This window comes from Enterococcus sp. DIV1328a (assembly GCF_050536905.1).
Lineage (GTDB): Bacteria > Bacillota > Bacilli > Lactobacillales > Enterococcaceae > Enterococcus > Enterococcus faecalis.
Map to the genome: position 1 here is coordinate 2,740,001 of NZ_CP172912.1, position 48,402 is coordinate 2,788,402.

General features: G+C 39.6%; 41 protein-coding genes, 1 rRNA gene, 1 pseudogene and 1 other annotated feature (1 of these 44 running past the window's edge). Of the genes and pseudogenes, 5 read left to right on the top strand and 38 right to left on the bottom strand.

The window, feature by feature from the left end:
* A 16S ribosomal RNA gene (locus IGL93_RS13150) occupies window positions 1-1,086 on the bottom strand (it extends 475 nt beyond the left edge of the window).
* A 666-nt stretch (window positions 1,087-1,752) separates the two neighbouring features.
* On the opposite strand from IGL93_RS13150, the gene IGL93_RS13155 reads away from it, so the two are divergent.
* The 3 genes from IGL93_RS13155 to serS all read left to right on the top strand — a co-directional run bounded on the left by IGL93_RS13155 (window position 1,753) and on the right by serS (window position 5,219).
* Entirely contained in the window at window positions 1,753-2,442 is a 690-nt protein-coding gene (locus tag IGL93_RS13155; RefSeq protein ID WP_002355963.1) for a response regulator transcription factor, read from the top strand.
* Complete coding sequence (locus IGL93_RS13160; protein WP_002363566.1) at window positions 2,432-3,613, top strand: sensor histidine kinase; 1,182 nt, start codon at window positions 2,432-2,434, stop codon at window positions 3,611-3,613. Before IGL93_RS13155 ends, IGL93_RS13160 begins: the two co-directional genes overlap by 11 nt.
* A 40-nt stretch (window positions 3,614-3,653) precedes the next feature.
* Window positions 3,654-3,860 (top strand) — a binding site (T-box leader).
* Between the two features lie 87 nt (window positions 3,861-3,947).
* Window positions 3,948-5,219, top strand: coding sequence for a serine--tRNA ligase (serS, locus tag IGL93_RS13165; RefSeq protein ID WP_002355965.1), 1,272 nt, complete (start codon window positions 3,948-3,950; stop codon window positions 5,217-5,219).
* A gap of 167 nt (window positions 5,220-5,386) precedes the next feature.
* Here serS and guaB read toward each other — a convergent pair whose 3' ends face one another.
* From guaB to IGL93_RS13325, 32 genes and pseudogenes are all read right to left on the bottom strand, one after another.
* Window positions 5,387-6,868 carry an IMP dehydrogenase gene (guaB, locus tag IGL93_RS13170; protein ID WP_002355966.1) on the bottom strand — a complete coding sequence of 494 codons (1,482 nt, stop codon included), beginning with the start codon at window positions 6,866-6,868 and terminating at the stop codon, window positions 5,387-5,389.
* A gap of 157 nt (window positions 6,869-7,025) precedes the next feature.
* Window positions 7,026-8,708 (bottom strand): 6-pyruvoyl-tetrahydropterin synthase-related protein, encoded by a 1,683-nt coding sequence (locus IGL93_RS13175; protein WP_010775463.1) that lies wholly within the window; start codon window positions 8,706-8,708, stop codon window positions 7,026-7,028.
* A gap of 166 nt (window positions 8,709-8,874) precedes the next feature.
* Window positions 8,875-9,564, bottom strand: a complete 690-nt coding sequence (locus IGL93_RS13180) for a DUF1129 domain-containing protein (protein ID WP_002363563.1) — start codon at window positions 9,562-9,564, stop codon at window positions 8,875-8,877.
* 107 nt (window positions 9,565-9,671) lie between these two features.
* Window positions 9,672-10,787, bottom strand: coding sequence for a redox-regulated ATPase YchF (gene ychF, locus IGL93_RS13185; protein WP_002355971.1), 1,116 nt, complete (start codon window positions 10,785-10,787; stop codon window positions 9,672-9,674).
* Window positions 10,788-10,843: 56 nt separating this feature from the next.
* Window positions 10,844-11,029 carry a DUF951 domain-containing protein gene (locus tag IGL93_RS13190; protein WP_002355974.1) on the bottom strand — a complete coding sequence of 62 codons (186 nt, stop codon included), beginning with the start codon at window positions 11,027-11,029 and terminating at the stop codon, window positions 10,844-10,846.
* 117 nt (window positions 11,030-11,146) lie between these two features.
* A complete protein-coding gene (locus IGL93_RS13195) occupies window positions 11,147-12,037 on the bottom strand; it encodes a ParB/RepB/Spo0J family partition protein (protein ID WP_002355975.1) in 891 nt (296 codons plus the stop codon).
* Window positions 12,030-12,791 (bottom strand): ParA family protein, encoded by a 762-nt coding sequence (locus IGL93_RS13200; protein ID WP_002355976.1) that lies wholly within the window; start codon window positions 12,789-12,791, stop codon window positions 12,030-12,032. The genes IGL93_RS13195 and IGL93_RS13200 overlap by 8 nt, the downstream gene beginning before the upstream one ends.
* Before the next feature lie 15 nt (window positions 12,792-12,806).
* Window positions 12,807-13,523, bottom strand: a complete 717-nt coding sequence (rsmG, locus tag IGL93_RS13205; RefSeq protein WP_002355977.1) for a 16S rRNA (guanine(527)-N(7))-methyltransferase RsmG — start codon at window positions 13,521-13,523, stop codon at window positions 12,807-12,809.
* Between the two features lie 247 nt (window positions 13,524-13,770).
* On the bottom strand, window positions 13,771-14,757 hold the full coding sequence (locus tag IGL93_RS13210; protein ID WP_010775464.1) for a DUF3114 domain-containing protein: 987 nt from the start codon (window positions 14,755-14,757) through the stop codon (window positions 13,771-13,773).
* 410 nt (window positions 14,758-15,167) lie between these two features.
* On the bottom strand, window positions 15,168-16,940 hold the full coding sequence (locus IGL93_RS13215; RefSeq protein WP_002361446.1) for an oleate hydratase: 1,773 nt from the start codon (window positions 16,938-16,940) through the stop codon (window positions 15,168-15,170).
* A gap of 200 nt (window positions 16,941-17,140) precedes the next feature.
* A complete protein-coding gene (locus IGL93_RS13220; protein WP_002355980.1) occupies window positions 17,141-17,818 on the bottom strand; it encodes a fructose-6-phosphate aldolase in 678 nt (225 codons plus the stop codon).
* A gap of 27 nt (window positions 17,819-17,845) precedes the next feature.
* Window positions 17,846-18,202 carry a PTS glucitol/sorbitol transporter subunit IIA gene (locus IGL93_RS13225; protein WP_002355981.1) on the bottom strand — a complete coding sequence of 119 codons (357 nt, stop codon included), beginning with the start codon at window positions 18,200-18,202 and terminating at the stop codon, window positions 17,846-17,848.
* Between the two features lie 23 nt (window positions 18,203-18,225).
* On the bottom strand, window positions 18,226-19,221 hold the full coding sequence (gene srlE, locus IGL93_RS13230) for a PTS glucitol/sorbitol transporter subunit IIB (protein WP_010713665.1): 996 nt from the start codon (window positions 19,219-19,221) through the stop codon (window positions 18,226-18,228).
* Window positions 19,222-19,237: 16 nt separating this feature from the next.
* A complete protein-coding gene (gene srlA, locus IGL93_RS13235) occupies window positions 19,238-19,792 on the bottom strand; it encodes a PTS glucitol/sorbitol transporter subunit IIC (RefSeq protein WP_002355983.1) in 555 nt (184 codons plus the stop codon).
* A complete protein-coding gene (locus IGL93_RS13240; protein ID WP_002355985.1) occupies window positions 19,792-20,277 on the bottom strand; it encodes a transcriptional regulator GutM in 486 nt (161 codons plus the stop codon). The genes srlA and IGL93_RS13240 overlap by 1 nt, the downstream gene beginning before the upstream one ends.
* Window positions 20,274-22,137, bottom strand: a pseudogene (locus IGL93_RS13245) (BglG family transcription antiterminator). The gene IGL93_RS13240 and the pseudogene IGL93_RS13245 overlap by 4 nt, the downstream one beginning before the upstream one ends.
* A 15-nt stretch (window positions 22,138-22,152) precedes the next feature.
* Complete coding sequence (locus tag IGL93_RS13250) at window positions 22,153-22,953, bottom strand: SDR family oxidoreductase (RefSeq protein ID WP_002355987.1); 801 nt, start codon at window positions 22,951-22,953, stop codon at window positions 22,153-22,155.
* Between the two features lie 171 nt (window positions 22,954-23,124).
* Complete coding sequence (mnmG, locus tag IGL93_RS13255; protein WP_002355988.1) at window positions 23,125-25,023, bottom strand: tRNA uridine-5-carboxymethylaminomethyl(34) synthesis enzyme MnmG; 1,899 nt, start codon at window positions 25,021-25,023, stop codon at window positions 23,125-23,127.
* A gap of 19 nt (window positions 25,024-25,042) precedes the next feature.
* Entirely contained in the window at window positions 25,043-26,440 is a 1,398-nt protein-coding gene (gene mnmE / locus IGL93_RS13260; protein WP_002355989.1) for a tRNA uridine-5-carboxymethylaminomethyl(34) synthesis GTPase MnmE, read from the bottom strand.
* A gap of 232 nt (window positions 26,441-26,672) precedes the next feature.
* Window positions 26,673-31,367: an Ig-like domain-containing protein gene (locus IGL93_RS13265; protein ID WP_025192087.1), complete on the bottom strand. Its 4,695-nt coding sequence runs from the start codon at window positions 31,365-31,367 to the stop codon at window positions 26,673-26,675.
* 742 nt (window positions 31,368-32,109) lie between these two features.
* A complete protein-coding gene (citG, locus tag IGL93_RS13270; protein WP_002419347.1) occupies window positions 32,110-32,979 on the bottom strand; it encodes a triphosphoribosyl-dephospho-CoA synthase CitG in 870 nt (289 codons plus the stop codon).
* Complete coding sequence (locus tag IGL93_RS13275; protein WP_010707911.1) at window positions 32,976-34,160, bottom strand: NAD(P)-dependent malic enzyme; 1,185 nt, start codon at window positions 34,158-34,160, stop codon at window positions 32,976-32,978. The genes citG and IGL93_RS13275 overlap by 4 nt, the downstream gene beginning before the upstream one ends.
* Window positions 34,161-34,277: 117 nt before the next feature.
* Window positions 34,278-35,675, bottom strand: coding sequence for an oxaloacetate decarboxylase subunit alpha (locus tag IGL93_RS13280; protein WP_002355994.1), 1,398 nt, complete (start codon window positions 35,673-35,675; stop codon window positions 34,278-34,280).
* On the bottom strand, window positions 35,668-36,204 hold the full coding sequence (citX, locus tag IGL93_RS13285; RefSeq protein WP_002390266.1) for a citrate lyase holo-[acyl-carrier protein] synthase: 537 nt from the start codon (window positions 36,202-36,204) through the stop codon (window positions 35,668-35,670). Before citX ends, IGL93_RS13280 begins: the two co-directional genes overlap by 8 nt.
* Window positions 36,197-37,729, bottom strand: a complete 1,533-nt coding sequence (citF, locus tag IGL93_RS13290) for a citrate lyase subunit alpha (protein ID WP_002355996.1) — start codon at window positions 37,727-37,729, stop codon at window positions 36,197-36,199. Before citF ends, citX begins: the two co-directional genes overlap by 8 nt.
* Before the next feature lie 2 nt (window positions 37,730-37,731).
* On the bottom strand, window positions 37,732-38,619 hold the full coding sequence (gene citE, locus IGL93_RS13295) for a citrate (pro-3S)-lyase subunit beta (RefSeq protein ID WP_002355998.1): 888 nt from the start codon (window positions 38,617-38,619) through the stop codon (window positions 37,732-37,734).
* Window positions 38,607-38,915: a citrate lyase acyl carrier protein gene (gene citD / locus IGL93_RS13300; RefSeq protein WP_002355999.1), complete on the bottom strand. Its 309-nt coding sequence runs from the start codon at window positions 38,913-38,915 to the stop codon at window positions 38,607-38,609. Before citD ends, citE begins: the two co-directional genes overlap by 13 nt.
* Before the next feature lie 5 nt (window positions 38,916-38,920).
* A complete protein-coding gene (gene citC, locus IGL93_RS13305; protein ID WP_002408139.1) occupies window positions 38,921-39,913 on the bottom strand; it encodes a [citrate (pro-3S)-lyase] ligase in 993 nt (330 codons plus the stop codon).
* A gap of 32 nt (window positions 39,914-39,945) precedes the next feature.
* Complete coding sequence (locus tag IGL93_RS13310; protein ID WP_002356001.1) at window positions 39,946-40,080, bottom strand: OadG-related small transporter subunit; 135 nt, start codon at window positions 40,078-40,080, stop codon at window positions 39,946-39,948.
* A 21-nt stretch (window positions 40,081-40,101) separates the two neighbouring features.
* A complete protein-coding gene (locus IGL93_RS13315; RefSeq protein WP_002383526.1) occupies window positions 40,102-41,217 on the bottom strand; it encodes a sodium ion-translocating decarboxylase subunit beta in 1,116 nt (371 codons plus the stop codon).
* Between the two features lie 29 nt (window positions 41,218-41,246).
* Window positions 41,247-41,648 (bottom strand): acetyl-CoA carboxylase biotin carboxyl carrier protein subunit, encoded by a 402-nt coding sequence (locus IGL93_RS13320; RefSeq protein ID WP_002363547.1) that lies wholly within the window; start codon window positions 41,646-41,648, stop codon window positions 41,247-41,249.
* Window positions 41,632-41,994 (bottom strand): hypothetical protein, encoded by a 363-nt coding sequence (locus IGL93_RS13325; protein ID WP_002356004.1) that lies wholly within the window; start codon window positions 41,992-41,994, stop codon window positions 41,632-41,634. Before IGL93_RS13325 ends, IGL93_RS13320 begins: the two co-directional genes overlap by 17 nt.
* 403 nt (window positions 41,995-42,397) lie before the next feature.
* Here IGL93_RS13325 and IGL93_RS13330 point away from each other — a divergent pair, with 403 nt between their 5' ends.
* The gene (locus IGL93_RS13330; RefSeq protein WP_002356005.1) at window positions 42,398-43,795 is read left to right on the top strand and encodes a CitMHS family transporter; all 1,398 of its coding nucleotides are present in this window, start codon (window positions 42,398-42,400) and stop codon (window positions 43,793-43,795) included.
* Between the two features lie 133 nt (window positions 43,796-43,928).
* Entirely contained in the window at window positions 43,929-44,624 is a 696-nt protein-coding gene (locus IGL93_RS13335) for a GntR family transcriptional regulator (protein ID WP_002356006.1), read from the top strand.
* Window positions 44,625-44,667: 43 nt separating this feature from the next.
* Here the strand turns inward: IGL93_RS13335 and IGL93_RS13340 are convergent, their stop codons facing one another.
* From IGL93_RS13340 to rpmH, 5 genes are all read right to left on the bottom strand, one after another.
* Window positions 44,668-45,390 carry a response regulator transcription factor gene (locus IGL93_RS13340; protein ID WP_002363545.1) on the bottom strand — a complete coding sequence of 241 codons (723 nt, stop codon included), beginning with the start codon at window positions 45,388-45,390 and terminating at the stop codon, window positions 44,668-44,670.
* Window positions 45,391-45,567: 177 nt separating this feature from the next.
* Window positions 45,568-46,344: an RNA-binding cell elongation regulator Jag/EloR gene (jag, locus tag IGL93_RS13345; RefSeq protein WP_002361456.1), complete on the bottom strand. Its 777-nt coding sequence runs from the start codon at window positions 46,342-46,344 to the stop codon at window positions 45,568-45,570.
* 14 nt (window positions 46,345-46,358) lie between these two features.
* Window positions 46,359-47,186, bottom strand: a complete 828-nt coding sequence (locus IGL93_RS13350) for a YidC/Oxa1 family membrane protein insertase (RefSeq protein WP_002356010.1) — start codon at window positions 47,184-47,186, stop codon at window positions 46,359-46,361.
* Window positions 47,186-47,542: a ribonuclease P protein component gene (gene rnpA, locus IGL93_RS13355; protein WP_002356011.1), complete on the bottom strand. Its 357-nt coding sequence runs from the start codon at window positions 47,540-47,542 to the stop codon at window positions 47,186-47,188. Before rnpA ends, IGL93_RS13350 begins: the two co-directional genes overlap by 1 nt.
* Window positions 47,543-47,745: 203 nt before the next feature.
* Window positions 47,746-47,880 (bottom strand): 50S ribosomal protein L34, encoded by a 135-nt coding sequence (rpmH, locus tag IGL93_RS13360; RefSeq protein WP_002356012.1) that lies wholly within the window; start codon window positions 47,878-47,880, stop codon window positions 47,746-47,748.
* Window positions 47,881-48,402: the final 522 nt, after the last annotated feature.

The window sequence follows — 48,402 nt, forward strand, 5'->3', positions numbered from 1 at the left end:
TGACGACAACCATGCACCACCTGTCACTTTGTCCCCGAAGGGAAAGCTCTATCTCTAGAGTGGTCAAAGGATGTCAAGACCTGGTAAGGTTCTTCGCGTTGCTTCGAATTAAACCACATGCTCCACCGCTTGTGCGGGCCCCCGTCAATTCCTTTGAGTTTCAACCTTGCGGTCGTACTCCCCAGGCGGAGTGCTTAATGCGTTTGCTGCAGCACTGAAGGGCGGAAACCCTCCAACACTTAGCACTCATCGTTTACGGCGTGGACTACCAGGGTATCTAATCCTGTTTGCTCCCCACGCTTTCGAGCCTCAGCGTCAGTTACAGACCAGAGAGCCGCCTTCGCCACTGGTGTTCCTCCATATATCTACGCATTTCACCGCTACACATGGAATTCCACTCTCCTCTTCTGCACTCAAGTCTCCCAGTTTCCAATGACCCTCCCCGGTTGAGCCGGGGGCTTTCACATCAGACTTAAGAAACCGCCTGCGCTCGCTTTACGCCCAATAAATCCGGACAACGCTTGCCACCTACGTATTACCGCGGCTGCTGGCACGTAGTTAGCCGTGGCTTTCTGGTTAGATACCGTCAGGGGACGTTCAGTTACTAACGTCCTTGTTCTTCTCTAACAACAGAGTTTTACGATCCGAAAACCTTCTTCACTCACGCGGCGTTGCTCGGTCAGACTTTCGTCCATTGCCGAAGATTCCCTACTGCTGCCTCCCGTAGGAGTCTGGGCCGTGTCTCAGTCCCAGTGTGGCCGATCACCCTCTCAGGTCGGCTATGCATCGTGGCCTTGGTGAGCCGTTACCTCACCAACTAGCTAATGCACCGCGGGTCCATCCATCAGCGACACCCGAAAGCGCCTTTCACTCTTATGCCATGCGGCATAAACTGTTATGCGGTATTAGCACCTGTTTCCAAGTGTTATCCCCCTCTGATGGGTAGGTTACCCACGTGTTACTCACCCGTCCGCCACTCCTCTTTCCAATTGAGTGCAAGCACTCGGGAGGAAAGAAGCGTTCGACTTGCATGTATTAGGCACGCCGCCAGCGTTCGTCCTGAGCCAGGATCAAACTCTCATAATAAAAGTTAGAACAATCTTGCGATTGTTAAGCTCAATTTGTTTGCTAGCATATTGCTTGCTTGTTAAAAATGTTTGTTGTCTTGAATTGAATCAAGACGCCCTACACATTTGGTTCGTCTATTCTTTGTTCAGTTTTCAAAGGTCTACGTTACCTTGCAGCAACTTTTATATCATAACAAACTTTCGTTTGAATGTCAAGAACTTTTTTAAAAAAGTTTTTTCAAGTTGTTTTGCTCGGTTGTTGTTGTCTGTTGTGACAACTTCTATATCTTATCATCTCGCTTGTTATTTGTCAACAACTTTTTTGTTGTTTTTTCAAACTTTTTTCGAGAGATTTGAAATCAAGAATTGTTATTTAATTATTGATTTCTGAATCGCTCAGCTGTGTGACTCGCCTTGCGACATGTAATAATATACCAAGATTTCAAGCATTGGTCAATCATTATTTTCACTTTTTTTAAACTTTTTTTCAATACCGATTATTATGATTGGTATAGGTATTTTCGTTCGTTTTTTACCCCCTTTCATCCTTTTTTGGCTATAGTTTATTAACTTTTAGCAAAATCTTCTAAATTTATCGTAATATATCAAGGATTTTGTCCTTTTTAGCAATTATTTGTTAAAATATAGAAAAGAGATTTTTTATATATGGAGGAAATGAACGCTTATGAAAATTTTAGTTGCAGATGATGATAAAGAAATTGTAGAACTATTGAGTATTTATATTCATAATGAAGGATACGAAGTCGTGAAAGCTTATGATGGAAAAGAAGCATTATCCAAATTGCACACAACACCAGATATCGATTTATTAATCTTGGACATTATGATGCCAATCATGGATGGAATGGAAGTAGTGAAAGAACTTCGAAAAGAATCGCAAATTCCAATTATTATGTTAACAGCAAAAACAACCGATATGGATAAAATCAAAGGCTTAGTTGCTGGTGCAGACGATTATGTCACCAAGCCTTTTAATCCTTTAGAAGTAATGGCTCGGGTGAAGTCTATTTTACGTAGAAGCCAAATGCAATTAACCAAAGAAGAACCCGATGAATTAGAAGTCGGCCCATTAATGATTAATAAGGACTCTCACGAAGTCAAAACAATAGAAGGAAAAGAAATTCAATTAACCGCTCTTGAGTTTGGTATCCTCTATCTATTAGCTAGTCATCCAAATCGTGTGTTTAGTGCGGATGAAATTTTTGAGCGTGTGTGGCAACAAGAAAGTATTGTTTCTGCTAAAACCGTGATGGTTCACGTCAGTCATTTAAGAGATAAGATTGAAGAAGCAACTGGTGGAGAAAAAGTCATTCAAACAGTGTGGGGAGTTGGATATAAGATCGATGCTCGTTAAACCTAAAAAGATTGAAAAACAAAAACGAATTACCTTAACTTCTAAAGAAATCAGCGAGTTATTAGCAGAAGCAATTGTGACAATTGTTTTATTACTACTATTAAATGTCTCAATTATGTTCCTTTTAGGACAACTACTTAGTGAAAACTCGCCCTTAGCTGGTGTCATCTGGGCCACTAAGGATGCGGTCGCTAAAGAATTAAATACTGATTTGTTTTGGAGCTGGAATAAATTTGTCTTACCCATTTTCTTTTTAGTAGATGCAGCTGTTCTCTATTGGCGCTTAATTCGTCGCTACCATCAAATGCAATTGCGTCATATTATCAGTGAGTTACATTACATCGCTGATGGTAATTACAATCACCGCATTCCGTTTGAATTAAGTGGTGATTTAGCAAAAGTCGTGACGAGTATTAACGGTCTAGTGGATAGTACTGTCGCAGCCATTGAAGATGAACGGCGAATTGAAAAATCAAAAGATGAATTAATTACGAATGTCAGTCATGATATTCGAACACCGTTAACTTCTATTATTGGTTATCTGGGATTGATTGAAGATCGTCAATTTCATAGCCAAGAAGATTTACTGAAATATACGCATACCGCTTACGTCAAAGCGAAACAAATGAAATTATTAGTTGATGATCTTTTTGAATATACAAAAGTCCGTCAACCAAGTGTACCGATTCATACGACGACTTTTGATATGGCACAATTAATTGAACAGCTTGCTGCCGATTTTGAATTGGAAGCGAAAAAGATTAATATGCAAATCCAAGTAAAAGCCAATCCAGCTTCTTTAATGATGGAAGGCGATACGGAAAAACTAGTCCGAGTCTTTAACAACCTTCTTTCAAACGCTTTGAAATATGGCAAAGGTGGCCATCATATTGTGATGGAAGTAGACAAAGTCGGCACCGAAGCAATTATCGCTGTTCGCAATGATGGACCAGCTATTCCTAAACATTCTTTAGATCAGTTATTTGATCGCTTCTATCGTGTCGAAGAATCCCGATCACAAGAAACGGGTGGAACTGGTTTAGGTCTGGCTATTGCACAAAGTATTGTCGCTTTACATGGTGGATATATTTATGCGAAGTCTGATCAAAAGTGGACCTCCTTTATTATTCATCTACCCTTACAGCGTACCAACAAGAAATCAGAGAGTTAATTGACATCCCTGAACTTTTTCGGTATTCTATAGAAAAGAGAAAACTAAGAGAAAAAGTATTTATGGCACTGAATTCCAGAGAGTTTGCGGGGGTGCGAGCAAACATTCATCTATAAAGAAGTCCGTCTCTTCCTGGTGTCCAGCGAAATAAGTTGGAACGGTTTGCAGCCGTTATCTGCAAATCAAGGGCAGTAACATTACTGAACTTGGGTGGTACCGCGAGATTTCCAGTCATTTCGTCCCAAGAATATTTATTTTTGGGGTGAGATGGCTTTTTTATTGTTTTCTACAACAGTTATTATTGATTATGTACTAATTTTGAGGAGGAAAAAATATGTTAGATGTAAAAATGATGCGTCAAAATTTTGACGAAGTAAAAGCAAAGCTACAAACCCGTGGTGTGAAAGAAGAAATCTTAGTGGAATTTCTGCGTTTAGATGAAAGTCGCCGTGATTTATTAGTCAAAGTCGAAGAAATGAAAAAATATCGGAACGATGTGTCTGCTGAAATTGCTCAATTAAAACGGAACAAAGAAGATGCAACGGCTAAAATCGCGGAAATGAAAGAAGTCGGCGGCAATATTAAAGCATTAGATGCAGAAATTAACGCTATTGACGAAGAGCTACGTGGGATCACAACTACTTTACCGAACTTGCCAGATGATTCTGTGCCTGTTGGTGCTGGTGAAGAAGAAAATGTAGAAGTACGTCGTTGGAGTGAACCAAGAACTTTTGCTTTTGAACCAAAACCACACTGGGAAGTCGCTGAAAACTTAGGCATTCTAGATTTTGAACGTGGTGCCAAAGTAGCTGGTAGCCGTTTTGTTTATTACAAAGGCCTAGGTGCTCGCTTAGAACGTGCGTTATACAACTTCATGTTAGATTTACATGTTTATGAACATGGCTATACAGAAATGATTACGCCTTATATCGTTAATGACACCGCCATGTTCGGAACTGGCCAATTTCCTAAATTTAAAGAAGATGTCTTCCAATTACAAGATACGGATTTAACGTTAATCCCAACGGCGGAAGTTCCTTTAACTAATTACTACAACAATGAAATTTTAGATGGCAAGGATTTACCGATTTACTTTACGGCCTTGAGCCCTTCTTTCCGTTCTGAAGCTGGTAGCGCTGGTCGTGACACACGTGGGTTAATTCGTTTACACCAATTTAATAAAGTCGAAATGGTTAAATTTAGTGATGCAGAGCATTCTTATGAGGAATTAGAAAAAATGACGAATAATGCCGAAGAAATTCTACAAAAACTAGGATTACCTTACCGTGTCATGGCTCTTTCAACAGGTGACATGGGCTTCTCAGCTGCGAAAACTTATGACTTGGAAGTTTGGATTCCTGCTCAAGAGACATACCGTGAAATCAGTTCATGCTCAAACTGTGAAGATTTCCAAGCGCGCCGTGCGATGATTCGTTACCGTGATGAAAACGATAAAGTCCAATATGCGCATACACTCAATGGTTCTGGTTTAGCCGTGGGACGGACAGTCGCTGCTATTTTAGAAAACTACCAAAACGAAGATGGCTCTGTAACTGTACCAGAAGTCCTAGTTCCTTACATGGGTAACCTAACAGTTATTAAATAAAGGGAAGATGAAGGTCGTTGTCTGATATCAGATAACGGCTTTTATTCTACAGGCTTAAATATTGATAAACGGTGGAAACAGAAGCAACTCCTTCATTCTACAGAAAAAGAGGCAGACGTCGAAATGATGTCTGCCTCTTTTAAATTTCAAAAAAATCAGCTTTTATTTTATTGAACAGAATAGTTTGGTGCTTCTTTTGTGATTTGAACGTCATGTGGATGTGATTCTTTCAATCCGTTACCACTCATTTGAACAAATTGTGCTTCTTCACGCAACGCTTTCAAGTCTGCTGCACCGACGTAACCCATCCCTGATTTCAAGCCACCGATTAATTGGAAGACAATATCAGAAACGCTTCCTTTGTAAGCGACACGTCCTTCGATTCCTTCTGGCACTAATTTATTTGCTTCATTGACACTTCCTTGGAAGTAACGATCACTTGATCCTTTTTCCATTGCGCCCAATGAGCCCATGCCACGGTAAGTTTTGAAACGACGGCCTTGATAAATTTCAAATTCGCCTGGAGATTCATCTGTACCTGCTAACATACTTCCTAGCATTACAGCATGGCCACCAGCAGCTAAGGCTTTCACGATATCACCAGAATATTTAATACCGCCATCGGCGATAATTGCTTTACCATATTCTCTAGCTACAGAAGCAGCATCATAAATTGCTGTTAATTGAGGAACACCAACACCAGCAACGACACGTGTTGTACAAATTGAACCAGGTCCAATACCAACTTTGACAACGTCAACGCCGACATCATACAATGCTTTGGTTGCTTCAGCAGTGGCAACATTACCAGCAATTAATGTTGCTTCAGGGAACGTTTCACGAATTTCTTTAATTTTGCGAATAACGCCGGCACTATGGCCATGTGCAGTATCGATAACAATCGCATCGGCACCTGCTTCTAATAATGCTTCCGCACGTTCGAACGTATCACTAGTGACACCGACTGCTGCCGCTACAAGTAAACGACCATGTTCGTCTTTGGCAGCATTTGGGAATTCAATCACTTTTTCAATGTCTTTAATTGTAATTAAGCCACTTAAGCGACCTGCTTCATCAACGATTGGTAATTTTTCGATTTTATGTTTTTGTAAGATTTTTTCTGCATCTTTTAAAGATGTGCCTACTGGCGCAGTGACTAAATGATCTTTTGTCATGACTTCTTCGATTTTGATTTGGTAGTCGGTTACAAAACGCATATCACGGTTTGTAATAATTCCGACTAATTTACGGTTTTCCATTGTTTCTACAATTGGCACACCGCTAATACGGTAACGACTCATTAATTCTTCTGCATCCGCTACTAAGTTTGTTGGTGTTAGAAAGAATGGATCAATGATAACGCCGCTTTCAGAACGTTTGACTTTACGTACTTCGTCTGCTTGTTGGGCGACAGTCATATTTTTATGTACGACACCTAGTCCACCTTGACGAGCCATCGCAATTGCCATATTACTATCTGTAACAGTATCCATACTGGCACTCATCAATGGAATATTTAACTTGATATTTTTAGCTAATTGTACACTCATGTCTACATCATTTGGTAAGACATGGCTTTCTGCAGGGATTAATAGCACATCATCAAATGTAAGACCTTTTTTCGCAAATTTTGTTTCCCAATTTGACATTTTTTTGTCCACTCCTCAACTTAATTTTATATATGAAAATAACAGATAATACTAAGGAAGTCAACTAGATTTGTTTAAATAATCAATGAGGAATAAAGGACAAAACGCCAAAATCGGTTTGTCCTTTATTCAACTCTTCCTAATTAAAGTCCTATTTTCATCGTTGTTCTTTTATCTTGTGTTTCTTTTTTTGTTGTAAAAATCGGCTAAATCCAAAACCGCCAACAGAAAGCAAGGTAATCATTGTCCCTATTTTTTGCACTTTTGTTCTTTGGTAACGGATGTCGACATGTCCTGTACCAGATAAAGAAAGAGCGGCTAAGCCTCCTTGATTGGTTAGGCTCATTTTTTTAGCGCCCGTTTGGTTTTTCATTTGAATCGTGGCTTGATAGCCTAAGTAATAAATAAAAGGAACGGTCACCTTCGCTGATTGATTCACCACTTGGTAGTCAAATGAAATTTTCCCATAAGGCATTCTAACGTTTGTAATGGTTACTTGTTCTTCCGAATAATCAAGTTGTCGTTTTTTCTGTTTCAATAATTCCTGATAATTGATTTCATCTGGCAAATATTCATGGCCCGCACCGATATAAAAAGGCGCTGGCTGCTCATACTCAGCTTTTGTTAACAGGCGGCCTTGTTGTGACTGAATACTTTGATATTGATAAATGCCTAAATTGCTGATGGCAAGGAAAACCAACAAAGCCACTGTCCAAGATTTACGGAAAACGCCCCATTCGTCTTGTGCAATGAAAAAAGCGAGCATTACGGAAAGAATCCCTAAAAACCGCCAAGGAAACTGAATCGTATTTAAAGGCGTGTGGTTCAGCCAGTGCCAAGGAAAAAGCGTAGTAACCATCAATAAGAGTACTAGCGTCAAACCAATAAACCGTTTGTTCTGAATTTTTTTGCTGGCAAGCGAAACCACTGCTACAACAAGCCCTACAAACAAAAGGGTTCCTAGATTCGCTGTTTTCGCGTGAAAAACACTGCTCTTTAAACTATTAAAGAAAAGAGAATCAATGGGATAACTTCTTTCGGAAATATAAGTGAGTGGATTGGACGTAACTTTAAACACTTGATTTTTCATTTGTTCAGCAACTGGTAAAAGATAAAAGGCCAGCCAAAGCAATGTCAGACCTGCAGCCTTCGCTAATGCCCACAGGACCTCCTTTTTAAAAAACTGCTGCCAATAAAACAGAATGTATAACCCAATCCAAATAGAAACCATTTCAATAGAAATAAAGTGAGCCAACCCAATGCCAGTCATCGCCAGCGTTAACAACGGCCAATATTTCGTGGTTCCCTTTCGTAATAAAAACAGGCTCGCTAAGACCAACGGAAAAAAACTTAGCGCCAAAAATTCTCCTAACGCTTGGCGATTAAACAAGTCTTGCATGCGGTAAATAGATAAGCCATACAAAATGGCAAAGAGATAGCTTCTTTTTTTAGAGAGCGCCATGAATCGGCCTGCATAATAAGTAAGGCTAAATGTTGCCAAGTTTACCGCAAACACAAAAATCGCCATACTAGCGACAAAGGAAAAACCCAGAACACGCAAAAGCGCAGGTAAATAAAGATACGCATCTGGATAAAACAAACTAGAGGCATAGCCATAGCCTCCCAAGAAAAAATAATTGATTTTAGGAAACCAGTCGTTGTTTTTAATTGCTAATGCGAGACCTTCCACCCGATTTTGATGAAAGCGGAAATCACTTGCTCGTAAAAAATTCTCTTGAAAATAGACAAAATAGAGAGAAAGTCCACTTAATAAGAGAAAACTAATAAAAATGAGTAGCCGCTCGTGTTGACGGCACCAAGACTTCACTTGTTGTCCCATAAGAGGCTCCTTTCTTTAGCAAACTTCTGAAAACAGAAGCCTGGGACACTAGTTTTTTCGACTAATCCCCCAGGCTTTAACTGTTAAAACGCTCTATTGAGAGAGCGACTTTGCTTGTTGCAGTTTCTGCGTCAGCCGAGCGCATTCACAATTGAGCGCGCGCCGTTTATTGACGTGTCATGAAACTACCTTGAATATTGTATTTTTTCTTGAAGAAATAGCGTGCTACAAAGGCTAACGCACCGATTACTAAAGCAATCATCGGATCTAAGATGGGATTGATCACTGGTGGCAGCATCGCTGAACCGGCGAAAACTGCAATCCACAAGAACATCCCACCAAATAGAATGGCGGTCGTTTTTAACCAACCAGGACGTTTGCTTTTGTCGCCACCTTGACGATCAAAACGGTAAACATATTTGTGCATTAGATAGAAAACATAACCCCCAGCCATCGCACCTAAGATATATGTGGTTAATCCGAGAGGCTGTGCGGTTCCTTTTGAAAATAGAGACATCGCCGCTAACATGATTGTTAATAAACCAAGTAATAGTAAGGTATTGTCGAGCCAAATCATCCAGCCCGCTGGTTCTTTGACTTCTGCTGGTTTATTTAAAATCGCTTCCGTCCGTTCTGAAACAGTGCCAAATAACTGACGGGCTGTTTTGCCTGTTTTTTGACCGGCTACTAATTCTGGTAAAATACCGTGTAGAGCCAATGCTAGTTCTTCTTCAGATAAATTAGCCGCTTTTAATGATTTTTTTAAGTCAAAAATGTATTGTTCATTTCTTTTAGTCAAATTCTGTTCTAATTGACGATTCTCAGCCACGATTGCTCGTAATGCTTCTGCTTCCATAGTTGTATCCTCCTCACCCTCATGTAGAGGGAACCTCTTTCTAAACGGCTGAATGGCCTTAAATATGTGGGCTTAGCCCAAAACAAATTGCTTGTTGGCACATTTTTTTAAACGTTAAAACGGAACAACATAACATCGCCATCTTGAACGACGTAGTCTTTTCCTTCTAAACGAACACGGCCCGCTTCTTTGGCAGCTTGCATATTGCCATATTTATCTAGGTCTTCATAAGAAACTGTTTCCGCACGAATGAAGCCTCGTTCAAAGTCACTGTGGATAATCCCAGCTGCTTGAGGTGCCTTGATTCCCTTACGGAACGTCCACGCACGAACTTCTTGTTCACCAGCTGTAAAGTAGGTAGCTAAGCCTAACAAATCGTACGCCGCACGAATCAATTGATCTAAGCCAGATTGTTCAATGCCCATTGCTTCTAAAAATTCAGCCTTGTCTTCTTCAGAATCTAATTCAGCAATTTCTTCTTCTGCTCGCGCACTAACCACGATTACTTCCGCATTTTCACTAGTTGCAAAATTACGAACTTGTTGTACATACTCATTGTTGTCTGGATCCGCCACTTCATCTTCTGAAACATTCGCTACATAAAGGACCGGCTTTGTGGTTAATAAGAAAAGAGATTTAACAATTTTCTCTTCTTCTGGCGTAAATTCAATCGTACGAGCAGATAAACCTTCTTCTAAAACTGGTTTAATTTTGTCTAAAACAGCTAATTCTTCCACCGCTTCTTTATCTTTTGCTTTCGCCATTTTAGCCACGCGAGTATAGCGCTTATTGATTGAATCTAAATCTGCTAAAATTAGCTCTAAATTAATTGTATCAATGTCTGCTAAAGGATCAACGAAATCCGCATCTCGATTTTGTTCACGCATGATATTTTCGTCATCAAAACAACGAACCACGTGACAGATTGCATCTACTTGACGAATGTGACTTAAAAACTGATTTCCCAGCCCTTCTCCTTTGCTGGCACCTTTAACAATTCCAGCGATGTCTGTAAATTCAAACGTTGTGGGAACTGTTTTTTTCGGTTTTACTAGTTCTGTCAAGCGTTGTAAACGGGCATCTGGTACTTCAACCATGCCGACGTTCGGATCAATCGTTGCAAAGGGATAATTTGCAGCTTCTGCTCCTGCTTTTGTAATTGCGTTAAATAGGGTCGATTTACCAACGTTTGGTAAGCCGACAATTCCAGCTGTTAGTGCCATTTGTTTTCCACTCTTTCTCTCAGTCTATTCTCTTTTCTATTAGAGGCATTAAAGCATTAGTCTGCTTTTTTCTCGATTACTTTTTTTAATTTTTTAGTAAAATCACGACGCGGCATCATGACAATATGCCCGCAATTCGTGCACTTGATTTTGATATCAGCGCCCATGCGAATGATTTGCCAACGATTTGCTTGGCAAGCATGCGGCTTTTTCATTTCGACAATATCGCCTAAATCATACATGTTCCAAGCCTTCTTTCTTCTCTTACTTATATAAAAATACCATGATTACAATACCATTTTTTAACGAAACTAGCAAAAGGATTTGTGACTTTCTGTCTTACTTTCTCACTTTGCTTTTTATTCCTCGTCAAAATGAATATCTAAAATATCTAAAATTCTAGCCAAATCCGAAGAGGACAAGTACTCAATTTCAATTTTTCCTTTGCCTTCTTTTTCTTGAATTGCTACGGTTGTCCCAAATTTATCCATTAAACGGTCTTCACTTTCTCGAATATAAATGGGTTTTTCTTTGATGGCTTTTTTCGCTTTTTTGCCCTTTTTGCCTTGTGTTTCGTTTAATTCAGCGACAAGTTGTTCTAATTGTCGAACCGTTAAATTGTCTTTAATACAACGATTAGCTAATGGCAATAGCTGTTCTTTGTTCTTCAAGCCTAATAACGTCCGTGCTTGACCCATTGACATGCTTTGTTTTTGAACCATTGCTTTGACCGCATCTGGTAAGGTTAGCAACCGTAAATAATTGGCAATATACGGACGACTTTTTCCCAAACGTTCTGCGACTTCCGCTTGTGTTAATTTCAAATTTTTCATTAACATTTCATAAGCTTCTGCTTCTTCTAGCGGATTTAAATCTTCCCTTTGTAAGTTTTCCAAAACAGCAACTTGCATCATGGATTCTTCATCAAATTCGCGAATAATTGCGGGAATTTTTTCTTTGCCGGCTAATTTAGAAGCCCGGAACCGACGCTCACCTGCAATAATTTCATAGCCTTTAACTGCCGATTTACGAACAATAATCGGTTGAAACACACCGGAATGTAGAATCGAGTTTGCAAGTTCTTGTAAAGAGGTTTCATCAAATGTTTTCCGCGGTTGGTAAGGATTGGGACGAAGTTCGTTTAATAGAATTTCTGTCACTTGTTCGTTCTTAACGTCGACATCTTCTAGCTTTGCGATATCTTGAAACAAGGCATCGATGCCTCTGCCTAAACCTTTGCCTTTATTCATTCTCCAACACTTCCTTTGCTAGTGCTTGATACACTTCGGCACCTTTTGAGCGAATATCATAGTCAATGATTGGTAAACCATGACTTGGTGCTTCGGATAAACGGACATTTCTTGGAATAATCGTATCATAGACTTTTTCACGGAAATATTTACGGACTTCTTCAACGACTTCGGCACCTAAATTGGTCCGAGCATCGTACATGGTTAACAAGACCCCTTCAATTTTCAATTCAGGGTTAAAATGTTTTTGAACCAAGCGAATCGTATTTAGCAATTGACTCAAGCCTTCTAATGCGTAATATTCACATTGAACAGGAATTAGAATCGAATCACTTGCTGTAAAAGCATTGATTGTTAAATGCCCTAGAGAAGGCGGGCAATCAATTAAAACGAAATCATACATGTCTCTTACTTCATCAATTGCTAATTTCAAGCGCGATTCTCGAGCCATCATTGAAGTTAATTCAATTTCAGCGCCTGCTAATTGAATAGTTGCAGGGACAATATCTAAATTTTCACGGCTGGTATGTTGAACCACGCTAGTGATTGGTTCTTCATTTACAAGGACATCATACACATCGTGTGCGACATCTGGTTTAGGGACACCCATGCCACTGGTAGCATTTCCTTGTGCATCAATGTCGATCAGTAAGACTTTTTTGCCTAAGTTTGCTAAACATGCGCCTAAATTTACAGTGGTCGTTGTTTTACCAACGCCGCCTTTTTGGTTCGCTACAGAAATAATTCGTGTCATGTGTGTGCCTCCATCTTATTTAATCGGTTGTTTATTTGGTAATCCAGGTTTTCTGGGATATTTTTTAGGGGTTTCTTTTTTCTTTTGAATCACGACAATGTGGCGTTCGTCTGCCGTAATCGGCAAAGTAAAACCAACTTCTTTTTGAAATTGACCGCCTAATGTAGCGATTGCAGGTTTTGCTTCATTAATTTCTTCTTCACTTTTCGATGCTTTTAAGGCTAAAAAATAGCCTTCTTTTTTAACTAAGGGTAAACACAGTTCACTTAAAACATTTAATCGTGCAACTGCTCGCGCTGTAACGTAATCAAACGCGCCACGAAATTCTGCTTTTTGACCAAATGTTTCTGCACGATCATGATACAAAGAAACATTAGCCAAACCTAGTTGATTCACCAACTCTGTTAGGAAAGTAATTCGTTTATTTAAAGAGTCAACAATTGTGACATTTAATGAAGGAAAAACAATTTTCAAAGGAATACTTGGAAATCCTGCGCCTGCGCCAACATCACAAATGGCTTTATCGCTGGCAAAGTCTTCAAAGAATGCCAACGAAACAGAATCATAGAAATGTTTCAAATAAACTTCTTTTTCTTCTGTAATGGCTGTTAAATTCATTTTTTCATTCCATTCTACTAATAAATGGAAATATTGGTCAAATTGTGTCATCTGTTGGTCTGTCAATTCAATGCCTTTTGCGGCTAATAGTTGTCTAAATTCTTCGGGTAGCATAAAGACTCCTTCCTTTTTTGTGAAACAGAAAAATGTTTCACAATCATCTTTTCCTACTTTAACGCAAATAGCAATTTCTTGCAATGCTTTTCGGAAGATTTTTGCCTGAATGATAAAAGAAAAATCCGCCTTTTTATGTGGTAAAAAGTCTCTAGCCACGGGCCAAAATGTTCAATTGGCGGCAACGAAAACCGCCTTTCTCTAAGAGTAAAACAAGCCAATGTTTCATGTGAAACATTGGCTTGTTTTACTTACTATAATCATCGCACTTTATTTGTCGTTCTCTGCGATAGTCGTATTCTTGGATACGGGGACTTAACCAACCTTTTTTGGCTGTTTTTCGTAATTGATGATCAAATCTCCCTGGTGGTGAACTATCTAGTAATTCATGGGTACGATTATTCCGATTTGCATAATTAAACGATTCACCATTCAAGACTTTTTCCTGATATTCACTGTTTTTGGCCGCTTGATAATAGGCTGGATTACTAATTAATCTGCCTCGCCAGTCTTCAACTAACACATCCCACTGGGTTACAAAGGTCCCTTCTTCATTCAAAATAAACTCACTGTGAAAATTAGGCGTCAATCGTTTCTTATTAATTAAAGAATAAGATGCCCCCTCAGGGTATTTGTTGTGCAAACGAGCAGAGCTTTTTTTCAGCTTCCGCCCGCCCATCCCTTGCGGCTTGGCCGCAAAAACATAGCGTTTTAATGCCTGTTCATCGGTGTCCCCTTCTTGTTTAAAAAAATCGCGGATATACGTGATATTTTGACGATCAATATACATTCTTAATTGATGTATCTTTTTCGCTTTCTCTTGATTAAAGCTCCCAAGAAGACCTAACGGATAGGCTTTTTGAACTGTTTTTGCCAACAAATCCCAAAACGTCGCATGCGGTGCAACCGTCTTCGAGAAACGATAAGGTCCTACTAATTGCAACATGCCATGCTGATCCAACACTGCACCTAATTGCCATAACAGTAACGAGAGCTTTTCTTGCGGACGATAAGCCGAAAAGCGAAATAATCGCTCATACGCTGAAGAGCCCACTTCTTCCACTTCAGAAAACAGTTCCGCGACTGCTGTTTTCGCTTGCTCAAGTGGCAAGAAACGCGTGTCTTTTATGGCACTTTCCACTAATCCATAAACAGCTTGGCGGTCCCAGCCAGCGTCAATCGCCGCCTCTACACCAGCACTCATTGCTTGTTGTAATTCTTGCCAACGTCCCATCTTCTCGCCGCCTTTTTCTATATACTTCTTCTATAATGATAATCCTTTCCCCGCAAAATGCCAACTGCTTTAACGCAAAAAAACAACCCGCCCTTTGGGGAAGGGCGGGCGGAGGAGTTAAAAAATGAAAAAGTGTTTTGTTAGGGTTTTGTTTATCGGGTATGTTTAAATAATAGCCGTTAAATGTGAAGAAACTATGGTAAAAATGCGCCTTCTTTTCAACAAAATTTTGAAAAAGTCTCTTCAGAAATTAAGATTTTTTTGCGAAGTTGCCCACTGGCTACTCCTATTCAATATATTATATATTTAATATTCATAAAATCATAAAAGAAATATACATAATAATGAATATTTATTCAACGGTTAATAAAACAACCAAAAAAGCGAGTGATTTACACTCGCTTTTTCAACTAAATTAAATGATTTTCTCTTAAAATATCACCAATATACGTATCCTCAAATTTCTTCACAAAGTGTTCAACCATTTTGCGTTCCACGAACGGCATATCCATTTCTGTTAATTTTTTCTTGTCAGATAAATAATAAACAGAGTTTGCTAAGACGCGCAAGTCGTATGCAGAAGCAAACACTTCTGGTACTCCGCGTTCAACCTCTAGCAATTGATAAACAGCTTCCATCGCTGTCCGTACAGAATACTCTGTTGTAAACACCGTATCTCGTTCAGTATCTGCGAAGTTCCCAATGAAAGCAAGATTTTTAGAGCCGTTTGGTACAACTAATGGTCGATCGCCTGGTTCTCTTAACATAAAGTAAGAAGTGATAAACGGCATATAAACCGGAATAGTGGTAGCCGATTCTTCTGAAATACGTTCAATTTCCCCTTCTGGGACCCCTAAATGATAAAGTAACTCTTGCGTAATTTCTTGGCCGGTACATTGTTCGATTGGTTTTTTGATATAATTTCCTGGTTTATTAGAAAGTAATCCATATACCCAAGTTATAGATTGTTGATCATTTTGTTCTTTAAAATGCGGTTGTCTATGCATAGCGAAACTCATCATCCAATTAGAGTCTTTGATAGTAATAATACCACCTGTGACAATTTTTCCTGTCCGTAATTTACGATGTGTTAACCGAGAAAGATACGGTTCAATATCGAAATTTTCCCACGTAATCGTTGCTGAGACAAACCAACTTTCATCTGGTAAATTTTCACAGAAAACTTCTGGGTGCCCAAATTCTGGGGATTGTTTTGCTAAGTTTTTCCAGAGATTCCAACTTCCCCCTAGTTCATGAGTAATTGGTGCTGGTGTATGATGATCTCCTTGCGTCGAACTTTCAGTAATTGAGCCATTCGTTACGAAGACTAAATCATTTTCAGTTAAAGGAATTTCTTTGGTTTTGCCCGCTTGTGTCAACAATAATCGCCGAGCAACTTTAGTAGCTCCTTTGATGTCGACTTGGATATCATTGATCGTTGTTTCATATTGAAAGTCTACCCCTTGATTGGTTAAAAAGCTTAGTAATGGTTTCACTAACGATTCGTATTGATTGTATTTGGTAAACTTCAAGGCTGTAAAGTCAGGCAAACCTTTGATGTGGTGGATAAAGCGCATGATGTAGCGGCGCATTTCAATGGCAGAGTGCCATTTTTCAAAAGCAAACATTGAACACCAATAGATCCAAAAGTTGGATTCAAAAAATTCTTCGCCGAAAACATCTTCAATTTTTTTGCCAATTAATTGATCTTCAGAAGTCATAAATAAATCAACGATTTCTTTTTGTGCTTTTTTGGATAAAGTAAATTGTCCATCATCTGGGACACGTTCGCCACGGTTATGAATAATGCGGCAATTTGAAGAATTCGGATCATCTAAATCTAACCGGTAAAACTCATCTAGGACAGAGGCATCTTCTACTTCTAATGATGGTACCGAACGAAATAGATCCCACAAACACTCGAAATGGTTTTCCATTTCGCGTCCGCCGCGAGTGACAAAGCCATCATGGGGAATAAATTTACCATCTAAAGAACCGCCAGACAGCGTGAGTTCTTCAAAAATGTGAATATTTTCGCCCTTCATTTGACCGTCACGAATTAAGAAAACAGCCGTTGCTAAACCTGCTAGGCCACCACCAACGATATAGGCACTCTTGTCATCTACACCTTTTGGTTTTCTTGGTCGAGCAAATGCTTCATAATTTCCATTTGTGTATCTCATTCTCGTTTCCTCCTATCATTTGATACCCTCATCATACTGCTACCAAAAAAAATACCCAAAAGATAACCCTTTTTTTTAAGAAATTCTTTGACAAATAAAGAAAATTGTCTAATTTTTAAGCAAGTGAATAATCGTAGATGTTCCATGTGAAACAAAAAAAGAACGAGAAGAAAAATGGCCGCTTTTTCTTCTCATTCTTTTTATGCTAATTCGTTTACCGTTTCTACTCCAAAAACAGCAACCCAATCTTCCTGAAAATCAGTTACTGCTTTTTGAATGGCGGGCATTGCCAAGCCTTGTGTCACGAGTTCTGGTGCGATAGTGACCGCTTGCGCCCCCATTTGACAGGCTTGATTAATTTGTGCCACGTTTTTAAAACTAGCAGCTAAGATCTTACTCTTTGCGTTCGTCCGTTTAATTTCTGCAGCTAAATGCTCAATAACCTTTTGAGAATCAATTGTTAAATTCTCCATCCTATTATAATACGGCGCTAAATAATCTGCACCTGCCGCAATCGCTAGATAACCTTGAAATTCTGTATAAATAGCGGTTGCTGTTATCCGATAATTTGCCTGCTTAAGTTGTTTGATGGCTGCCAAGCCTGCTTCATTGACTGGGATTTTAATGAATGTTTCTTGGCCTAATTGTTGTACAATGGTTTGGGCATCTTCTAGCATCTCTTCTGTCGTTTGACCGACCACTTGGACGTGCAAACTCGCTTGTCCAATCGTTTTTTTGATTTCTTTCATCTGCGCAAAGAAGTCAATTTTTCCTGCTTGTTTAACAATACTGGGATTAGACGTCACGCCTGCCAGTGGTAAAATTTTCTGATACTTTCGAATAGCCTCAAGATTAATTGTATCTAGCATAAATTCCATCTTTTACGTTCCTCCCTTAAACGATAATTATAGAATAGTGATTGTTGTACCAACAGTTATTTCAGGAATAGCTTTTTCTTCAACATATAATGTACCTGGTAATTCAGGTGTTGTTGCGCCATCAAATTTAATAGTAATGTGACCCAATGTGTCTAAATTAGTTAATACTACCTCGCCTACAGCGGTAATCTGGTAAGTTTGTTCATCAATCACTAACGTTTGCTTGTCCGTAATCGCTTCTGTGACTGGCTGAACCTCAATGTTATAACAATAATCTGCTAAAGCATCTGGTGCATCTTTTCCAAATAAGATGACCATTTTTTCTTCTTTAAATAATTCGGCTTCTGGTCCAATAGACTGAACCTTTGTTGTAAATACTGACATTTCCCATCCTCCAAAAAAATTTTTTAACTATACAATCCAAAACTTGCTAACCAAGCAACTAGTACTCGAGGGGCACCATTTAAGAAACGAGAATATAAAACAGAAGGGACCCCGACTTCAACGGTTTCAGCTTCAGCTTCTTCCAAGCCTAAACCCACGGGAATAAAGTCGCACGCGTTTTGTGTATTAATAGCAAACAATGCTGGTAGAGCTAGTTGTGGCGGAATGTTGCCTTTCCCAATTTCCACACCAATTAACGTACCAATTACTTGGCTGATTACTGCTCCAGGACCTAATAAAGGAGAAAGAAACGGCAGAGAACAAATAAAACCAATAATTGTTAACCCCACAATGTTTCCTGCCAATGGCGCCATGATATTGGCAAAAAATTCACCAATTCCTGAACCTTGAATCACACCAATTAATAAAGAAACAAATGCCATAAACGGAATCACTGTGTTGATCATCGTTTGTACGCCTTCACGGGCTGATTGGTTGAATGTCGCTACAACTTTTCCTGCACCCATACCAATTTTCGCAACAAAACTTTGTTGTTCCGCTTTTTGTTCAGTAATTTTTTTACTTGTATCATATTTAAATTCTGTTTTTTTCGAGGTGGGCTTTTCTGTATCAGCAGAAGCTTCTTCTGATGTCAATGTAATCTGTTTCGGGCCTACAGCGGAAACATAAATTGTCTCATTAATGTATTGTGCTAAGGGACCACTTTTGCCAGTTGGAACAACGTTAATAGTAGGAATTCCTTTTTTAGGATAAATTCCGCAACGAAGAGTGCCTCCACAATCAATAATGGCTAATGCGATTTCATCATCTGGAATCGATGTCTTAAAACCATTGACCGCTTCCATTCCTGTCAAATCTACGATTTTATCAACAATTGCGGGTTTCTCGCCGCCACCTGTAATGTAAATAAATTTATGTTTTTCTTCTGTCGGTGTAATCACTAAGGGCCCACCATAACCGCCATTTCCTTTAACTACCTTAATACTATTGTACGTCATCTCACCTTGCTCCTTTCTAATCCACAGCAATCTCTACTGTTTTACTAAGGGTAATTCCTTGTTGTTTGCAAACATAGGCGGTAGTGAAATCGGTAACCCAACCGCCAATAAAATTCATTAATATCCCTACAAACATATAGCGAATCGCTAGGTCCATCGAATTTAGTCCTAACGTATCAATCCCTTGCGCAATCCCTAACCAAACGAACAATTCACCAGGATTAATATGAGGGAAAACTCCATTACTGGTATGACAAAATTGCGCTTGTGCAGCATAATAGCTAGGTTTATAGTATTCTGGTAAAAATCGAGCCATCGTAAAGGACATTGGATTGCCTAACATAAAAGCGGATAAAAAAGGCAACACTAAATACCGCGTAACAGGATTTTTGGCAGAAAGTTTGGCTACTTTGGTTACTCTTTCTTCTCCTAGAAAAGCAATTAAAGTATTCATAGCTACCATTAACATCAAAACAACAGGTACGATGCCTGTCATCCAAGAAATAAATGTTTCTGCTCCTGTTTGGAAAAGGTGCATAAATCCTTCCGCAAATTTTGTAATATAAGACATTACTCGACACTTCCTTTCAATTTTGTTTGTACTTTATTTTTCCATAATTGCCATTGAATTTTGGCTCCATTAAGCGGCGTTAATGGTTGTGTTTCTTGATAATTGCCAAGCTCAACACGTAAGTAAATTTCTCGTGCATTTTCCATCGCTTGTTGGGTTAATTTATTTTCTTTTTGTACGAGTGGATGGTAATGATCCATATAATGAATATCCTCGTTCACATACTGAGGTAAGGGATGAAATTTAGCTAGAACGGTGACACCTTGCATCTTTCTAGCGGCTAAGATTTTCCCTTGCGAATCCACAGCAAACAAGATAATCGTGCCTGCTTTTAACTTCCCTGCACGTCGACCAATCGCGACTTTCCCTAATTGTCGCAATTCTTGGTAGTTTTGATTAAAGTGTTTAATCTGTTTCATTCCCATAGCTATCTGAACGAAGTAAGCTGTTAAAAAAAGCGCCCCGAATACGTAGATAAAACTCATATGATAATCCCCTTCCTTTGCATCCACTCTTTAACCGCTAAAACATCTCGTTGCTTCCGTAACTCATTACGTAAACGTTCGTCTCCTGCGATTGTAAACAAGCGGTCATATAGTTGTAGTAACTCTGCTTCAACAGTGGCCGTCAGCTCTTCTGGAATACCCAACAGCAAAATAACATCAACTTTACCTTCTGGTGTAACCAGTGATTCTTCAAAAACCCCAATCGATAAAATAATCGTTGGTAAGGCTTGGTTAATTGTATGGGGAAAGGCAATCCCCGATTCAAAAATAGTTGTTTGTTGATCTTCTCTAGTAAAAATTCGTTCGATAAATTGGGGATCTACTAATTTTTCTGCTTCTAAATCAGCAATCATTTTCTGGATATTCGCTCGGTAACCTTGAGTATTCTCTAATAATTGATAGGTCATATGAATATTTTGAGATTCCACGGAACGAATTTCTTTTGCTCTCTGCCACTCATTTCTGAGCCAAGTATCGTTAAATAAATTAGTTAAATGGATCATCGGTGTTTGTGGTCGAATATTTTTTAAGGGAATGGTTGTAAAAATAGCAAAATATTGATTCAATTCTCTTCTCTCTGCCTCTTCTTCAGAAAAATGGGCAATCTGGATGTCTGGACCCAAAACTTTTTCCAATTGCCGCTGAATGATCAAGGCCGTTCCATGACCTGTACTGCAGATTACAGCAATTTCTTTTTTGGCTCCCGCTTCATAGTTCCCTCTCAATGCTAGTTCAAAATACAAAGCGAGATATCCAAATTCAACCGTCGGCACACAACGATTTAACAAACGGCCCAATTCTTGCAAGCCAATCTTGGCTAATTCATAGGCCAAAGGATATTGTCGTTCAATTTCTCCGTAAAATAAATCGTGACATTCCACATGAAAAACGAGTCGATTCATCACGTTTCTTAAATGATCTTTCATTTCTGAAAACAAGAAGTCCTCATCAAATTCAACAACAACTGAATGATGAATTTTTTTCATCATTTTTTGAAAATAGTCAGCTAAGAGTCCTTCATCAGTCAATAAAGAGTTACGAATATGGTTTGTGTTGATGTTAAAAGGAAAGCTGATAAAGGAACGTTCCCATTGGCTTAACGTTACATTATAGGTTATTTCCAAGTGATACCATCAGTTCTTCAATCTGCTCGTTATGACGAACATAATCAACATATTCTGGTGGTAGTTCCGTAATGAGTTTTCCAGCTAAAACACGCTGCAAAACAATTGAAACCACTCTTCGTAAAAGAAAACTATCTTGTTTCGCTAGTCTTGTTTCTTTGATTATTTTTTGTATCATTTGTTTGGTAGTTTCATGAAGAAACTGTTCTTCAAAATATTCTTGGACGTAATTCACATGAAGTAAGCGTAAATCAAACTCTTTTCCTTCTAAATGAATGCCACGGTTTGGCGTACCTACAACCGCAACCTGCCAAGGAGCAATCAGCTCTTTCATGCGCTTAATGTCTTTATTAACTGTGCCGCGACTAACGGCGAGTTCTTCGGATAAATCATAAGTTGAAATAAATTGATCTTCTTCTATTAATCGTTTGATAATGTAGGAAACACGCTTGCTTGAAGAATTAAAATCAGATTCCCTTTTTAGCCGTCCAGACAAAACCTCTTCAAAACCTTCAAAGTTATTGATTTCTAACTGAAAGAGATTTTCCTTCTGAATAATTTGGGCAATACCGATTAATTCATCATTCAATGTATCAATGTTTTTACGAACTGTTTGAGGACTTGCGGCTAATTTCTCTTGCAATTCCTGTAAGCTCATTCCTTTGTGATCAACTAGTAATTTTATTACTTGGTACCATCTATTTACTAGCGTCATTTAGTTTTCCCACCTCTATCCTCTTGTTTTACCTCCAGCTACGTTTGTGGTGATGCCTGTAATATAGCTTGAACGGTCTGATAAATAATAGCATACTAAGTCAGCGACTTCATGGAGTTTTCCGCTACGACCTAATGGAATCGTACTTGTTTTTGAATAACCTGCTCGCAATTGCTCCACAGAAATGTTTCGTGTATAAGCCAATGCTTCTTCGTATGCTAAAGTGCGCAAGCCCGTTTCTTCCATAATGCCTGGCGCAATCCCCACGACACGGACGTTTGATTTTCCTAACTCTTTAGCCCATGAACGTGTATAACTGCTGACCGCTGCTTTCGTTGCAGCGTAGGCGCTTTGCCCTTCGGAGCCTTCTAATCCAGCTTCTGAAGACATATTAATAATGACACCTGCTTGTTTTTGTACAAGAATCCGGCCCACTGCTTGGCTCATTAGGTAGAGCCCTTTTTGATTGATGGCTACAATTTTGTCGAATACCTCATCCGATAATTCATAAGGCCCATGAGGATGATTTTTATCCACCAATAGACGAGGAATATTGATTCCGGCGTTATTTACTAGGCCATCTACGGTTCCAAATTTTTCCACCACTTGAGCGACACCCGCTTCTACTTCTGCTCGAGAAGTTACATCGACTTTCACAAAGAGTAAATGCTCATGTTGCGTTTCTGATGCTGAAATATCAAAATTAGCGACATAGACCTCTTGCGCTAACAAGCTTTCAACAATGCTGCGACCAATACCAGATGAGCCTCCTGTAACAATCACTACTTTTCCTTTAATTCCTAACCAATCTGTCATTTGTTCCACTCCTATCATTTGTTTGCGCTTTCAGTATAGGTCAGTTTGTGAAATTATTTAAGACAGTCTTTTTTTGTAGTTTAGAAAAAAAAGTAGACTAATTCAAAACAAAAAAGCAGTTGCTTCTTCACAATCAATCATCCGTGAAGAAGCAACTGCTTCAAATTTTTATTATCCTTGCACTTTCGCGATTTTTCCTTGTTCGATGTAGACCATCAAAATGCTAATGTCAGCGGGGTTCACACCGCTGATACGGCTTGCTTGGGCAATCGTTTCTGGTTGGATTTTTTGTAGTTTTTGTTTTGCTTCTGTAGCCAAGCCGTTAATCGCTTGGTAATCAATGTTTTCTGGAATGCGTTTTGCTTCCATGCGTTTTAGTTTCTCAACTTTTTCCATGGCTTTTTTAATGTAGCCTTCGTACTTGATTTGAATTTCTACTTGTTCAATCACTTTCGGATCGAGCGCCTCTTCAGGTGCGGGAATAAATTGAGCGACTTCTTGATAACTGATTTCTGGGCGTTTCAGAAAATCTCTAGCTAAAATACCGTCTTTTAAGCCAGCAGCGCCTTTGGTTTCCAAAAATGCTTGCACTTCTTTGGTCGGTTTAATCCGATGTTTGCCTAAGCGGGCAATTTCCGCTTCAACAGCCGCTTTTTTGACTAGATAGGCGGCATATTGTTCTTCTTTGACTAAGCCAATTTCATGACCCATTTCTGTTAAACGTAAGTCCGCATTGTCATGTCGTAAAATCAAACGATACTCCGCACGTGACGTTAATAAGCGATAAGGTTCGTTGGTACCTTTTGTAACTAAATCGTCAATCATGACGCCAATATAGCCATCACTACGTTTTAAAACAAGAGGCTCTTTGCCTTGAATTTTCAATGCAGCATTAATTCCTGCCATCAAGCCTTGACCAGCAGCTTCTTCGTAGCCACTAGTTCCGTTCGTTTGACCTGCTGTATAAAGATTTTCAATGACCTTTGTTTCTAATGTTGGGCGTAATTGGTGAGGGACTACCACATCGTATTCAATGGCGTAACCTGTACGCATCATTTCTACTTTTTCTAATCCTTCAATAGAATGAAGCATTTCTGTTTGGACATCTTCTGGTAAAGAAGTAGATAAGCCTTGGACGTAAACTTCTTCGGTATTCAACCCTTCTGGTTCCAAGAACAATTGGTGTCTTGGTTTGTCTGCAAAACGAACAATTTTGTCCTCGATGGATGGGCAATACCGAGCGCCCACACCTTCCACAATCCCAGTAAACATTGGGGCGCGGTGTAGATTTTTTTGAATAATTTCATGCGTTGTTTCATTCGTATAAGTTAACCAACAAGGTTCTTGGTTTTGATTGTAGGCACTATCTGGCGTGCTGTAACTAAAGTGGTTGGGTTCTTTATCGCCTGGTTGTTCCTCTGTCACAGAATAATCAATCGTACTTGATTTTACTCGCGGCGGCGTTCCTGTTTTAAAGCGATCGATTTCTAAACCTAATTCTTTTAAATGATTGGCTAAACCAACGGAAGGTTGCGAATTGTTTGGTCCTGATGAATATTTTAATTCACCAATAATAATTTCGCCACGCAAGGCAGTACCGGCAGTAATCACCACTGCTTGACTACGGTATGCGGCACCTGTTGAAGTTACAACACCACGACAAACGCCATCTTCCACGATTAATTCTTCAACAATCCCTTGACGAAGGGTTAAATTTTCTTCTTTTTCAATGGTATGTTTCATTTCTGTCGCATAGGCATGTTTGTCAGCTTGCGCGCGCAACGCACGCACTGCTGGACCTTTACCAGTATTTAGCATCCGCATTTGGATGTAGGTTTTATCAATGTTTTTACCCATTTCGCCGCCTAATGCATCGATTTCTCGGACAACGACTCCTTTGGCAGGTCCACCAACAGAAGGGTTACATGGCATAAAAGCAACCATATCTAAATTAATTGTTAAAAGTAACGTTTTAACGCCCATTCGTGCGGCTGCTAAGGCTGCTTCAGAGCCAGCATGTCCAGCACCGACGACAATAACATCATATGATTCTGCTTGATATTGATTCATAAAAAATTCCTCTCTTGTCTTATTTTCCTAAACAAAATTGACTAAATAACTGTGTAATTAATTCATCTTGGACACTATCGCCGACGATTTCCCCTAAATAATCCCAACAACGGGTCATATCAATTTGAACTAAATCGACTGGCATACCTGCTTCGATGCCGTTAATCACTTCTTGTAACGAAAGCGCTGCTTGATCTAGCAAAGCAATATGACGTGTATTAGAAATATAGGTAGCATCTTTTTCGCCTGTTTGGCCGCCAAAGAAAAGATCAGCAATTTTCGCTTCTAACTGGTCTAAGCCTGTGTTTGACAACACCGAAACGGATAAAATTTCTTCTGCAGGGACTAATTCTTGTAATTCGTTAGGATCCAGTTTTGTCGGTAAGTCCATTTTATTTAAAAGAATAACGCGTTTTAAGCCTTTCGTTGCTTCCAACAGTTGACGATCTTCCTCTGTCAATTCTTCGCTTTGATTTAAGACTAACAAAATTAAATCCGAATCTGCTAACGCTTTGCGGCTGCGTTCGACACCAATTCGTTCCACAATGTCTTCTGTTTCGCGAATCCCCGCTGTATCAATTAATTTTAAAGGAACGCCGCGAACGTTAACGTATTCTTCAATGACATCACGTGTCGTTCCAGCAATATCTGTAACGATAGCTTTTTCTTCTCGTAACAGATGGTTTAACAAACTGGATTTCCCGACATTTGGTCGGCCAATAATTGCTGTACTTAGACCTTCTCGCAAAATTTTTCCTTGTTTAGCGGTCGTTAATAATTGTTGAATCTGCGCTTTCACAAATTCGGCTTTTTCTAAAAGTAATTTCGTGGTTAATTCTTCGACATCATCATACTCTGGATAATCGATATTAACTTCTACTTGTGCTAAAGTATTTAAAATTTCTTGTCTTAATGAACGAATTAACGCCGACAAGTTACCATCCAATTGATTCAATGCAACATTCATCGCTTTATCTGTTTTAGCACGGATTAAGTCCATCACTGCTTCTGCTTGTGAAAGATCCATTCGGCCATTTAGAAAAGCACGTTTTGTAAATTCCCCAGGTTCGGCCATTCGTGCGCCTTCACGTAACAGTAATTGCAGTAGTTGGTTCACCACGACAATGCCGCCATGACAGTTAATTTCTACCACGTCTTCTCGTGTAAATGTTTTCGGTGCCCGCATCACAGAAAGCATGACTTCATCAATCAATTGATCGTTTTGCGGATCAACAATATGACCATAATGAATCGTGTGCGTGGGGACTTTAGCTAAATCTTTAGTGCCTGACCGATAAACTTTGTTTGCAATAGCAACTGCTTGCTCGCCACTTAAACGAACAATACTAATCGCACCTTCACCTGGCGGCGTAGAAATCGCCGCAATTGTATCAAATTCCATTGTAGCTGATTGCATAATTAGCTTCCTTTCTTCATAACAACAAAAAAAGCGCCCACTCCTCCTGCATTAAAAAATTCAGGTTGGATTTAGCACTTTCACTGCTTGTTCCTTCGATTTTCTGAAAATAGAATAGCACATTTTATTCTATTTGGCAATTTTTCTTCATTAAAGGGAACGAGAAAACGTATCATTGAGTGGGGAATTCTCAACAATACGTTTTCTCATCTATAGGAATTAAAGGAGAGAGCTAGTTTTTACGTTTGCGTTTGATGATTCCCATGCTCGCAAGGAGTGCGACAAAGGCGCCAAACAAACTTGTTGTCACGGCTGAGGACTCTTTTTCACCTGTACTAGGTAAGTAGCCTGTTTTCCCGTGATTTCCAGTGCCATAACTGATGGTACTTAGTTTCGGATTGTAGCCACTACCATTTGTACCGAGGCCATTGCCTAGTGAACCTAAGCCAGAACCTGTTGTGCCTAAACCAGAACCTCCATTTGGATTTGAACCTGTGTTTGAACCATTCCCATTATTCCCGCCAGTTGCGCCATTGTTTCCTGTGTTGCCGCCTGTATTGCCGTTATTTCCGCCAGTGTTACCATTGCCTCCTCCAGGATTTGTTGGGTCGGCTGGCGTCATGAAGGTTGTAGCCGTACTGTAATGTCCTGCGCCATCGGTAGCTGTCGCAAGTAAACTTTGTTGAGCAGTCGCTTGTCCCGCTGTTAATTGGATAGCGAAGTTGCCTTCAGCATCGGTGGCACCTACAGCAATCACACTTCTTAATAGTCGGTTACTAATTTGAATGATTCGGTTTGGTTCAGCTGTTCCTTTGATGAGGTAGCCGGCTTTAGACGTTCCTAAAACTGAAGAAACAGTTGGTGCCGCAATTTTAATTTCTGGTTCTCCCGTAATATCGGCTGGCGTCATAAATGTGGTTTTAGGACTCACATTTCCTTGTGTATCTGTGGTTAGTGCGGTTAACGTTTCTTTTTCTGTTGCTAACCCTGCTGCAATATGAACGGAGAAGGTGCCTCCAGTAGTTGTATTGCCACTTGCCAATAATTGTTCACTGCTATTGTAAAATTGAACCGTGACATTTGGATCAGCAGTTCCAGTGACTGTATAGCCATTGGCTTTGTTTCCTTCAACCTTCGTAATAGTTGGCGCCGCTAAAACAACATCCGCTGGAATAACGGCTGTAGCTGGTTGACTTTCATTACCTGCGCCATCTTTGCTAATAATCGTAATCGTTTCTCCTGGTGTCACTACGCCAGCTGGTAGAGTCACCGTATATTGGCCGGTTTCGTTAGCAGTTGTAGCAGCAATGATGGTTCCGTCTGCGTCACGGACATCAATAGTGGTTTTTGGCTCCGCCGTTCCAGTGATTTCGTAACCTTTACTAGAATTTCCGGTAATAGAATCAATGGTTGGTGTGGCTAAGTCGGCTGGTGTAGTTGCTGTAGCCGGCTGACTTTCTTTCCCTGTTGCATTTTTCGCTACGACAGTTATTGTTTCGTTAGCTGAGGCCTTCCCTGGCTCTAAAGTCACTGTGTATTTGCCATCAGTTCCAGTAGTTTCCATGCCAAGGACTGTGCCATCGGCGTCGCGCACCTCGACTGTTGTACCAACTTCTGCTGCTCCTACTACTTGATAGCCTTTTGTCGTGCTACCAGTGATTTTGTCAACAGTAGGTGTCGCGACTGGTGCATCTGGATCAGCAGGTGTTTTGAAAGCAGTCGGATTACTTTCTTTCCCAGCAGCATCTTTTGCAATGGCAGTTAAGGCTTCGTTGGCTATTGCTGTGCCCGTCGGAAGAGTGATTGTAAAGGCGCCAGCACCATCAGTCGTTCCCGTAGCAATAACTAAACCTGCTTCATTGTGAATCTCAATGGTGACATTTGGCTCTGCCGTGCCAGTTACTTGATACCCAGTAGCAGTTGTTCCTGTGACATTCGTCACAGTCGGTGCTGCCACGGTTGCATCTTCAGGGACCGTCACTTCCGTTGGTTGACTTTCATTGCCGTCACCGTCTTTTCCAACAACTGTTAATGTATCACCAGGATTAGCGGCTCCCGCTGGAAGGTCCACAGTAAAGTTTCCTTGATCATCCGTTGTCGTTGTACCAATAATTGTTCCATCTGGGTTACGTACTTCAATGGTGGTATTAGGGTCCGCCGTCCCAGTGATTTCATAACCAGTTGTTGAATCTCCAGTAATGTCACCAATTGTTGGTGTGGTAACATCAGCGGGTGTCATAGCTGTAGTTGGTTGACTCTCAAGTCCAGTATCATTTTTAGCAACTACATTCACTGTTTGTTTCGCTGTTGCTTTTCCTGAAGCTAACGTCACAGTATATTGGCCAGTCGGTCCAGTTGTTGCGGTGCCTAAAACTGTTCCGTCTGTTGCACGAACTTCAATGGTGGTGCCAAGTTCAGCGGTACCTGTCACTTGATATCCTTGTGTTGTATTCCCGGTTACTTTGTCGACACTTGGCGGTGCCACTACTTCATCTGCTGGTGTTTGGAAGGTTGTCGGTGTACTTGTATTGCCAGCAGGATCTTTGGCTAACGCTGTCAATGTTTCATTCGCATTTGCCGTCCCAGCTGGAAGGTTCACAGCAAAGGAACCAGTCCCATCGGCAGTCCCTGTTGCAATCACGTTCCCATCTGCATCACGAATTTCGATGGTAGCATTCGGATCAGCGGTGCCTGTCACCTGATAACCAGCAACTGAATTACCTGTTACTCCTGTTACAGTTGGTGCTGTAACCGTGGCATCAGAAGGAACAAGGACTTCAGTCGGTTGACTTTCATTTCCCGCGTTATCCTTTCCAATCACTGTTAACGTATCCCCAGGATTGGTCGTTCCCGTTGGTAGTGTGACAGTAAAATCACCATTCGCATCAGAGGTACCTGTACCAATGACTGCCCCAGCTGGATCACGAACTTCGATTGTTGTGTTAGGGTCTGCTGTTCCTGTAATTTCATAACCCGAACCAGAGTTACCTGTGATGTTATCAACTGTTGGTGCAGTGACATCAGCTGGTGTTGTCGCCGTTGCTGGTTGACTTTCCGTGCCACTAGCGTTTTTCGCTACAACGCTCAGCGTTTGATTTGCTGTTGCTGTTCCTGGAGCTAAAGTCACTGTATATTTTCCATCAGTTCCAGTTGTTGCAGTACCAAGGACCGTGCCAGCTGCATCGCGAACCTCAATGGTGGTGCCAACTTCAGCAGTCCCTTTGACCTCATAGCCTTTTGTTGTACTACCTGTTACAGTCTCAACAATTGGCGTCGCCACGGGCGTATTAGGATCCGCTGGCGTTTGGAACGTTGTTGGCGTACTTTCTGTACCGCTGGCGTTTTTCGCTACGGCGGTTAACGTTTCATTGGCGCCTGCTTCACCTGCGGGAACGGTAACTGTAAATGCCCCTGTCCCATCAGCGGTACCTGTACCTATTACGGTGCCTCCTACATTTCGGATCTCAACCGTGGCATTGGCATCAGCAGTTCCTTTAACCTCGTAACCTGCTGTTGAATTGCCTGTTACTCCTGTGATTGTTGGTGCGGTTACGGTTGCTTCATCCGCTGGTGTTTGGAACGTTGTTGGCGTGCTTTCTGTGCCGCTGGCGTTTTTCGCTACGGCGGTTAACGTTTCATTAGCACCTGCTTCACCTGCGGGAATGGTAACTGTAAATGCCCCTGTCCCATCGGCGGTACCTGTACCTATTACGGTGCCTCCTGCATTTCGGATTTCAACCGTGGCATTGGCATCGGCAGTTCCTTTAACTTCGTAACCTGCCGTTGAATTACCTGTCACTCCTGTGATTGTTGGTGCGGTTACTTCACTAGTAGTACCTGCAGCAAAATAAATGTTGGATACACCGTCTGCTGTTGCTAATAAATTAACGTCTAAAAGATCTGTTTGAACGACTGTTCCTACAAAACGAGCATCTAAATTATTGGATAAATTTTGAGGTGTTGAAACGGTAGTTGGTAAAGTAACCGTAGTTGCGCCTAGTAAAGAAGCATCCACTAACTCATTCACACCTGAACCACCAACTGCTAATAAAGGCAAAGCACCTGAAACAGCCACGTTTACCGTGCCTTTGACAGGAAGCAAGGCTGCATTTATGGCTGTAGCGACAAGATTACTTGGGATACTGGTTCCTTTTGCCTCCAAAGCTTGAACGGCCGCATTCAAATCTTGTAAGATGTTTGAAACATTTTGGGCTAAAACTAACCCTAAACCATCACTAATCGGTGCACTAATGTATGAGCCGTCAGCTGCTAACGTTTCTGGAGCTGTAAATGAAGCAGCACCTAAGTTTTCAATGTTATTCACTAATTCCAACTGACGATTCACTTCCGTCAAATCAATATCAACACCAGTTAAATTCCCTAACGCTCCACTGGTAATTTGAGTAATGACATTGGTTAAATCATTGGCTGCATTCAAAACGGCAGTCAAAAAAGTAACTTTTGAAAGATCAATCGTAACGTTGGTATTGATTGCTGCGCTGCCTGCTGCAGCTACATTTCCTCTTAACTCAGGAGGAACCACTAACACCGCTTGTTTTTGTCCACTAAACACAGCGGAAGCATCTGCTAAAGCGCCACCAGAAACCGTGAAATTAACTGGTTGATTTTGGTTTGCGGCTGTCCAACGATTACTCGTTGAAGTGCCACTGTCATTATTTGACGTAACATTTGATAATAGTTCGATATCCAAGACCGCTGCTGATGCACTGATTGTGCCAGAGGTAACAGCTATACTTACAGGGATTGCTAATGACGTAAATAATAAACCACTTGATATTGCTAAATTAAGCATCTTGCGTTTTGTCCATTTTTTATACTGACTTTTCCGATTAAAATCCTCAACAATTTTCTTTTTCATCTGATCGTCCCTCTTTTCTTTAAAATAAACGATAAATACCAAGATCATTAGCTTCCCCTAGTTGTTCATCTCCCCCTTTAGCGATTTAAATGGATTTAACACCTGCAGTTTAGTACATTTCCTCAGCTTTTCAAAATATAACGCTGTGAATTTTTATATAAAAATTCATTTGATAACAAGCATCCTAAATATGTTAAAAAACTCACTAATTCATTAGTGAGTTATTATACAATGAGAGGAAAATGAGGAAGTTTATACGTTTCTCCCCAATCATTAAAGATAAATAAATTATTTTATTATAACTTATCGTTTGATAAATCGATAATTAAATAACGGAAAATTTTTTTATTTTTTTGAGAAATTCCACTATTATTTTTTCTGCTTCTTTGACTGTTTTTATCAATTTTATAGACATAAGTCATAAAAACTTTACATCAAAAAAATGACTCTAATCTATAACAATTTTTTCTGTTTTTAAGATTTTTTTTATGAAATTTTTTATATTAAAAAAATTTCATAAAAAAAAGACGACAGCCGTTTTTGAACGAATGCCGCCTTTTAGATAAACAAAAACCTGATTCTAAAAGAATCAGGTTTAGGAAAAGCAAATCAAGATTCGCTTCAACTGTTTATCATCGTATTTGTATACTCTGATAAGAATGATTTCGTAATAAAATATACTGTGTTTCGTGGTATTTGTCAATCGCTTTCTTGAATTCTCTTGAGACCTTTCCATAGGCATATAAGGTCAAAATAACTGACCAAATCAGCGTTGTAACTATCTTTTTAATTAAGGGGTCAGCCAATTTAATTTCATTAGTTTATCTAAAAACACCACCAAAATTAAAGCATCTGCACTGCCACCAATACTCCAATTTTTTTCTTTGAATAAGTGATTCAATCTTTCTAAGCAAAGGGTTCCCCGTAACGTTTGTGTCCCCCCTAAAGCAAAATATTCCTGGATTAACGGTTGATATACTTCAAAAATTCGGACATTCTGACTTCGTTTAATCAAATTCGTATCCTCAACATAGAGCGATAAATAAAGGAGCGTATCAATGAGTTTTTGTTGTTGTGTGCCTTGATGTTTTTGATAATAAGGCACTCCCTGTTTAAAGACAGCGGGATACCCTTGTTGCGCCTCTCCACGGATTCCAGTCAAGCCATACTGAACAAATAATCGTTCACCCCAAGTTAGTTTTTCTAGCTCATTCGTAGCGAGGTTTTCAAAGTCGGCCAGTAAGTCTTGCGTCATTGTTTGAAGCGTTTGTTGAAACAATTGTAAGGTGCAAGGGGTCTCCCAAATCATTAGACGACCACAGATAGCTAAAAAAATACCTAGAGAAAAAATCGCTCCTTTATGTGTGTTGATCCCTTCTGTTGCCTCAAACATCGCTCGTTCTGCTTCTAAACCAACTTGTCGAATCGCGCGAAATGTTGCCTCAATCGGCAAATGACGTAGCTCTGTCCCAGCTTGAACGAAGGTTTCAAAATAAGGAGTCAAAACCACACTACTTTCTAAAAAAGTGAAAACATCCATATCTTGATGGGCGCCTGCATCGACTGGATCCACCAAGCCTGGTTTATTTAAACAGGTCACTTCATAGAGTAGTGCCAATTGTGCTTGCTGCGCTAATTTACTCCTTGCTTGCTTTGTCATTGCCTTTTACGTCCCTTCTTCTGTGCCGTGGTCTTTTCTTGTTTTATATAGTCTAGTACAGCATTAAAAACCGTGTCAACTACGCCGCCATCAAATACATTAGGTATGAATTTTTCTGCTGTGGGTTCTGAAATCATAGCGGCCAAGCTTCGTGCTACTGTCATTTGCAAACCGACATCGACTTTTCTGCCTTTCGCTGCCAATAACCCTTTAAAAAGACCTGGAAAAGCTAAAATGTTGTTCACTTGATTCGGATATTTGGAAGAACCAGTTGCTAATAAACGGACGCCATTGGCTTGGGCGAGGGCTGGTTCAATTTCTGGTTTAGGATTTGCTAAAGCAAAGATAATTGGGTCTTGGTTCATTGATTTAATCAGGGCTGGCGTTAGCACATCCGCTTCTGATAAGCCTAAAAAAACGTCCTGATTGACGACAGCGGTGGCTAAATCTTTGTTTTCTACTGATGGTTTTATTACCTGTCGAAGCAAAGCACGTTGGTAAGGATTCAATGTCGGGTCTTCTTCTCTTAAAACACCTTGGCGATCTACTAAGGTAAGATGCGTAATTCCCGCTTGAATACATAACTTAGCGGTCGCTACACCAGAAGCACCAACTCCGTTAATCACCACACGCAATTGATTTAAAGGTTTTCCTTTAATTTTGGCTGCGTTGATTAGCCCAGCTAAAACGACAATGGCTGTGCCTTCTTGGTCATCATGATACACAGGAATGTTCAAACGTTGTTGAAGTTTTTCTTCAATTTCAAAACATTTTGGTGCAGAAATATCTTCTAAATGGATTCCTGCAAAACTATTTTGTAAATTTTCAATTGTTTGAACCATCTCGTCAACTGATTTTTGTTCCAGTGCTAAAGGAATAGCATCGACCCCCGCCAAATTTTTATAAAGTAAAGCTTTGCCTTCAACAATTGGCAAGCCCGCTTGCGTGCCCATATTGCCGAGACCCAGAACAGCTGACCCATCTGTAATAACCGCAATTAACTTACCACTAATGGTCCACTCGCGCGCTAATTCATGATTTTGGGCAATCATTAAACTCAATTCTGCGACACCAGGTGTATACATTTTGGCTAAATCATGATGGTTTAATACCGCTTCTGTTGCTTCAAGACTTAGCACACCAATATTTTTTTGATGAATTGCTAGAACTTCTTCTAACACATTGTCACTTCCTTTCACGGGCTGCCTTTTTTCTATTTGATGAAGCAAGGGTTTGAACAACCGTTATCGTCGCTCAAACCCTTGCTTCTTTATACATTTGCGGAGCACTTGCCCGTTCTATTCTGGCAAGTCAAGTTTGACTGTCACTTTCTGTAACGGTACATCGTAAAAAGGATCTTCACGACGTCCTAAAAAGTCTTTTCCTTGTTGTGGGAACATCGCATATAATAGGACATCCTCTTCAGATTTTGCGTATTGTTGGATTTCCTTTTCTAAACTATGCAACTCTGGTTTCAATAAATCCGCTGGTCGACAAGTAATTACTTCTTCATCCCCAATGATTTTTTGCTTAATCTCTTCTGCGATAGGTGCTGGTGATTTGCCATATTCTCCGCGCACATAATCTTTGATTTCATTCGGTATTAAGGAATATCTTTCCCCAGAAATCACATTCATTAAAGCTTGTGTTCCGACCATTTGTGAAAGCGGCGTAACTAGTGGTGGATACCCTAAATCCGCTCTTACTTTAGGTACTTCAGCTAAAACTTCTTCATATTTGTCTTGTAAACCTTGCTCCGTTAATTGACTTAATAAGTTTGATAACATACCACCAGGCACTTGATAAATCAAGGTTTTCGGTTCCGTATCTTTAACTTTAGGGTTTAAAATGCCTTCACTTCTAAAACGATCACGAATCGGATTGAAATAGTCAGCAATCTCTGTTACTTTTTCCATATTTAAACCTGTTTCAAAGCCTAAATCTTCTAACGCAATGGCTACAGATTCTGTGGCTGGTTGACTCGTACCGCCAGCGAAAGAAGAGATAGCTGTATCGATGATATCCGCACCTGCTTCAGCAACTTTTAAATAGGTCATCTCAGAAATACCACTAGTCGCATGCGTATGCACCTCTAAAGGTAAATCAATGGCATCTTTCATTTTGCTCACTAATTCAAAACCCGTTTGTGGCGTCAAAACGCCTGCCATATCCTTAATACAAATGGAATCCGCTCCTGTTTGACTTAATTCTTTGGCTAATTTTACAAAGTAATCGATGGTATGAATTTCACTCGTGGTATAAGAAATCGCTGCTTGACAGTGTCCGCCAGCTTCTTTTGTTGTTTGAATTGCTGTTTGTAAATTACGGACATCATTCAAGGCATCGAAAATACGAATAATATCAATCCCATTTTCAACTGATTTTTCGACAAAGGCCCGCACCACATCATCAGCGTAATGACGATATCCTAGTAAATTTTGTCCTCGTAATAACATTTGAAGTTTGGTATTTTTAACTTCTTTGCGAATTTGGCGAAGACGTTCCCAAGGATCCTCGTTTAAATAGCGGACACAGGAATCAAACGTTGCCCCGCCCCACATTTCTAATGCATGAAATCCTGCCTCGTCCATTGTTTTAATAATCGGCAGCATATCTGAGGTTGGCATCCGTGTTGCAATTAAACTTTGTTGTCCATCCCGTAGCACCGTTTCTGTAAAACGAATTTTTTTACTCACTTGGCTGCTCCTTTCGTGTCAAAATTATTTCTGTTATTTTTTCTTGCATTGCTTCAAGACTGTGACGTCGATTTCGTCCACAGACTTTCGCCTCTTCTTGGCAAATAAAACAGCGCCGTGGTGGCAAGCCTAAATCTCCTCGATGAAGGCTTTTTAGTTCTTCATTTCCCCATAAAACATCTAGGTCCACTAAACGACCATAAGGATGTGTTTCTTCAATTTTGACCATTCTTTGTTTTAATTCTTGTGGGGCTAACGAAACCGCCAAATAATATTCAGGACCTGTCTTTTCATTCCGGTAAAAATTAACAATCGGTACTTGATCCAGCAATTGTTGCTCGACTTCGTCAATTACTTCTAAAAAAACAGCCGTTAAGGTGGGCGAATTTTTCACTTCTCCAGGAATATTCATTGTGGCAGATAAGAGACTAGCTTCTGGTGCTGTTTCTAACAACTCCTTCTGTGTGGCAGCTCTTTGTTCGCGAGCATCCAACATCTCTAAAAGTGTTACTTTTTCCCCATTAAACATTGCGTACCACATCAATTAGACTACCATCTCGGTATTCAATTAACGCAACGACTTTGTCTCCATATTTAATTGGTTCCGGGGTGCCAACAATGTTGTAGGCTTTGTCTTTCAACTCTTCTAACGTAAACTGAGGAACATCTAAAGTTTTAAAACAATCAATTAAGTCTGTTCTTTTTGGATTGATTGCAATGCCGACTTCTGTTACTACGACATCGACACTCGTACCTGGTGTAACGACTGTATTTACTTGCTCAACAATTGTTGGAATCCGTCCACGAACAAGTGGTGCAATCACTAGACTCATTTTACAAGCCATACTTGTATCGGAATGTCCGCCAGAAGCACCACGGATAACACCATCTGAACCAGTAATGACATTTACATTAAAATCTGTGTCCACTTCTAAAGCAGATAAAATAGCTGTGTCTAATTGATTAATAACCGCCCCTTTGCTAAGCGGTGAAGCATACATATTGGCATCAATTTCATAATGATTGGCATTTTCCCCTAAAGAAATAGCTGATGGATGATCAAAGTCTTGGACGTCAATAATTTTTTCTACTAAGCCTTCTTCCAAAAGTTCCACCATTGCATTCGTAATTCCGCCTAAAGCGAAACTTGCTTTAATACCATCTTTAAGCATTTGTTCTCTCATGAACCGCGTAACTGCTAGTGAAGAGCCACCTGTTCCTGTTTGGAATGAGAAGCCTTCTTTGTAGTAAGGAGAATGTGTAATTATTTTTGCGGCATATTCAGCAATCAATAATTCTTTGGGATTCTTTGTAAAACGTGTTGCGCCTTTGGCAATTCCATCTGGATCACCAATTGCATCAATTTCTACCACATAATCAACATCTGTTTGTGGAATACTGATAGGGGTATTAGGATATGGTACTAATGTGTCAGTAATGATGACCACTTGATCCGCATATTTTGCATCGACCATCGCATATCCAAGAGAACCACAGGTAGCTTTTCCTTTGGTTCCATTCGCATTTCCATAAGCGTCTGAACTTGGTGCACCTAAGAAAGCTACATCAATATGGATATCGCCTGCTGCTACTGCCCGTGCCCGGCCACCATGTGAACGAATCACCACAGGATTTTCCATGATACCTGCTGAAATAGCGGCGCCTACTTTATCTCTCAAACCTGAAGAAGTAATGTTGGTGACTACTCCATTTTTAATGTGTTCGATCAAAGGTTCATGAACATTTGCAATTGAACTAGGTGCAATCGAAATGTTTTTCAGCCCCATGGCGGCAATCTCGGCTAAAACTAAATTCATCACATAGTCTCCTTCACGGAAATGGTGATGGAAAGAGATGGTCATGCCATCTTTTAAACCTGTTTTTTCAATTGCTTCACGAATACTTCCTAAAAGTTTTGTCTCCCGAGGTTTCACTGGTTTAATTGCTCGGCTCGCTTCTTGATAAGCATCAATGTGTGCTAATTCTCCTTCATAAATGCCGTATTGCTCTGCATAAGATTGAGGAATGTCTTTGCCTACTTTATTTACTACCATGTCTATATTTCCTCCTCGGTAATTAATTTAGCCGCCAATGCTAACGCAATGACCCGTTCAGCTCGTTCAACAATTGGTTTATCAACCATTTTTCCATTTACGGAGATAACACCGGAACCTTTTGCTTCGGCTTCCCGAATGCCCCAGATTACTTCCTTAGCATTCTGGATTTCTTTTTCTGTTGGCGCATAAATAGTATTAACTAATGGGATTTGACGAGGGTTAATCACCGATTTCCCATCGAAACCTAGCTGTTTAATCAAACGAACTTCGGCTTCAAAGCCTTCCGTATTGTCTACATCTGAATAGACCGTATCAATAGCTGCAATCCCAGCTGCTCGAGCGGCATGTAAAATCATGCTACGAGCAAAGAATAGTTCTTGGCCATCTGGATGGCGCCGTGTTTTCATATTGGTAACATAGTCTTCGGCGCCTAACGCGATGCCAATCAAGCGAGTTGAACTTTTGGCAATCGCGGGCGCATTTAGAACACCTTCAGCCGATTCGATGGCAGCCATCATTTTCGTTGTTCCTACGGGAATGTCATTTTGCTGTTCTACTTCTGTAATGACTGCCTCGACATCAATGATATCTTGGGCTGTTTCTGTTTTTGGTAAACGAATCACATCGACACCAGCTAAGACCATTGCTTCAATATCTTCTGCACCACCGGCATCTAAAGCATTGATCCGAACAACAATTTCAATATTGCCATAATCGAAAGTTTTCAAAGCAGAATGGACTAAAACACGGGCAGAGTCTTTTTCTTTTAATGAAACTGCATCTTCTAAATCAAACATGATTGAATCTGCCCCATACAAAGGTGCATCTCTTAGCATTGCTGCGTTCGCTCCAGGGACAAACATCATTGTTCTTCTTAAACGTTCCATGAGTCCAACTCCTTCCAATCATACGTTTCTTTTTCAGCGCCTCGATGTAAAACTGTAATCATCCGAGCTTTGATTGTACAATCTAATGCCCCTTTATCAATCGCCTTGACCGCAACGCCTTGGACATCTAAATGTTCCAAAGTTGTCGTAATCACCTGGCGAATTTGATTGCCAAATTGTTTTTCGACACTACTTTCTAATTCAATGGTATTTTCTGTTGATTCAATGGGTTGGACGGTAATCATAATATCACTTGATTCTACTGTCCCTGCAGTAGCATTTTTGATAATCTTCACTTTCTTCACCTCATTAGTTTCTTGTGTTCTACTAAGTATTGATAACTTGTTGCTGGTAAAAACTTCTTGAGTGTCTCTTTGTCGCCTTCAGCCATCGCTTTGCGAACTTTCGTCGCACTAATCAGCTCTCCATCAATCGCTAATCGCGGGACAATGGTTAGCGTTATCGTTTGTCCGAAAACTTGTTGCATTGCTTGATTGTAGACATCGGTCACTTCTGAATAAGGCTCTTCTCCCACATAACGTTGCTGAATTTCAAGTATGGGCGCAATTCTTTCTTTAAATAACGTTGCATCAAGCGTTGCTTGAATTGCAGCTACCTCTAATGGCGCTTTTTCTTTCAAAAAATAGGTAGGAAAAGTCGCAGACGAAACTAAGTAATCTTCTGTAGATAGGACTGTCACATTGGGTAAATGGGCTACCCCTTTTTGCACCATTGCGAAACGTGCTTCTTTTGAAAACAGCGATTTATCTTCAGATAAAACAAACACATAAACGTGCGGACTTTCTTTGGCTGCTTTTTCGACTAAGTACTGATGGCCTTTCGTAAAAGGATTTGCATTCATGACAATGCTACTGGCTGGCCCTGCTTTTTTATGCTGTGTCAGGTAACCAAGATAATCGGCAAAATCTGGTTTGCCTTGCTCCATAAATAGCACCTCTTGATTCGCAACCACTTTTTGAAAGCCTAGCGACTGAAAAATTTGTTCATTTTTTGGTTTTGTATACAAAAAACTGTGTAATTGGTTTTCTTCTCTCAGTTTTTCAAGTAGATGAACCACCAATTGGGTTAACAAATTTTCAGATTGATATTTTTTACAAACGGCCACGCACTTAATCGTTTTGCCTGAAAGCGAGCCAGAGGCGATTAATGCTGTGTCATCATATATGCCAACGGTGTAATCAAGTGCTTCTGTCGTTTGCAATTCGGCTTTTTCCATTAATTCGCGCCAAGCTTGATAAGCTTTTTTATCTTTTTGCAACCAGATTCTTTTCATTGTATATACGCTGCTCACAGCAATAACCTCCTTTATTTTTTAATTGGAAATAATTTTGTTAGTAATTTAGACGCTAGATAAATGATAAATAAAACAACGAAAACGCCGCCCCAACCAAAACCTAACAGTTCAAATGCAATTTTTAAATCTTCCATGTTAACAGACATGTATTCGTTCTCCTTTCCGTCCTATGTTAAAAAGGCTAATAGTAAGCCACCAGCAATTACAGAAGCGATTTGTCCTGAAACGTTGGCACCAGCAGCATGCATTAAAATAAAGTTTTGTGGGTCTTCATCTGTAGCCATTTTTTGAATGACCCGACTAGACATTGGGAAAGCGGAAATACCCGCAGCACCAATCATTGGATTGATTTTTTCTTTTCTAAATAAATTCAAGAATTTAGCAAAAAGCACGCCGCCGACTGAGTCCATAATAAAGGCGACTAACCCTAAGCCAATAACCATCAACGTATCGACTTTTAAGAACTCTGCATAGTTCATGCTAACGGAAATAGATAGTCCTAGCAAGATACTAATAATATTGACCAATTCATTTTGAGCTGTAATGGATAAACGATCCAAAACGCCACATTCTCTTAATAAGTTCCCAAACATTAAGAAACCAACTAATGGTAATGACACCGGCGCAATTAACCCTGCGACAATCGTAATAACAACCGGGAAAAGAATTTTCGCTGTTTGAGAAACTTCACCGGCCCGATAAGTCATACGGATCCGACGTTCGGCTTTCGTCGTCACTGCTTTAATCGCTACTGGTTGAATAATCGGAACTAACGCCATGTAGGAGTAAGCGGCAACCATTATGGCCCCCATGTATTTTGAATGTAAGGTATTTGCTACGAAAATAGACGTTGGACCATCAGCGGCACCAATAATCCCAATCGAAGCAGCATCGTTTAAATCAAAACCTAATAAAACAGCCATAATAACTGTAAAGAAAATCCCAAACTGTGCAGCGGCACCAAACATCAACATAAACGGATTTTGTAACAATGGCCCGAAATCAATCATTGCCCCAATCCCAATAAATAATAATAACGGGAATAACTCTGTTTTTATTCCAAAATCAAAAAGAACATTAAACGGACCTGGCTCGCCGCCAGCGCTCAATACGCCGGAATTGGGAAAGTTCACTAAAATCGTTCCTAAACCCATCGGCACTAAAAGTGTTGGTTCATACTCTTTTTTTATTCCTAAATACATTAATAGTCCACCAATCAGCATCATCACAATGCGTCCTGGTTCTTGGCCCATTCCTATAACACCTTGAATCAGTGTCTCCACACAAATCACTTCCTCTTCTTAAATTAATTCTAGTTAATTGTTATTAATGGTTCCCCTGGATTCACAATTTGGCCTTGGGTAACATGAATTCCTGTTACCGTACCTGCTTTTCCTGCAACGATTTCATTTTCCATCTTCATTGCTTCTAAAATTAACAATGGTTGGTTCTCAGACACCGTATCACCAACATTGACTAATACTTTTAACACAGTTCCTGGCATTGGCGCAGGCATTGCATCTGCTCCTGCTGGGGCGGCTGGCTGTGCTGCTGGCGCTGGGGCTTCTTCAACAGCAGGGGCTGGTGTTTCTGTCGTAGCAACTGGCGCTGTTGGTTGTGGCGCAACAGGTGCTGGTTGTGGGACGCCACCGATTTCTTCCATCTCGACTAAATATTCTTTCCCATCAATTGAAATTTTAAATTTGCGTAACATAATGATCCTCCTCAAGGTTTTGTTTTGAAATTCTTTTGACAACTAGCTGAGACTCTTCTGAAAGCTCTGCAGCTATACTGGCTGCAATAATGGCAACTTCTTTTGCTTCTGGATTTCGTTTTGCGATTTTTTTGATAACAAAACGACTTTCTGGAAACTCTCCTGCTGCGATGGCAGTGGCCACAATACTTACCAATTGATATTCTTTTGGCTCAGCAGGAATATATGCTGGTATATCTATCCATCGCTTTTCCAAGTTATCCGCTTCACGTTGGATAACGCTTTCATTAATCTCGGTATCCTGCGTGTGTTGCTCTTTCTTGAATAAGGACTTAAATAGGCCCATATTGTCTCTCCTTTCACTAATTCTTGGTATACGTTCATTATAGAAAAAACCGTTAAAAAACCTAGTGAAAACACTAGCTCAGATTGTTCTTTTATTGTTTATTTTGTGAAAAAAACTCTGTAAACATTGGTATATAAGCATTTATCAGCCGTTAAGATTCTATTAATATTATATTAAGTTATTAATAAGAATTTGATTGTTGAATTGTTTTTTTGATGTTCTTTTTGTTTTAGGCTATTTATTCTCTGCGAAAGTTTGTATATTCTCACACTATAGACAAACACAAAAAATATTTTTTGTTGTAAACCAGAATACTGTGAAACATTTCTCATGGCTATTCTTTTTTATTAACACCGGTTGTTAACGCTTACAAAAAAGTTCTAAAAAAGAAAGGAAGAAAAACATGTTACTCACTATTTTAGCTTATGGTATGATTATCATCTTTATGTATGTAATCATGAAAAAGAAATTGTCACCGTTTACATCTTTAGTAATTATTCCTCTTATTTTTACTTTGATTGCAATTGCAACTGGAGTAGCGAGTCCGCCACCTGGTGCTGACGGTGTTGTCCCTGAAGTCAACATTGGGAATTTCGTCTTAGATGGGATTTCAACTACTTCAAAAACTGGTATTATGTTATTATTTGCCATTCTTTACTTCTCTATTATGTTGGATGCTGGTTTGTTTGACCCAATCACTAAAAAAATGATTTACTTTGCTAAAGGCGACCCAATGAAAGTCTTGATGGCTACTGCGGTAGTTGCTGCTGCTGTTTCCTTAAACGGAGATGGAACAACTACGACCTTGATTTGCTGTTCTGCGTTTATTCCCATCTACAAAAAACTTAATATGAAATTGATGAATTTAGGTGTGCTTGTTATCTTACAAAACACCATTATGAACTTATTACCTTGGGGCGGTCCAACAGCTCGTGCCATGGCCGTACTAGAAGTTGATGCCGACATTCTTTCTTATTTAGCACCTGGTATGATTTTATCTGTATTGTATGTTATCTTCTTTGTTGCTTATCGCATGGGGAAAAAAGAACGTGCTCGCTTAGGCGTGACAACGCTTACTGATAAAGAATTGGAAGAAATGACTATTGTTAACGATCCTGAGTTATTAGAAATTCGTCGTCCAAAGAATTTTGCATTCAATGGTATTTTAACGATTGTCTTAATCGGATGGTTAGTCCTAAGTTCATTCGTTGGTCAATTAGGTTTGCCTTCGTGGATTGAAATGCCACCGTTATTATTATTCCTAGTTGGTACTTGTATCGCTTTAATGATCAACTATCCAAAATTAAAAGATCAAAGCAGCCGTATCAGTGCAAATGCTGGTGATGCTGTGCAAGTAGTTATCTTAGTTTTTGCTGCTGGCGTCTTCATGGGCTTATTCCAAGGTTCTGGTATGGCCAATGCCTTAGCAAATAGCTTTGTTAATATTATTCCAAAACAATTAGCCGGCGCTTGGGGCTTAGTGATTGCGTTCATTTCAGCACCAGGAACATTCTTTATTTCAAACGATGGTTTCTATTTCGGTGTCTTACCAGTCCTAGCAGAAGCTGGACGTTCTTATGGATTTGACAATATGTCTATGGCTTTAGCTTCCTTAATGGGGCAAGCGTTCCACTTATTAAGTCCATTAGTGGCATTTATTTACTTGCTATTACGTTTAACTGGTTTAGATATGGGCCAATGGCAAAAAGAATCGGCAAAATATGCCTTAGGAATTTTCGTTATTTTCGTTGTTACAATTGTTGCTTTAGGTCACATGCCTTTATTTATTCCACAAAATTAAACGTCGTCGCTGAAACCGTAGGAGTGCCTTTTCTCCTCGGTTTTCTTTTCATTTTGTCTTTTCTTGCGTTATATTTTCATTTTTAATATTATATTTATTATCTATAAAAATAACCTATAGGGAGGTGCCTCATATGAATCCAACGGTTGAAGCAGTAAAACGGAACTTAGATTTAACCAGCAGTAAACCTCTAAAAATTTGTACCTACGAAGCCTTTAAAAAAACCATTATTTTAGGGGATATTCCTGCGGGTGAACGGATTAACGAAAAAGAATTTTCCGAGCAATTAAACATTAGTCGGACGCCCATTCGCTTTGCTTTACAAGAATTGGTCAAAGAACAATTGGTGGAACATATACCTATGGTGGGTATCGTGGTTAAAGGGATTAGTATGAAAGATGCTTATGAAATTTATGATATTCGTAAATCTTTGGACACTTTAGCAACCATTAAAGCCATGGAACTCATGACACCAGAAGATTTTGATGAATTGGAAGCCTTACTTCTCGAAGGAGAACAATACAATAAAAATAACCAAGTAGATGACTTACTACAGAACTTTTCAGATTTTAATTCCTTTATTTATACTAAGAGTCAGATGCTACGTTTAAAAAAAATTGTGACTGATCTCCATGCTTACTTAATCTATTTCAGAGATATTGCGATTCGTGCCTCAGAACGTCGTAGTATTGCCCTAGAAGAACATTGGTTAATTTTCCGCGGAATGAAAACAAAGAATATTGACCAGATCACACTTTTAACCCATGAACATCTAAATCGTTCGCTTCAATTTATTTTGAAAGAAATGGAACGTCGGCAAATTGAATAAGCAAAAAAGACCCGCAGTCGCTCGTGCAGCTGCGGGCCTTTTTTCATTTTTTTTGTACGCAACCATCTGGCGTAAAGGTATAACCAATGCCCCAAACGGTCCGAAGGTAACAAGGTTCTTTCGGGTTTTCTTCTAATTTACTTCGTAAACGATTAATAAAAACCATAATCGTATTCGCATCGACATCCCCAGTACCCCAAACACTGCTGTAAATTTGTTCTTTAGAGAATACTTGCTCGGGATTCTCCAGAAAAAATTGAATTAATTGAACTTCTTTCGAAGACAATGAAATAGGTAAATCCTTTTTAAATAGTTGATAACGACCATAATCAAAACGGAAATCGCCTACCTGTAGCTCTTCTTTTTTATAAACATTCAATTGTTTTCGAATCATTCGAGCTCGATTCAACGAAGCAATCACCTGAGCCTTAAAAACATTCAAGGAAAAAGGTTTCGTTATATAACTATCCACGCCCATTTCCAAGGCTGCAATAATATCCTCTTCTTCTTTTTTGCTACTAAAAAAGATAATTGGCACTAGTGGATATTTCTCTCTAATCATTTGGACTAAGTAGTAACCATCGCTGTCATGTTCCAAGTTATCATCTAAAATGAACAAATCAAAGGTAACTCTGGACACGATATCTTTTGTTTTTTCAATTGATTCACTTTGGTAAATAAGAATACCTGTTGATTGTAATGCTTTCCAAATCAAGCGACGAACTGCTGCATCATCATCTACAACCAGTATTTTCTCCGTACGCATACCTGTTGCTCCCCCTACGTCTCTTTACAAAACTTTTTCATTTGAATTTACTACTGGAGTAATTACTGATTATCATAACATAAAAAAAGAAACGAAGATGGCTAAAAAATCATTTAACAAAGAAACGTTAGCAACTATTCAGTCCCTGCTGAGAGTTGCCAACGTTTCTTTGTTTGTTTAAAAATACTTCTTAACTGGTTCAACCACTAAATACCGATAAGGTTCATCCCCTTCAGAATGGGTTTTGATTTGCTCATCTTTACTTAGCGTGTGATGAATTTGTTTTCTTTCAAAAGCCGGCATTGGTTCCAAGAAGACTGGCCGCCCAGTACGTTTGGCTTTTTCCGCGGTGCGTTTCGCTAAACGTTCCAAAATTTCATGACGTTTTTCACGATAATTTCCGACATTCACAACAATCGATAGCTTATTGCTTGCAATGCGGTGAATAAAGACTTGCGCTAAATACTGTAACGCATTTAACACTTTTCCGTGTTTTCCAATTAAGATACCTTGTTTTTCTGTTTCTAAATGGAAGATAATATTGCCATTCTCGCGCGCTATGCGAACCATGGCAGGGGCGTTCAGTTCATTTGAAATATTCGTTAAATACATCGCTAATTCAGTAATAGCAGCTTCGTCTTCCAGATTTTCTAAAGAATGTGTTGATTCCTCTGAGAGACTAGGAATTGCTTCGGTTAATTCCTCAACTGCTTCTTCCACTGCTGTTGCTTCATCGGCAACAACAATATCTTCCACTGTTTCTTCGACCGCTTCTGTGACTTGCTCACTAATCGTTGGTTCCATTGAAATTTGGGCAAGTTTTTTTCCTAGACCTAAAAATCCTTTTTTTCCTTCGTCTAACACATCAATTGTAACATCCTCTTTGGTTAAACCAAGTGCTTGTAAGCCTTTCTGCGTTGCTTCTTCGATTGTATTTCCTTCATAAATCGGCATCTGAACGACCTCCTTTATTTTTTCTTCCCTTTTTTCTTAGGACTTTTTGCTCGTTCAAGCGCTCGCTCCCGTGCTTTGGCTTGACGTGCTGCTTCCTCCCGCTCTTTACGGATTTTGAATGGATTGTTTAATAACAATGTTTGCCCTGTTTGGAAGGCATTTGAGACCACCCAGTAAAGAGATAAACTGCTGGCTAATGAAATCCCCATAAAGAAGATCATCGCTGGCATAACGTAATTCATAATTTTCAGTGAGGCATTTGTTTCTAGTTGGCTCATACTTGAAAGATACGTACTAGCAAACGTAAAGACAGCTGCTAAAATCGGTAAAATTAAATACGGATCCGGCTTATCGAGGCTTAACCACAAGAACGTTCCTTCTTTTAACTCAGGCACGCGTGAAATGGCTTGATACAAAGCCATCATGATTGGTAGTTGAACCAACAGTGGTAAACAGCCAATGTAAGGATTCACATTATTCTCTGCATACAAACGTTGCTGTTCTTCTCGGAATAAGCGTTGTGTTTCAGGATCTTTTGAAGAATATTTTTGTTGCAAGGCCTTTAATTGCGGTTGCAACTCTTGTGTTTTACGCATACTCTTCGTTTGGAAATGCATCAACGGCAATAAAATAATCCGGATGACTAACGTAAATAGGATAATCCCAATTCCGACACTGCCGCCTAATGATAGGAACTTAATCGCTTGGGCAAAATAATAAACAATGTATCGATCCCAAATTCCTGTACTACTTTCACTTACGGGCGCGGTTCCGCAGGCGGATAAAACAAAGACTAAGGTCACTAACCCAGCCATTAATAATAAGCGCTTATACTTCTTCACTACTCAATTCCCTCTCTTACATCTAATATTTTAGCTAAATTTAACACATGTGTTAAATTAGCTTTCACTTCTTCAGACGATAATTTTTCCAATCCTGGACGTGCAATCACGATAAAATCAATTTCTGGAGAGATACGGTCTTTTAATTGAAATAAACTCGCGCGGATTTTCCGCTTCACAGCATTTCTTGTGACCGCGTTTCCAATTTTCTTCCCAACAGAAATCCCCACTCGAAAATGGGCTTGTTGTGGTTTCTCTAAAACGTACACCACGAAACGACGATTTGCACAAGATTGTTTTTTATTAAACACCTGTTGAAATTCTTTTTCTTTCTTGACACGGTAGGACTTTTTCATCGGCATCCCTTTGTTTCTATATTTTTTTACTTCTTAATAATAATAGCATATTTCCGCTCTTTTTTAGTAGCCTTTTCTATAGAATCCTGCTTTCTTTTATTGAAAACAGAAAAAGAACCCTTAGTTATCTTCACATCTTCCAAAAAATTATGGAGATAACTAAGGGTTCTTAGAAATTGACTGTTTAAAAGACCAGACCATCATTAAGCAGAAATAACTTTTCTACCTTTACGACGACGGCTTGCTAATACGCGACGGCCATTTTTAGTGCTCATACGTTTACGGAATCCGTGAACTTTTTGGCGTTTACGTTTGTTTGGTTGATACGTTCTTTTCATGCAATTACACCTCCTGAAATTGTAACTATCCATCAATATATAGACATACTTTGATAGTATAACGAGTAATAGGGTCTTTTGTCAATAAAATTTAAGAAATATTTCCTGAGAAAGATTCGTTTCAATTATCCACAAATTAAATTTTCCTGTGAGTAGCTTGTGGATAGTTTTCCACATTTTTTTCTGTTCACAGCCATTTTTCCACTAGTTTTACACAAAAAAACAGCCTGTTAAAAAGTTTTGCACAGGTGTTTTTTCAGCTGTTGATAAGTTCTTGAAACATGATTGTGGCAAGCTTAATTATTCTCAACTTTTTGTGGATAACTCATTCAGCAACCACTTTCTTCCGCAAGTGTCGACACCCTGTGGAAAACTTTTTTCACCCTTGTGTACTTTTTTTCCACATTGAACAATTGCTTGTGGAAAAAGTTTTAAAAAAATGCTAAAATCGACTATGCTCATTCTTTTAAGTTATCCACATTTTTTAGATAACCAAAATTTAAACATATAGGAGGTCACTGT

Excerpts from the sequence above, each read along its gene's own strand:
- srlE (WP_010713665.1), bottom strand. The coding sequence starts at position 19,221 with ATGACGTACAATAGTATTAAGGTAGTTAAAGGAAATGGCGGTTATGGT.
- rnpA (WP_002356011.1), bottom strand. The coding sequence starts at position 47,542 with ATGAAAAAGTCCTACCGTGTCAAGAAAGAAAAAGAATTTCAACAGGTG.
- IGL93_RS13180 (WP_002363563.1), bottom strand. The coding sequence starts at position 9,564 with ATGGAAGCAGAAGCATTACGAGCAATCGTGGCTGAGAATCGTCAATTA.
- IGL93_RS13195 (WP_002355975.1), bottom strand. The coding sequence starts at position 12,037 with ATGAATAAAGGCAAAGGTTTAGGCAGAGGCATCGATGCCTTGTTTCAA.
- citF (WP_002355996.1), bottom strand. The coding sequence starts at position 37,729 with ATGGTAGTAAATAAAGTAGGCAAAGACATTCCTCAATCTTATGCAGAG.
- guaB (WP_002355966.1), bottom strand. The coding sequence starts at position 6,868 with ATGTCAAATTGGGAAACAAAATTTGCGAAAAAAGGTCTTACATTTGAT.
- IGL93_RS13340 (WP_002363545.1), bottom strand. The coding sequence starts at position 45,390 with ATGCGTACGGAGAAAATACTGGTTGTAGATGATGATGCAGCAGTTCGT.
- rpmH (WP_002356012.1), bottom strand. The coding sequence starts at position 47,880 with ATGAAAAGAACGTATCAACCAAACAAACGTAAACGCCAAAAAGTTCAC.
- IGL93_RS13310 (WP_002356001.1), bottom strand. The coding sequence starts at position 40,080 with ATGTCTGTTAACATGGAAGATTTAAAAATTGCATTTGAACTGTTAGGT.
- jag (WP_002361456.1), bottom strand. The coding sequence starts at position 46,344 with ATGCCGATTTATGAAGGAAATACAATCGAAGAAGCAACGCAGAAAGGC.
- mnmE (WP_002355989.1), bottom strand. The coding sequence starts at position 26,440 with ATGCAATCAGCTACAATGGAATTTGATACAATTGCGGCGATTTCTACG.
- IGL93_RS13250 (WP_002355987.1), bottom strand. The coding sequence starts at position 22,953 with ATGACAGATTGGTTAGGAATTAAAGGAAAAGTAGTGATTGTTACAGGA.
- IGL93_RS13265 (WP_025192087.1), bottom strand. The coding sequence starts at position 31,367 with ATGATCTTGGTATTTATCGTTTATTTTAAAGAAAAGAGGGACGATCAG.
- mnmG (WP_002355988.1), bottom strand. The coding sequence starts at position 25,023 with ATGAATCAATATCAAGCAGAATCATATGATGTTATTGTCGTCGGTGCT.
- IGL93_RS13225 (WP_002355981.1), bottom strand. The coding sequence starts at position 18,202 with ATGTCAGTATTTACAACAAAGGTTCAGTCTATTGGACCAGAAGCCGAA.
- IGL93_RS13320 (WP_002363547.1), bottom strand. The coding sequence starts at position 41,648 with ATGTTACGCAAATTTAAAATTTCAATTGATGGGAAAGAATATTTAGTC.
- citE (WP_002355998.1), bottom strand. The coding sequence starts at position 38,619 with ATGGAACGTTTAAGAAGAACAATGATGTTTGTCCCTGGAGCGAACGCA.
- IGL93_RS13215 (WP_002361446.1), bottom strand. The coding sequence starts at position 16,940 with ATGAGATACACAAATGGAAATTATGAAGCATTTGCTCGACCAAGAAAA.
- srlA (WP_002355983.1), bottom strand. The coding sequence starts at position 19,792 with ATGTCTTATATTACAAAATTTGCGGAAGGATTTATGCACCTTTTCCAA.
- IGL93_RS13240 (WP_002355985.1), bottom strand. The coding sequence starts at position 20,277 with ATGAGTTTTATCTACGTATTCGGGGCGCTTTTTTTAACAGCTTACTTC.
- citX (WP_002390266.1), bottom strand. The coding sequence starts at position 36,204 with ATGTTTAATGGGGAAAAAGTAACACTTTTAGAGATGTTGGATGCTCGC.
- IGL93_RS13330 (WP_002356005.1), top strand. The coding sequence starts at position 42,398 with ATGTTACTCACTATTTTAGCTTATGGTATGATTATCATCTTTATGTAT.
- citG (WP_002419347.1), bottom strand. The coding sequence starts at position 32,979 with ATGACAAAGCAAGCAAGGAGTAAATTAGCGCAGCAAGCACAATTGGCA.
- rsmG (WP_002355977.1), bottom strand. The coding sequence starts at position 13,523 with ATGCTACCCGAAGAATTTAGACAACTATTAGCCGCAAAAGGCATTGAA.
- IGL93_RS13160 (WP_002363566.1), top strand. The coding sequence starts at position 2,432 with ATGCTCGTTAAACCTAAAAAGATTGAAAAACAAAAACGAATTACCTTA.
- IGL93_RS13190 (WP_002355974.1), bottom strand. The coding sequence starts at position 11,029 with ATGTATGATTTAGGCGATATTGTCGAAATGAAAAAGCCGCATGCTTGC.
- citC (WP_002408139.1), bottom strand. The coding sequence starts at position 39,913 with ATGAAAAGAATCTGGTTGCAAAAAGATAAAAAAGCTTATCAAGCTTGG.
- IGL93_RS13175 (WP_010775463.1), bottom strand. The coding sequence starts at position 8,708 with ATGGGACAACAAGTGAAGTCTTGGTGCCGTCAACACGAGCGGCTACTC.
- serS (WP_002355965.1), top strand. The coding sequence starts at position 3,948 with ATGTTAGATGTAAAAATGATGCGTCAAAATTTTGACGAAGTAAAAGCA.
- IGL93_RS13220 (WP_002355980.1), bottom strand. The coding sequence starts at position 17,818 with ATGGAATTTATGCTAGATACAATTAATCTTGAGGCTATTCGAAAGTAT.
- IGL93_RS13335 (WP_002356006.1), top strand. The coding sequence starts at position 43,929 with ATGAATCCAACGGTTGAAGCAGTAAAACGGAACTTAGATTTAACCAGC.
- IGL93_RS13325 (WP_002356004.1), bottom strand. The coding sequence starts at position 41,994 with ATGGGCCTATTTAAGTCCTTATTCAAGAAAGAGCAACACACGCAGGAT.
- IGL93_RS13155 (WP_002355963.1), top strand. The coding sequence starts at position 1,753 with ATGAAAATTTTAGTTGCAGATGATGATAAAGAAATTGTAGAACTATTG.
- IGL93_RS13200 (WP_002355976.1), bottom strand. The coding sequence starts at position 12,791 with ATGACACGAATTATTTCTGTAGCGAACCAAAAAGGCGGCGTTGGTAAA.
- ychF (WP_002355971.1), bottom strand. The coding sequence starts at position 10,787 with ATGGCACTAACAGCTGGAATTGTCGGCTTACCAAACGTTGGTAAATCG.
- IGL93_RS13210 (WP_010775464.1), bottom strand. The coding sequence starts at position 14,757 with ATGGGACGTTGGCAAGAATTACAACAAGCAATGAGTGCTGGTGTAGAG.